The 56,974-nt window shown below is 63.9% G+C and carries 48 protein-coding genes and 1 tRNA gene (2 of these 49 cut by a window edge); 28 read left to right on the top strand and 21 right to left on the bottom strand.

Going from position 1 to position 56,974, the window contains the following annotated elements; all coding sequences use genetic code 11:
* Positions 1–439 carry the final stretch of an NAD-dependent malic enzyme gene (locus B2828_RS00510; RefSeq protein WP_479631713.1) on the top strand. It extends 1,202 nt beyond the left edge of the window, so 439 of the gene's 1,641 nt are visible here — the last part of the coding sequence; the start codon falls outside the window, past its left edge; its stop codon occupies positions 437–439.
* 80 nt (positions 440–519) lie between these two features.
* Here the strand turns inward: B2828_RS00510 and B2828_RS00505 are convergent, their stop codons facing one another.
* The 3 genes from B2828_RS00505 to B2828_RS00495 form a co-directional block, all read right to left on the bottom strand.
* Complete coding sequence (locus B2828_RS00505; RefSeq protein WP_479631712.1) at positions 520–1,095, bottom strand: hypothetical protein; 576 nt, start codon at positions 1,093–1,095, stop codon at positions 520–522.
* A gap of 25 nt (positions 1,096–1,120) precedes the next feature.
* Positions 1,121–3,763 (bottom strand): valine--tRNA ligase, encoded by a 2,643-nt coding sequence (locus B2828_RS00500; protein ID WP_479631711.1) that lies wholly within the window; start codon positions 3,761–3,763, stop codon positions 1,121–1,123.
* A gap of 108 nt (positions 3,764–3,871) precedes the next feature.
* A complete protein-coding gene (locus tag B2828_RS00495; RefSeq protein WP_479631710.1) occupies positions 3,872–4,429 on the bottom strand; it encodes a gamma carbonic anhydrase family protein in 558 nt (185 codons plus the stop codon).
* 136 nt (positions 4,430–4,565) lie between these two features.
* Between B2828_RS00495 and B2828_RS00490 the strand changes: the two genes are divergently transcribed.
* The 7 genes from B2828_RS00490 to glmM all read left to right on the top strand — a co-directional run bounded on the left by B2828_RS00490 (position 4,566) and on the right by glmM (position 10,241).
* Entirely contained in the window at positions 4,566–4,904 is a 339-nt protein-coding gene (locus B2828_RS00490; RefSeq protein WP_479631757.1) for an HU family DNA-binding protein, read from the top strand.
* A 180-nt stretch (positions 4,905–5,084) separates the two neighbouring features.
* Positions 5,085–6,125 (top strand): tRNA dihydrouridine synthase, encoded by a 1,041-nt coding sequence (locus tag B2828_RS00485; protein WP_479631709.1) that lies wholly within the window; start codon positions 5,085–5,087, stop codon positions 6,123–6,125.
* A gap of 32 nt (positions 6,126–6,157) precedes the next feature.
* Positions 6,158–6,580, top strand: a complete 423-nt coding sequence (locus tag B2828_RS00480; protein WP_479631708.1) for a hypothetical protein — start codon at positions 6,158–6,160, stop codon at positions 6,578–6,580.
* A 166-nt stretch (positions 6,581–6,746) separates the two neighbouring features.
* Positions 6,747–7,040 carry a helix-turn-helix domain-containing protein gene (locus tag B2828_RS00475; RefSeq protein WP_479631707.1) on the top strand — a complete coding sequence of 98 codons (294 nt, stop codon included), beginning with the start codon at positions 6,747–6,749 and terminating at the stop codon, positions 7,038–7,040.
* A gap of 62 nt (positions 7,041–7,102) precedes the next feature.
* Positions 7,103–7,948 carry a dihydropteroate synthase gene (folP, locus tag B2828_RS00470; RefSeq protein ID WP_479631706.1) on the top strand — a complete coding sequence of 282 codons (846 nt, stop codon included), beginning with the start codon at positions 7,103–7,105 and terminating at the stop codon, positions 7,946–7,948.
* Positions 7,945–8,832 carry a diadenylate cyclase CdaA gene (cdaA, locus tag B2828_RS00465; RefSeq protein WP_479631705.1) on the top strand — a complete coding sequence of 296 codons (888 nt, stop codon included), beginning with the start codon at positions 7,945–7,947 and terminating at the stop codon, positions 8,830–8,832. Before folP ends, cdaA begins: the two co-directional genes overlap by 4 nt.
* A gap of 20 nt (positions 8,833–8,852) precedes the next feature.
* Positions 8,853–10,241: a phosphoglucosamine mutase gene (gene glmM, locus B2828_RS00460; protein ID WP_479631704.1), complete on the top strand. Its 1,389-nt coding sequence runs from the start codon at positions 8,853–8,855 to the stop codon at positions 10,239–10,241.
* Between the two features lie 73 nt (positions 10,242–10,314).
* On the opposite strand, the gene B2828_RS00455 is transcribed toward glmM, so the two are convergent.
* Positions 10,315–12,501 (bottom strand): alpha-galactosidase, encoded by a 2,187-nt coding sequence (locus B2828_RS00455; RefSeq protein WP_479631703.1) that lies wholly within the window; start codon positions 12,499–12,501, stop codon positions 10,315–10,317.
* Positions 12,502–12,642: 141 nt separating this feature from the next.
* Here B2828_RS00455 and B2828_RS00450 point away from each other — a divergent pair, with 141 nt between their 5' ends.
* Complete coding sequence (locus B2828_RS00450) at positions 12,643–12,999, top strand: bactofilin family protein (RefSeq protein ID WP_479631702.1); 357 nt, start codon at positions 12,643–12,645, stop codon at positions 12,997–12,999.
* A gap of 10 nt (positions 13,000–13,009) precedes the next feature.
* Here the strand turns inward: B2828_RS00450 and B2828_RS00445 are convergent, their stop codons facing one another.
* Both B2828_RS00445 and B2828_RS00440 read right to left on the bottom strand, forming a co-directional pair.
* Positions 13,010–13,942 (bottom strand): helix-turn-helix transcriptional regulator, encoded by a 933-nt coding sequence (locus B2828_RS00445; protein WP_479631701.1) that lies wholly within the window; start codon positions 13,940–13,942, stop codon positions 13,010–13,012.
* Positions 13,943–14,065: 123 nt separating this feature from the next.
* Positions 14,066–16,525, bottom strand: coding sequence for a response regulator (locus B2828_RS00440; protein WP_479631700.1), 2,460 nt, complete (start codon positions 16,523–16,525; stop codon positions 14,066–14,068).
* 268 nt (positions 16,526–16,793) lie between these two features.
* Here B2828_RS00440 and B2828_RS00435 point away from each other — a divergent pair, with 268 nt between their 5' ends.
* From B2828_RS00435 to B2828_RS00425, 3 genes are read left to right on the top strand one after another with little or no spacing between them, the layout of a single operon-like run.
* Positions 16,794–17,504, top strand: a complete 711-nt coding sequence (locus B2828_RS00435) for a polyprenol monophosphomannose synthase (protein WP_479631699.1) — start codon at positions 16,794–16,796, stop codon at positions 17,502–17,504.
* 19 nt (positions 17,505–17,523) lie between these two features.
* Positions 17,524–19,950 carry a hypothetical protein gene (locus tag B2828_RS00430; RefSeq protein ID WP_479631698.1) on the top strand — a complete coding sequence of 809 codons (2,427 nt, stop codon included), beginning with the start codon at positions 17,524–17,526 and terminating at the stop codon, positions 19,948–19,950.
* Complete coding sequence (locus tag B2828_RS00425) at positions 19,919–21,610, top strand: ArnT family glycosyltransferase (protein ID WP_479631697.1); 1,692 nt, start codon at positions 19,919–19,921, stop codon at positions 21,608–21,610. Before B2828_RS00430 ends, B2828_RS00425 begins: the two co-directional genes overlap by 32 nt.
* Here the strand turns inward: B2828_RS00425 and B2828_RS00420 are convergent.
* Positions 21,594–22,496 (bottom strand): YcjF family protein, encoded by a 903-nt coding sequence (locus B2828_RS00420; RefSeq protein ID WP_479631696.1) that lies wholly within the window; start codon positions 22,494–22,496, stop codon positions 21,594–21,596. The two genes, B2828_RS00425 and B2828_RS00420, sit on opposite strands and share 17 nt — an antisense overlap.
* Positions 22,497–22,532: 36 nt before the next feature.
* Entirely contained in the window at positions 22,533–23,015 is a 483-nt protein-coding gene (gene bcp / locus B2828_RS00415) for a thioredoxin-dependent thiol peroxidase (protein WP_479631695.1), read from the bottom strand.
* A 58-nt stretch (positions 23,016–23,073) separates the two neighbouring features.
* Here bcp and B2828_RS00410 point away from each other — a divergent pair, with 58 nt between their 5' ends.
* The gene (locus B2828_RS00410; protein WP_479631694.1) at positions 23,074–23,454 is read left to right on the top strand and encodes a response regulator transcription factor; all 381 of its coding nucleotides are present in this window, start codon (positions 23,074–23,076) and stop codon (positions 23,452–23,454) included.
* 25 nt (positions 23,455–23,479) lie between these two features.
* Here the strand turns inward: B2828_RS00410 and B2828_RS00405 are convergent, their stop codons facing one another.
* Positions 23,480–23,758 carry a hypothetical protein gene (locus tag B2828_RS00405; protein ID WP_479631693.1) on the bottom strand — a complete coding sequence of 93 codons (279 nt, stop codon included), beginning with the start codon at positions 23,756–23,758 and terminating at the stop codon, positions 23,480–23,482.
* 95 nt (positions 23,759–23,853) lie between these two features.
* On the opposite strand from B2828_RS00405, the gene B2828_RS00400 reads away from it, so the two are divergent.
* Positions 23,854–24,660, top strand: a complete 807-nt coding sequence (locus B2828_RS00400; protein ID WP_479631692.1) for an HAD family hydrolase — start codon at positions 23,854–23,856, stop codon at positions 24,658–24,660.
* Here B2828_RS00400 and B2828_RS00395 read toward each other — a convergent pair.
* From B2828_RS00395 to rpmE, 3 genes are all read right to left on the bottom strand, one after another.
* A complete protein-coding gene (locus tag B2828_RS00395; RefSeq protein WP_479631691.1) occupies positions 24,657–25,679 on the bottom strand; it encodes a PIG-L deacetylase family protein in 1,023 nt (340 codons plus the stop codon). The two genes, B2828_RS00400 and B2828_RS00395, sit on opposite strands and share 4 nt — an antisense overlap.
* Positions 25,680–25,842: 163 nt before the next feature.
* Positions 25,843–26,919 (bottom strand): peptide chain release factor 1, encoded by a 1,077-nt coding sequence (prfA, locus tag B2828_RS00390; protein WP_479631690.1) that lies wholly within the window; start codon positions 26,917–26,919, stop codon positions 25,843–25,845.
* A 153-nt stretch (positions 26,920–27,072) separates the two neighbouring features.
* Entirely contained in the window at positions 27,073–27,285 is a 213-nt protein-coding gene (gene rpmE, locus B2828_RS00385) for a 50S ribosomal protein L31 (protein ID WP_479631756.1), read from the bottom strand.
* A gap of 196 nt (positions 27,286–27,481) precedes the next feature.
* Between rpmE and B2828_RS00380 the strand changes: the two genes are divergently transcribed.
* Positions 27,482–28,363 (top strand): DUF4886 domain-containing protein, encoded by an 882-nt coding sequence (locus B2828_RS00380; RefSeq protein WP_479631689.1) that lies wholly within the window; start codon positions 27,482–27,484, stop codon positions 28,361–28,363.
* Here the strand turns inward: B2828_RS00380 and B2828_RS00375 are convergent.
* Positions 28,338–29,597, bottom strand: a complete 1,260-nt coding sequence (locus B2828_RS00375; RefSeq protein WP_479631688.1) for an acyltransferase family protein — start codon at positions 29,595–29,597, stop codon at positions 28,338–28,340. The two genes, B2828_RS00380 and B2828_RS00375, sit on opposite strands and share 26 nt — an antisense overlap.
* Before the next feature lie 155 nt (positions 29,598–29,752).
* On the opposite strand from B2828_RS00375, the gene B2828_RS00370 reads away from it, so the two are divergent.
* Both B2828_RS00370 and B2828_RS00365 read left to right on the top strand, forming a co-directional pair.
* Entirely contained in the window at positions 29,753–32,155 is a 2,403-nt protein-coding gene (locus B2828_RS00370) for a glycosyltransferase (protein ID WP_479631687.1), read from the top strand.
* Positions 32,156–32,166: 11 nt separating this feature from the next.
* Positions 32,167–32,424, top strand: coding sequence for a DUF2164 domain-containing protein (locus B2828_RS00365; protein WP_479631686.1), 258 nt, complete (start codon positions 32,167–32,169; stop codon positions 32,422–32,424).
* A gap of 546 nt (positions 32,425–32,970) precedes the next feature.
* On the opposite strand, the gene B2828_RS00360 is transcribed toward B2828_RS00365, so the two are convergent.
* Both B2828_RS00360 and B2828_RS00355 read right to left on the bottom strand, forming a co-directional pair.
* Positions 32,971–33,042, bottom strand: a tRNA-Arg gene (locus tag B2828_RS00360).
* Between the two features lie 220 nt (positions 33,043–33,262).
* Positions 33,263–34,315 (bottom strand): opacity family porin, encoded by a 1,053-nt coding sequence (locus B2828_RS00355; protein WP_479631685.1) that lies wholly within the window; start codon positions 34,313–34,315, stop codon positions 33,263–33,265.
* 161 nt (positions 34,316–34,476) lie between these two features.
* Between B2828_RS00355 and B2828_RS00350 the strand changes: the two genes are divergently transcribed.
* The 6 genes from B2828_RS00350 to B2828_RS00325 all read left to right on the top strand — a co-directional run bounded on the left by B2828_RS00350 (position 34,477) and on the right by B2828_RS00325 (position 43,580).
* Complete coding sequence (locus B2828_RS00350) at positions 34,477–36,978, top strand: arylsulfatase (protein WP_479631684.1); 2,502 nt, start codon at positions 34,477–34,479, stop codon at positions 36,976–36,978.
* A gap of 116 nt (positions 36,979–37,094) precedes the next feature.
* Positions 37,095–37,364, top strand: a complete 270-nt coding sequence (locus B2828_RS00345) for a hypothetical protein (RefSeq protein ID WP_479631683.1) — start codon at positions 37,095–37,097, stop codon at positions 37,362–37,364.
* 162 nt (positions 37,365–37,526) lie between these two features.
* Entirely contained in the window at positions 37,527–38,723 is a 1,197-nt protein-coding gene (locus B2828_RS00340) for a TolC family protein (protein WP_479631682.1), read from the top strand.
* Positions 38,724–38,737: 14 nt separating this feature from the next.
* Positions 38,738–40,018 carry an efflux RND transporter periplasmic adaptor subunit gene (locus tag B2828_RS00335; protein WP_479631681.1) on the top strand — a complete coding sequence of 427 codons (1,281 nt, stop codon included), beginning with the start codon at positions 38,738–38,740 and terminating at the stop codon, positions 40,016–40,018.
* A gap of 18 nt (positions 40,019–40,036) precedes the next feature.
* The gene (locus tag B2828_RS00330) at positions 40,037–43,159 is read left to right on the top strand and encodes an efflux RND transporter permease subunit (RefSeq protein WP_479631680.1); all 3,123 of its coding nucleotides are present in this window, start codon (positions 40,037–40,039) and stop codon (positions 43,157–43,159) included.
* 4 nt (positions 43,160–43,163) lie between these two features.
* Complete coding sequence (locus B2828_RS00325; RefSeq protein ID WP_479631679.1) at positions 43,164–43,580, top strand: hypothetical protein; 417 nt, start codon at positions 43,164–43,166, stop codon at positions 43,578–43,580.
* Here the strand turns inward: B2828_RS00325 and B2828_RS00320 are convergent.
* Complete coding sequence (locus tag B2828_RS00320) at positions 43,563–46,025, bottom strand: hybrid sensor histidine kinase/response regulator (RefSeq protein ID WP_479631678.1); 2,463 nt, start codon at positions 46,023–46,025, stop codon at positions 43,563–43,565. The genes B2828_RS00325 and B2828_RS00320 overlap by 18 nt on opposite strands.
* 116 nt (positions 46,026–46,141) lie before the next feature.
* On the opposite strand from B2828_RS00320, the gene B2828_RS00315 reads away from it, so the two are divergent.
* Positions 46,142–47,872, top strand: a complete 1,731-nt coding sequence (locus B2828_RS00315) for a chloride channel protein (RefSeq protein WP_479631677.1) — start codon at positions 46,142–46,144, stop codon at positions 47,870–47,872.
* 189 nt (positions 47,873–48,061) lie between these two features.
* Here the strand turns inward: B2828_RS00315 and B2828_RS00310 are convergent, their stop codons facing one another.
* Both B2828_RS00310 and B2828_RS00305 read right to left on the bottom strand, forming a co-directional pair.
* Entirely contained in the window at positions 48,062–49,681 is a 1,620-nt protein-coding gene (locus tag B2828_RS00310; RefSeq protein ID WP_479631676.1) for an ArnT family glycosyltransferase, read from the bottom strand.
* 4 nt (positions 49,682–49,685) lie between these two features.
* Positions 49,686–50,108, bottom strand: coding sequence for an acyl-CoA thioesterase (locus B2828_RS00305; protein WP_479631675.1), 423 nt, complete (start codon positions 50,106–50,108; stop codon positions 49,686–49,688).
* Positions 50,109–50,172: 64 nt separating this feature from the next.
* Between B2828_RS00305 and B2828_RS00300 the strand changes: the two genes are divergently transcribed.
* Together B2828_RS00300 and rfbA are read left to right on the top strand one after the other, a co-directional pair.
* Positions 50,173–51,192 (top strand): glycosyltransferase family 2 protein, encoded by a 1,020-nt coding sequence (locus tag B2828_RS00300; protein WP_479631674.1) that lies wholly within the window; start codon positions 50,173–50,175, stop codon positions 51,190–51,192.
* A 5-nt stretch (positions 51,193–51,197) separates the two neighbouring features.
* On the top strand, positions 51,198–52,082 hold the full coding sequence (gene rfbA / locus B2828_RS00295; protein ID WP_479631673.1) for a glucose-1-phosphate thymidylyltransferase RfbA: 885 nt from the start codon (positions 51,198–51,200) through the stop codon (positions 52,080–52,082).
* Between the two features lie 10 nt (positions 52,083–52,092).
* Here the strand turns inward: rfbA and B2828_RS00290 are convergent, their stop codons facing one another.
* Genes B2828_RS00290 through B2828_RS00280 form a run of 3 tightly spaced genes read right to left on the bottom strand, consistent with a single transcriptional unit; the run spans position 52,093 to position 55,746 of the window.
* Entirely contained in the window at positions 52,093–53,433 is a 1,341-nt protein-coding gene (locus B2828_RS00290) for an MFS transporter (RefSeq protein WP_479631672.1), read from the bottom strand.
* Complete coding sequence (locus B2828_RS00285; RefSeq protein WP_479631671.1) at positions 53,430–54,752, bottom strand: aspartate aminotransferase family protein; 1,323 nt, start codon at positions 54,750–54,752, stop codon at positions 53,430–53,432. Before B2828_RS00285 ends, B2828_RS00290 begins: the two co-directional genes overlap by 4 nt.
* A gap of 4 nt (positions 54,753–54,756) precedes the next feature.
* On the bottom strand, positions 54,757–55,746 hold the full coding sequence (locus tag B2828_RS00280; protein WP_479631670.1) for an MDR family NADPH-dependent oxidoreductase: 990 nt from the start codon (positions 55,744–55,746) through the stop codon (positions 54,757–54,759).
* Between the two features lie 143 nt (positions 55,747–55,889).
* Here B2828_RS00280 and B2828_RS00275 point away from each other — a divergent pair, with 143 nt between their 5' ends.
* Positions 55,890–56,759 (top strand): cation diffusion facilitator family transporter, encoded by an 870-nt coding sequence (locus B2828_RS00275; RefSeq protein ID WP_479631669.1) that lies wholly within the window; start codon positions 55,890–55,892, stop codon positions 56,757–56,759.
* A 171-nt stretch (positions 56,760–56,930) separates the two neighbouring features.
* Positions 56,931–56,974, top strand: partial view of a PocR ligand-binding domain-containing protein gene (locus B2828_RS00270; RefSeq protein ID WP_479631668.1) — the 5' portion only. The gene runs 1,762 nt beyond the window's last position; the window shows 44 of its 1,806 coding nt (coding positions 1–44); the start codon lies at positions 56,931–56,933; its stop codon lies off the right edge, out of view.

Genomic DNA, 56,974 nt, shown 5'->3' with positions numbered 1-56,974 from the left:
CTCCAACCCGACCTCCAAGGCCGAGTGCACGGCGCAGCAGGCCTACGAGTGGAGCAAGGGCCAGGCCGTCTTCGCCAGCGGCAGCCCGTTTGGGCCGGTCGATTACGAGGGCCGTCATTTCATCCCGGGGCAGGGTAATAACGCCTACATCTTCCCCGGCATCGGCCTGGGCGTCCTCGCCAGCGACAGCCGTCTCGTTACCGACGAGATGTTCCTGACGGCGGCGCGCACGCTAGCTTCGATGGTCACCGAGACCGACCTGGAGCACGGCCGCATTTACCCGCCGCTCAAGCAAATCCGCGAAGTCTCCGTGGCGATCGCGGTGGAGGTGGCGAAGCTGGCCGCGAAATCGGGCCTGGCCCGGGAGACCCTTCCCGAGGACCTCGAAGGCGCGATCCGGAAATTACTCTATATTCCTGAGTATTTTTCCTATGTGTAGGAGCGCGGTTTAATTCGAAACAAAAAAAGCCCGGCGTCCGATGGGATGCCGGGCTTTTTTGTTTGGGAAAGATGGCTGGTCTAGTCGATCAACTCCAACCGGCGGGAGAGCTTCATGTCGATGTGCCGGATGTTGTCGTGGACGATTACGATGACGGTGTATTGCCCCAGCGGGTCAATGGCCTCGAAGCCGATGACGCCGCGGTCGCGCGCGAGGGTGATCAGCCCCGGGGGGGGCGGTTCGCCCTTCCACGCGGCGCGCGCTTTGTTGGCCAGGCAGAGGACGCCGTTGGGGTTGATGACGTAAAGGTCGAAGGTGGCGTTGGAGTTCCTCGTCGGCTTGCCTCCGGGGCCCAGAATGGTCCGGACGCCCGGGTCAACCAGGAAGAGGGCGAGGAAGAGGGGCGTGTTGCGCTTGACCTGGACGGTTGGCTTCAAGTCCCGGATGGCCCCGGTGCGGGCCCACCCCGAGAAGATCTGTTCGTCGGAGGTGAGCCAGAATTGCGCCGTGAGGCCTCCCTCGCTCTGCATCGAATCCACGCGCCCGATGGAGTCTTTGACGTTCATGTTGGGCGCGAGGAGGTCGCCGTGCGCGCTCAACGGGATCCATCCGCAAAGGAGTGCCAAGGCCAGACGGGTCCACATTGAGGTTTTCATGGGAGCGAGGGGGGGAGGAGAGCTGCTACGCGCCGAGGGCTTGCTGCATTTTTCGGAGCTGGACGAGTTTCTCGTTCCAGTCTACTTCGCGACGGCGATGTTCTTCTACCACAGCCGCGGGTGCATGTTGAACGAAATTTTCGTTTGCCAGCTTTTTCCTGACGGTGACGAGTTCCGTTTCGACTTTCGCGATTTCCTTGGCGAGGCGGTCCTTCTCTGCGGCGGCGTCCACGAGGCCTTCCAGCGGCAGGTAGAGCTCGCCCAGCGGGGTGAGCACGCGCGGTTCGCCCCGGCCCGGTTCATAGGCGGGGTTGAGCGTGACGGCCTCGGCGTTGATGAGCCGGGCAAAGGTGGCGCTCTCCTCTGCGACCCAGGTGGGCTGGGGCTTGAGGAAGAAGTTGACCTTTTTGTTCGACGGGATGCGGACTTCGGCGCGCAGGTTGCGGGCGAGCCGGACGGATTCGAAGACGGCGGCTGCGCGCTCCTGAGCGGCGGCGAGGGCTGTGGCATCGACTCCCGCGAGCAGCGTGGCGGCCTCGGGCCATGCCGTGTACATCAGCTCGCTGCCGTGGCTGTGGTTGGGGGCCTTGAAGCCGAGCGTCTCCCAGAGCTCTGCCGTGATGTGCGGCATGAAGGGCTGGATCAGGCGCAGGAAGGTGGCCAGGACGAAGTCCATGACGGCGAGCGCGGAGGCCTTGGCTGCCGGGTCTTCGCCGAAGATGTCGCTCTTGGCGGCTTCCACGTAGTTGTCGCAGTATTCGCTCCAGAAGAAGTCGTACATCGCCTGGGCGACTTCGTTGAAGCGGTACTCGCCGTAGGCCGCGTCGAGGGTGGCGACGAGCTTTTGCAGCTTGGCCAGGATGTCCAGCGAGTAGCTCGAAAGCGTCAGTTCGGCGAGATTCACCTCGGCCGCGCTGGGGCCGTGCATCTGGCGGAAGCGGGCGGCGTTCCAGAGTTTATTGGCGAAGTTGCGGCCTTCCTCGATCTGCTTTTCATCAAAGCGGATGTCCTGCCCCTGCGGCGCGATGCGCAGGAGGCCGAAGCGGATGCCGTCGGCGCCGTACTTGGCGATCAAGTCGAGCGGATCGGGCGAGTTGCCCAGCGACTTCGACATTTTGCGCCCCTGCATGTCGCGGATGAGGCCGGTGAAGAAGACGTTGGCGAAGGGCTCCCGGCCTGTGTACTCGTACCCGGCCATGATCATGCGGGCGACCCAGAAGAAAATGATGTCCGGCCCGGTGACGAGGTCGGTCGTCGGGTAGAACTTGGCCCGTGTCGGGTCGTCCATCGTGGCAAAGGGCCACAGCCAGCTGGAGAACCAGGTATCGAGCACGTCCTCTTCCTGGGTCCAGTTTTCCGGATCGGTGGGCGGGACGGTGTCGCAATGGATGCACTTCGGGTTGTCCTTGCGGTACCAGACGGGGATGCGGTGGCCCCACCAGAGCTGGCGGCTGATGCACCAGTCCTGGATGTTGGTCATCCAGTGCTCGTAAACCGTGGCCCAGCGCTCGGGGCGGAACCGAATGGTGCCGTCTTTAACGGCCTGGAGCGAGGCTTCGACCTGCGGGTATTTAAAGAACCACTGCTCGGAAAGGCGCGGCTCGATTGGCACGTCGGCGCGTTCGGAGTAGCCGACGTTGTTTTGATACGGCTCCTCTTTGACCAGCAGGCCCAGCTCGCGGAGCTTCTCCACGGCCGCCTTGCGGGCCACGAAGCGGTCCAGGCCCGCGAATTCCGGCCCGGCTAGTTCGTTGAGCGTGGCGTCGGGGTTGAAAATGTCGATGACTTCCAGGTGATGGCGCGCGCCGATCTCGAAGTCGGCCTTGTCGTGGGCCGGGGTGACTTTCAGCACGCCGGTGCCGAAGGCCATGTCGAGATGGTCGTCGCCGATGATCGGGATTTCCTTGCGCGGGAAGGGCCGCCAGACGTGCTGGCCGATCAGGTGCTTGTAGCGGGGGTCCTCCGGGTGGACGGCCACGGCGGTGTCGCCCATGAGGGTCTCGGGCCGGGTGGTGGCGATTTCCAGGAACTCGCCCGGGCGCTCGACCAGCTCGTATTTCATGTGGTAGAGCCAGCCGTTCTGCGGCTTCATGATGACCTCTTCATCCGAGAGGGCCGTGAGCGAAACGGGGCACCAGTTGACCATCCGCTTGCCGCGGTAGATGTGGCCCTTCTTGTAAAGATCGACGAAAACTTTCTGGACCTGGCGGGAATACTCCGAGTCCATCGTGAAGCGTTCGCGGCTCCAGTCGCACGAACAGCCGAGCTTTTTGAGCTGCTGGATGATGATGCCGCCGTGCTTTTCCTTCCAATGCCAGACGCGCTCCAGGAAGGCCTCGCGGCCCAGGTCGCGCCGGGTCTTGTGCTCTTCCTTGCGGAGGCGTTTTTCCACCACGGTCTGGGTGGCGATGCCCGCGTGGTCGGTGCCGGGCAGCCAGAGAACTTCGCGCCCCAGCATGCGCGCCCGCCGGGCCAGGACGTCCTGAATCGAGTTGTTCAGGACGTGCCCGAGGGTCAGCATCCCCGTCACGTTGGGCGGAGGGATGACGATCGAATAGGCAGGTTTCGCCGAGGCGGGATCAGGGGTAAAGGCCCCGGTCTCCAGCCAATGCGAGTACCACTTTTCTTCAACTGCCTGCGGTTCGTATGCTTTGGAAATCTCTGACATGAAAAGGGAGATTTTCGGCCAAACTCGCCCGTTCGGCAATCAATTTAAGAAGAATCAGGAACTCGGGGGAGCTTGAGGTTTTATTCCTCAAGTTCCCGATAAAATCTCCTAGAGGTAAACTCCGGTCGGGTTTTCCCGGACGTGTTGCAGGAAGCGGCGCGAGACGCCCACGTATTTCTCGGCCCAGGTCTTGATGTTTTTCTGCGCGTCGAGGTCGAGCGTTTTGACGACCTTGCCCGGTGTGCCCAGGACCAGCGAACCGGCGGGGATCTTGGTGCCGCCGGTCACGACAGCCCCGGCGCCGATGATCGAACGCGGCCCGATCTCCACCCCGTCCAAGATGATCGCTCCCATGCCGATCAAGCACTCGTCGCCGATCGTGCAAGCGTGGATCATGGCTTTATGGCCGATGGTCACCAGTTCGCCGATGATCACAGGGTAATCGTCGGCCAGGTGCACCACCGAACCGTCCTGGATATTGGAGCGCGGGCCCACGTGAATGCGGTTGATATCCGCCCGCAGCACGGTGTGGTACCAGATGCTCGACTCCTCCTCCAGCGTCACGTGCCCGATGACCGCGGCGGTAGGCGCCACGAAGGCCGTGGGGTGGATCGCGGGTTTGTGGGCGAAAAATTCGTCCATACGTTCGTCTAGTGTCATAGCCATATTCCCTAAATTTCCCACGCGTTGGGCTGCTTGGCAACGCCGATAAACAGGCGCTTGGCGGTTTTTTATGGGTTTTTGCAGAATCTCTTTGACATCGTAAAACGCCAGTGACACAACACGGACCAAGGATTTCTGGATTCCCAGAGGTCCCCTAAGTTCAAGTAGTTTAACTCAAACCCGGAACAAACCTCTAAAAGATCCAAACATGAACAAGGCAGAACTCGTTGAATCCGTACAAAAGACCCTCGGTGCCAGCAAAGCTGAAGCAGAGCGCGCCGTTAGCGCCGTGATCGACAGCATCAAAGTTGGCCTGAAGAAATCCAAGAGCGTTCAGCTCATCGGCTTCGGCACCTTCAAGGTTGCCGAGCGCGCCGCTCGCCTGGGTGTGAACCCGAAGACGGGTGAAAAGATCAAGATCAAGAAGTCCAAGACCGTGAAATTCGCTGCGGGCAAGGACCTCAAGAGCAAGATCTAAGACCTCTTTTCAAGGGACTTTCCCCCTCGATACGAGACACCCCGTTTAGCCATTTGGCCAAACGGGGTGTCTCATTTTTTTGGGGAGGATGGGGCGGGGAGGGCCACGGAGAACCGAGAGATCACAGAGGACAAGGAGGGGGAAAGGGCGTAGAATGTGGGGCTTCCGCTGTTTTTTCCCATGCCTTCCGTAGACGAACTCATCGCTGCCCACCGCCCGCTCCTGGTGCTTGCCCCCATGCAGGACATCACCGACCTGCCGTTCTGGCGGGTCATGCAGTGTTATGGCGGGGCCGATCTTTACTATACTGAGTATTTCCGAGTGCATCGGGACTCGAAGCCGGAGCGCCATATTCTGCGCTCCATCGATGAAAACCCGACGGGCCGCCCAGTGATAGCCCAGATGATCGGAGAGCATATTCCCTCACTCATCCGCACCGCCAAGGCCCTTCAGACGCACCCCATCTTCGGCATCGACCTGAACCTCGGCTGCCCCGCGCCCGTGGTTTGCCGCAAGCACGCGGGCGGAGGCTTGCTGAAATTCCCCGAGCGCATCGACGCCATTCTGCGCGCCTTGCGGCCGGAAATCTCCATTCCCTTCACGGTCAAAACGCGCATCGGCACCAGCGATCCTGCTGAGTTCGATCGCTTGCTGGAAATTTTTGCCGCGCACGAGATCGACGCCTTCACCGTCCACGGCCGCACGGTTAAAGAACTCTACCGCACGGCCGTGCACTTGGACCGCATCCGGCAGGCCGTCGAGCGCCTGCGCGCCCCGGTGTTCGCCAACGGCAACGTCCTCTCCGTCGCGCTGGCTCGCGAAACCTTGAATTCGACGGGCGCGGCGGGGTTGATGATGGGGCGCGGGGCCATTCGCAACCCGTGGCTCTTCCAGCAAATCCGCGATGCCGAGGCCGGGCGGCCCGTCTTTCATCCCAGCTTGCGGGACCTGCGCGCCTACATCGCGCATCTCTACGCTGAGACCCGCGTGCCGCATCTGAACGAACCGGCCAACGTCGCCAAGCTCAAGAAATACATGAACTTCATCGGACAGGGGATCGGGGAAGGGGACCAATTCCTCCACGAAATCCGCCGGGCCGCGTTGGAAAAAGAGTTCTTCGAGATCTGCGACCGGCACCTGGACCGCGACGAACCCTTCCCTGCCGAGCCGAAAATCCGCGCGCTTCGCTGCGAGCGTAGCGAGACGCTGGCGAAGGCTTGAGTCCGGCGCGCCGAACCTGCTAAGCTCGCTGCGTGGCCAGCCAAAACGACAAGCAGGGAACCACGGCTTCAGTTAAAAGCGGGATCGATTCCGTCCGGGGGCTGGCCCTTCTGTTCCTGTGTTGGCCGGTGCTGTTTGGCTTAGCCTATATTCCCGCGCTTTTTGGCGAGTGGCCGGTTTGGTATCGCCTTTGGGTGATTGTCTTTCTGGGGATCGCCGTTAGTGGGCTCGTCTATTTGCCGAAGCTTGTAATTCGCCGCCGTTATACTCGGTTCGCCAGCTTTTACACCCTGGTGCAGGCCGCGCTGGTTTTAGTGGGCGCGCCGCTGATTGGCATTCCGTTTGTGGATGCCGTTCCGCTGATGGGGCTGTTGATTGGAGCCATGGTGACAGGGTTGGTCTGGGGCGCCGCTCTGATCCTGGCTTGGAGCGCTCCTCACGCGGGATCGACTTGATGATTTGCTTTCAAAAAGCGAGCTGCAGAAGCACTGAAGACCGCGGAGAAGGATTAGCCCCCCCGCGGTCCAGCTGCATATGGCGCAGGCTTCCCAGGGCGACGAGAAAATTAACTAAGCGTATAATCGATGTCAAGCGCATGGTGTTTCTTGCGATACTGCATGTGTGACCGAACGCAAAATGCTTCAGGTGATCGGAAAAAACATCCGCACGGCAAGGCTGAAAGCCGGCCTGACGCAAGAGTGTTTGGCGGAGCTCATGGGCATCCATGTCCAGACACTCAGTAACGTGGAGCGCGGGGTATACCCCTTTTCGGTAACGACCTTCGTACTCATCAAACAATATCTTGGAGTGGACGCGGAGCGACTCTTGGCAGATATTACCGAGCCGGACGGCGAGCGCACGGAACGCATCAAGCGGTTATTCCCGCGCCGGAGGAAGCCTGCGGCAAGAGGGTGACTCACCTTTTTTCTCCTCCTCCCCCCGTGTTCCCTGTGTCCCCTTTGGTGAAATCAATCCCCATGCTCTGGCAAACCAAACATCGCCTTTTCGACCTTTCCTCGCGCGGGGTGGTGATGGGGATTTTGAATCTCACGCTCGATTCATTTTCCGATGGCGGCAAATTTTTCAGCCACGAGGCCGCCGTCGCCCACGCTTTTGAAATGGAGGCCGCCGGGGCCGAGATCATCGACATCGGCGGTGAATCGACCCGGCCCGGCTCGCACCCCGTGCCGCTGGAAGAAGAACTGCGCCGCGTCATCCCGGTCGTCGAGGCGCTGGCCGGGAAGCTCAAGGCCGAGATCTCGATTGATACCAGCAAAGCCGCCGTGGCGCGCGCCGCACTGGAGGCCGGAGCCGGGATCATCAACGATATCACCGCGCTGCGGGGCGACCCGGAGATGGCCCACACCGTGGTCGCATCGGGCGCGGGCGTCGTCCTGATGCACATGAGGGGAACCCCGCGCACCATGCAGCAGGCCCCTGAATATGGCGACGTTGTGGCCGAAGTCCGGGATTTTTTTAGACAAAGCGCCGCGCTCGCCTTAGGCTCGGGGCTCGATCCTTTGCGGATTGCCTTCGACCCCGGTCCCGGATTCGGCAAATTGGTGGAGCACAACCTGGCGCTTTTGGCCCATGTCGGCGCGTTGTGCCCGCCGGAAATGCCCGATCGCCCGATGGTCTGGGCGGTCTCGCGCAAGAACTTTTTGGGAAAACTGAACCACGATATGGCACTCGAACAACGATTTTGGCCCACCGTCGCCCTCACGAGCCTTGGCCGTGAGCTGGGGGCCACTGTGTTCCGCGTCCACGACGTGCGGGCCAACGTGGAGGCCCTCCGGATGACGGAGGCGATCCTGGCGCAATGATACCGACGCTCGCATTTTCGCTCTTCGAGTTCGTGGATGAGAACTGGCGCTCCGGCGTCGAGATCGGCATCCTCTGGGTGGCCATCTACTACAGCTACCTTTACTTTCGCGGCACGCGCGGCGCGAAGGTGCTCACGGGCCTGCTCGTGCTGCTCTTGACCTTCACGCTCGTCTCGCAGCTCCTCAAGCTCCAGGTCATTTACTTCTTAATTCGCTCGTTCACGGCCTTCATGGTCGTGGCGCTCGTGGTCATCTTCCAGCCGGAGCTGCGGCGGGCGCTCGCGGCCCTGGGCAGCCAGCATATTTTCTCCACCGTCACGCAGAAGCGCGAGACCATCGAGGTTCTGGCCGAGGCCGCCTTCGAACTTTCCAACCGCCAGCTCGGCGCGCTCATCGCCCTGGAGCGCGAGTCGAATGTCCATGCCTTTGCCGAGAGCGGCGTGACCGTCGATAGCGAGCTCTCCACGGAGCTGATCGTTACTATCTTCCATCCGAAGACCCCGCTGCACGATGGCGGGCTCATTCTGCGCAACGACCGCATTTTAGCCGCCGCGTGCATCTTCCCGGTCAGCCAGCGGCACGATCTCGACCGCAACCTGGGCCTGCGTCACCGCGCGGGCCTTGGCATCACCGAGGAGAGCGACGCCATTGCCATCGTCGTCAGCGAAGAGACCGGCAACGTCTCCATCTGCCACCGGGGCCGCATCGAGCGCGATTTCGATCCCGACGAATTCAAAAAGCGCTTAAGCCAATTACTGCTTCTGGAGAAATATGAAGAATCTGATTCTGGAGAACTGGGAGGCGAAGCTGCTGGCGCTTCTGGCCGCGAGCATCCTCTGGTTCCTCATCAAAAAGACGATCGATACAACCCCGATGAACCCTAGAACCCCGCTTTCCACCCCCCATGTCCTCTCCTAAGTCCCGCAAAATTTTCGGAACCGACGGCGTGCGTGGTGTGGCCAACGTCGAGCCCGTAACCGCCGAGACCGCCCTCAAGCTTGGGCGCGCCGCAGCCCACGTTTTTGCCCAGCCCAATGGCCGTCCTCACGGCTTCGGGGGCCGCCCGAAGATCGTCATTGGCAAGGATACCCGCATCTCCGGCTACATGTTGGAGACGGCGCTCGTGGCGGGCATCACCTCGCTCGGCGTCGATGTGCTCTTGATCGGGCCGCTGCCCACCCCGGGCGTCGCCTACATCACCCGCTCACTGCGGGCCGACGCGGGCATCGTCCTTTCCGCCTCGCACAATCCCTACGAGGACAACGGCATCAAGTTCTTCCGGCACGACGGCTACAAGCTCGACGACGCCATCGAGGCGCGCATCGAGAACCTTGTCTTCTCGGGCGAGATCGAGGCCATCCGGCCCATCGCCGACCACATCGGCCGCGCCACGCGCATCGACGACGCGCTGGGCCGCTACATCGAGTTTGCCAAGTCGAGCTTCCCTCGCGGCCTCACGCTGGAGGGGCTCCACGTCGCGCTCGACTGTGCCAACGGCGCTTCCTACAAATCCTCGCCGTGCATCCTGCGCGAGCTGGGGGCCCTGGTGCACGTCATTCATAACGCCCCCAATGGCCGCAACATCAACGCCAACTGCGGCAGCACGCATCCGGAGGAAATCGCCCGGACCGTCAAGAACGTCGGCGCGCACGTGGGCATCAGCCACGACGGCGACGCCGACCGCTTGATGCTGTGCGACGAAAAAGGCGAGGTCGTCGACGGCGACGAGATCATGGCCATCGCCGCGCTCGACATGATCAAAAAAGGCGAGCTGGTCGAGAACACGCTTGTTGCCACTATCATGAGCAACTTCGGCCTCGACGAAACCCTCGCCCAGGCGGGCGGGCGGGTGCTGCGCGCGCAGGTGGGCGACCGCTACGTTATCGAGGAGATGATGCGCGGCAACTACAACCTCGGCGGCGAGCAGAGCGGGCATATGATTTTCCGCGACTTCGCCAGCACCGGCGACGGCATCGTGAGCGCGCTGCAAGTCCTGCGCATCATGGTCGAGACCGGCAAGCCGCTCAGCGAGCTCAAGCGCTGCCTTTCCAAATATCCGCAGGCCCAGCGCAACCTCAAGGTGCGCCAGAAGCGACCCCTGGAGCAGCTCCCGGATGTCCTCAAAATGGTCAAGGATACCGAGGCCGAGCTGGACGGCGCGGGCCGCGTCCTGCTGCGCTACTCCGGCACCGAGCCGAAGATCCGCCTCCTCATCGAAGGCCGCGATGCCGGGAAGATCAATGCCCGGGCGGACTTGATTGCCGAGGCGATTGTGCGGGAGATCGGCGCGTAACCGCTGGGAAAGATTGGTTTTAGAAAAAAGGCGCGTCCGAGAGTGGACGCGCCTTTTTTTATTTTGGTTTTGGCTATTCGCGTTCCAGCTGCCAGATGAGGCTCTGGAAATCGCCTGGGTGGGGGAAGTCCACCCGCAGGCCCGCATTCATGAGCACGTCGCCGCCGAGGCTCCGGCCCAGTTCCGCCACGCGGTAGCGGCGGTCGGCATCGAGGCCCCGCAGCCGCAGGAGCGCCGTGCCGGGGTTGGGCTGCGCGAGCACTTGGAAGTAGAAGACCACCGCGCGCGAACCGTCTTCGCTCACGCTCATCCAGGCCGCGTCGCCTCCCTCGAACGGGCTGCGCAGGCGGTAGAACGTCCCGGTCTGGATCACGCCGCGCAGGTCCTTGTAGAGGGCCACTTGCGCCCGGACCGTCTCGCGCTCCTCGGGCGTGAGCTGGTTAAGGTCCAGCTCGTAGCCGAAGTTCCCCGACATCGCCACGTGGCCGCGCATGGCGAGCGAGGTAACGCGCCCCACCTGGTGGTTCGGGCAGGCCGAGACGTGGGCTCCCTGGGCGCTGACCGGGTAGACGATGCTGGTGCCGTACTGAATTTTGAGCCGCTCGACGGCGTCCGAGTCGTCGCTGGTCCAGGTTTGCGGCATGTAGAAGAGGATGCCCGGGTCGAAGCGCCCGCCGCCGCCGGAGCATGATTCGAAGAGCACCTCTGGGAAGCGCCCCGTGATCTCGCTCATCACCCGGTAGAGGCCCAGCATGTAGCGGTGGGCCGTTTCGCGCTGGCGCTCGGGCGGCAGCGAGGCTGAGCCGATCTCCGACATGTGCCGGTTCATGTCCCACTTCACGTAGGTGATCGGGGCCGAGGCCAGGACGGCTGAGATTTTTTCAATGATCGCGTCGCAAACCTCCGGTCGGGAGAAATCGAGCACGAGCTGCTGGCGGCCCTCCGTGCGGTCGCGCCCGGCCACGTGCAGGCACCAGTCGGGGTGGGCGCGGTAGAGATCGCTATCGGGCGAGATCATCTCCGGCTCGAACCAGAGGCCGAAGCGCAGCCCCCGGGCGTTGATGCGCCCCACCAGGTCGGGCAGGCCCGCGGGGAGTTTTTTGAGGTCGGTCGTCCAGTCGCCCAGGGAAGTGCAGTCGTCGTTGCGGTGGCCGAACCAGCCGTCGTCCAGAACGAAAAGCTCGATGCCGAGCTCGCCCGCTGTGGAGGCAATGGCCTCGATTTTCTCCGCGTTGAAGTCGAAGTAGGTGGCCTCCCAGTTGTTGATCAGGATGGGGCGCACCTTGTCGCGCCACAGGCCCCGGCAAAGGCGGGTCCGGTAGAGCCGGTGGTAGCGCTGCGAGAGGCCGTTCAAGCCCTCGGAGGAGAACACCAGCACGGCTTCCGGCGTCTGGAAGCTCTCGCCCGGCTCCAGCAGCCAGGAGAAATCGAACGGGTTGATGCCGATGGAAATGCGCGTGGTGGCGAGCTGATCGACCTCGGCCTGGGCCAGAAAGTTGCCGCTGTAGACGAGGTTCATGCCGTAGACCCGGCCCGTGTCCTCCGTGGCGGAGGGGTCGAGGAGGGCGATGAACGGGTTCTGCTGGTGACTGCTCGCCCCCCGGCGGCTTTCCAGCGACTGCATGCCCGACCGCAGCGGCGTGCGGGCGACGTGGCGCTCCCGGGCCCATGCGCCGCTGAGCTGGAGCAGCTCGAACCCGGCTTCGGGCAGATCGACGCTGGCGCTCAGCGCTCGCAGGAGCCGGACGGGCTGGCTGCCCTTGTTGGTGAACCGCGCGCTGCGAGCGATGGCGTCGAGTTCATTGAAAACGGTGTAGCTCAAGGCCACCTCCAAGCCGGTGAGGGCATCGCGCAGGAGGATTTCGAGCGTATCGGCCTCGGTGTCGGCCTCCACATAGGTCGCAGGGAGCCCCTCCAGTGCCGGTTTACCGGGGCGGATCGAGTGGCTGACGTAGCGCAGCGCGCTGATGGTCGAGCCGTCGGCCGTCTGCACCTGGATGGCGGGCGAGCGGAAGTCGCCCCGGCCGTAGTCGGGGTATTCCCGGGGCGTGGTATCCAGCGAAAAGATCAGGTCGTCCCGGTCCTGCAAAAGCCTCGGGGCAAAGGCGATATCGTGCGGGTTAAAGCGGTGGAGCACCTCCGGTTCCCGGAGGGCTGCGCCCCAGTAGGCGTGGACGAGCTCACCGGAGGCGGCGATGGCCAGCACATAGCTGGTGGCCTGGGATCTCAGATGGAAAGTAGAGTCCTTAAAGGTAATCATGGCGTTTGAGAGGGTGCTTTGATACGCGAAAGGCGCGATGCGAGGCAAGCCATTGCGGGAGGGCAGAACTGTTTGAGCGCCCGAATTTGAAAGCCGTGTTTGACAGAATTGGATTCGCGTGGATGCTCCCATCACCATTTTATGCCCACGCCCAACCCTACCAATTCGCTTTCCTCCGACGTCGAAATCACCGGGACGATCACCTTTCGCACCGATCTGTACATCAACGGCAAAGTCCAGGGGGAAATCCACTCGCCAGGCCACCTGACGATCGGCGAAAACGCCCACATCCAAGGCGAGATCAAGACCAAGTCGATCATCGTGGAGGGAAGCGTCCAGGCCAACGTGACGGTCGAGGACCGCTGCGAGCTTAAGACCGGCTCGACCCTCACCGGCGACCTGAAGTCCGCCCGCCTCATCATCGAGGACGGCGCCACCTTCATCGGCCGCTCCGAGGTGACGCCCAAGCCGCTCCAAAAGACCGGCCCGGCGGCCTAAGCGCCTCGCTCTAAGCCCTCTTAGCCCCTGCTTTTTCCGGTTTATTCCGTACCTTTGCCTTCGGCGGGGCAAAGTGCAGGGCGTAGGATTTGGGGGCGATTTTGTAATACGCTGCGAACGCCCGCGAGAATGCGTTAAGCGAGGTGAACCCGGTCTCCCGGGCCACCTCGGAGACGGTGCGCTCGGTGGTCAGGAGCAGGCGGGCCGCTTCCGCCAGCCGCGATTCGCGGATGTAGAGCCCGAGGGTTACCCCGAGCTTGTCCCGGAATACCGTCCTCAGGCGGCTAGCTGAATAGCCAAGCTTCCCGGCCAGCTCCTCCAGCGAGGGGGCGTTGCGGAGGTTTTGGCGCACGTAGGCGTTGATTTTCCGTACGATCTCGTCGCGCACGTCAGCGGAGTCGGCCTCCGCGCGGCGTTCCTTGGGTACCGATGCGGCCTCCATCAGCCGGGCCAGCAGGAGGGCGAGGTGGTAGGCGACGCCCAGGGGATCGGTCGGCAGCGCCCGGCGGTAGCCCTCGATGACGCACTCCGCGAGGCGCAGCGCCTCGGCGTCGAGCTCCACGGGCCGGTCCCGCAGCGCCGAGGCCGCCAGGGGATGGCTTAAGTCGAAGGTAATGCAGAGCCACTCGGCGGGGCTCTCCGATACGTTCTGGTAGTGGTGAAACTGATGGGGGAAGATCAGGGCACACTCGCCCGGGCCGAGCCGAAAGGTCGCCTCGCCGATGCGCACCGCGCCGCCTTTGTCCAGCGCCAGGGCCAGCTCGAAGCGGTGATGAAAGTTCGCGGTCTCCCGCTCCCCCTCCCGCCCGGACCGGTGATGGAGCACCACGTTATCCGGCGAGAGCCCCTGGCGGTGGCAGAGCCCGGAAAGGTGGCTCTTGGGTGGCTCGATGCGGGCCGCCGCCAAGTGGAGTTTGCTAATCAACTCGTTCATCGGCTGCATAATAAGAAGGAGGGAACACGAGATTCGTATGCTTTGAAAGCTCCGAATGTGATTTCGACGTATGGAGTCATACCCAAAATACGGAAAGGCCCTGGGCGGGGAATGCTGGGGGAATGGGGGAGGTTAGAGCGTGGCTTGTTCTTTGTGGATTTGCTGGCAGACGCGGTTGAACTCGCGGGCAAGCCGTTCCAGGGCCGCTTGCAATTCGGCGAGCCGGTCGGGCTGGGCGGTGAGCGCTTCGATGTCCTGACAGATTTCGCCCATCCGGTCGGCTCCCATGTTGCGGCTGGAGCCCTTGAGCGAGTGGGCCTTGTTCTTCGCCCGTTCCCAGGCCCGCTCCTCGATGGCCATGCGCAGGGCGCGGAAGTCCGCCTCGGCGCTGTTGAGGAAGGTCTCCAGGAGCTTGCCGTAAAATTCCAGGCTGTTGTCCGGGTCGAGGGTTTTGAGCGTATCGAGCCGTTCGCGGTCGAGCGGCTCGGGTTCCCCGGGGGCTGACGAAGCCAGGGGGGCTGCCGGTTGCGGCTCCGTGGTGGGCCCGCCTGCGGAGGGGGCGTTCTCCCAGTGGGCGAGCTTGGAGGCGAGGTCTTCGAGCTTTACCGGCTTGCTGATGTAGTCGTCCATGCCCGCCGCGAGGCACTTGGCGCTGTCGCCCGCCATGGCATGGGCCGTCACGGCGATGATACGCGGCTGGCGCGGCAGATCTTCGTTGGCGCGGATGCGGCGCGTGGCTTCGTAGCCGTCCATCAGCGGCATCTGGCAGTCCATCAGGATGATCGGGTAATCGTACTTTCTCAGCGCGGAGAGCACCTCCTGGCCGTTGACGGCCAAGTCCCCCTTGTAGCCGAGCTTCTCAAGCTGGCCCAAGGTGACGATCTGGTTGATCACGTTATCTTCGGCAACAAGGATGCGCACGGGTTTCATGGGAGAGGGCGAAGCGGCATCGCTGCCGGTGCGCTCATGTTCCTGGGCGACGACGGTGGCGATTTGGTTGTAGAGAAGCGACTGCTTCACAGGTTTGACCAGGCAGGCGGAGACTCCCGCGTTGCGGATATCCTGTTGGGGGATGCGCCCCATGGAGGTCAAAATGATGAGCCGGGTGGAGGCCATGACGGCGTCCTCTTTAATGGCGCGGGCCAGCGCGAGGCCGTTGGTCTCGGGCATCTGCATGTCGAGGAGCGCCACGTCGAAGGGCTTGGTGTCCAGGGCCCGCTTGAGGGTCGAGAGCGCCTCGCGAGCGTTGGAGACGCAGGTGGGCACCATGCGCCAGGAGGAGAGCTGGCAGTGGAGGATGTGCCGGTTGGTCGGGTTGTCATCCACGATGAGCGCCCGCACGCCGCAGAGGTCCATGAGCGGCGCGGTGGCGCTCTCCGGGATGCGCGTCTGTTTCTCGAACCGGGCGGTGAACCAGAAGAGGGAGCCACCTTCGGGCGGGCACTGGACGCCGATCTCGCCGCCCATGAGCTGCGCCACTTCCTTGGAAATGGCCAGGCCGAGGCCCGCGCCGCCCACCTTGCGGGTGGAGGGGTCGGTGTTCCGGCGGAAAGGCTCGAAAATGGTCTCCCGCTCCTCCGGGGCAATGCCGATGCCGGTATCGCGCACTTCGAAGCGCAGCAGCACGTCGTCCGCCGACTCGGTTTCGCGCGAAACGCTCACGACTACCTCGCCATGGGTGGTGAACTTCACCCCATTGCCCACCAGGTAATCGAGCACCTGGCCGAGGCGCGCTGGGTCGCCCCGGAGATGGGTTGGCACGGTCGAGGCGACGAACTCCGCCAGCTCGATGCCCTTTTCGCCCGCCTGCGGGCCGTACTTCTCCGTCACGTCCTCGACGACCCCGAGCAGGTCAAAGTCAACGGTGTCGAGGGTCAGGACGTGGGCTTCGGCTTTGGAGAAGTCGAGGAATTCGTTGAGGATTTCCAGCAAATGGGCGGCGCTTTTTTGGATCGTGCGGGCGTATTCGCGTTCCCGGGGCGGCATGCCCGACTCAAGCAGCAGCCCCGTCATCCCCACGACGCCGTTCATCGGGGTGCGGATTTCGTGGCTGACGGTGGAAAGGAATTCGCTCTTGGAAAGCCGGATCTCGCTGGTTTCCCGCCGGGCGTCGGCGAGCGCCTCTTCCAGACCGGTGCGCCGGGCGGTTTCGGCATCGAGTTCCCGGCGGGTCGCGTCATGGGCCTCCAGCGTGGCGGCGACGAGCGCGCGGAAGTCGGCCACGGCTCCGGTTCCCTCGATCAGCACCGGGCTGTGCATCTGGGCTCCCGGGCGTTCCATCGCGCGGGCAAGGGCGTCGGCGGCGGAGAGGTCGCCGGGGAGGATCAGCATCGGGCGGTACGCCGGGCGCTCGACGAGGGCCGAGAGGGGGCGTTGGAGGAAGATCCCCGGCCCGAGCGGTTGGGCCAGGACGTCGAGGAATTCCTGGCGCGAAATCGCGGCGGCGAACGCCCCTCCGCACGTCAGCACGGCTCCGGGCGCCTCGAGGTGTTCCTCAAAGTAGCTCGCGAGCGTTGAGCCCGGCTCGGTGGCTTCGAAGGCCTTTACTTTAGTGGCCAGCTCGTGCAGTCGTTTTTCTGAGTAAGGCGTCAAAATATTGAGTCAACGTTTGTCCTGTGAGGCCGGGTTGGGTCATGGACATCAGTATATCCGCGTAGGATTATAGGGTAAGCCCCAGGGGGGGATCAACTGCTGAATTCGATCAGGCGGTTTGTCTGGCTGTTGTAGCGTGCGATGATTGCAACACTTTGATTAAAAAAGCGCTGGCCCCTTGACCGAGGCGCGGCTTTAGTGGAAAACGCAAGGCGGCTTTCTTGGCTCCGCAGTGAAATCCCCCCTAAAAAGCACTACCACCTTACCCATGGCGTTTTTCTCCCTTATCATCCCCACTTTTAACGAGCGGGAAAACATCGAGGAGCTTTTGGATCGGCTCGACGCTCTGTTGCGCGACGCGGCTCCCGATGGCTTTGAACTGCTGGTGGTGGACGACGATAGCCCGGACGGCACCTGGAAGCTGGCTGAGGAAATCGCCGCGCGCAACCCAGCCGTTTGCGTGCTCCGGCGCACGGAGAACCGCGGCTTGGCTCTCGCCGTTGTGGACGGCTGGAAGGCGGCTCGCGGGGAGTGGCTCGGGGTCATCGACGCCGATTTGCAGCACCCGCCGGAAGTGCTCCCGAAGCTTCTGGAAGCCCTGCGCGGCGGGGCGGATCTCGTCGTGGCCAGCCGCCACGTGGAGGGGGGCGGCGTGAGCGATTGGAGCCTTTTTCGCCGAATGCTTTCGCGCGGCGCTCAGGCGCTGGGCATCCTGCTTTTGCCCTCGGCGGCCCGGGCTGTTTCCGATCCGATGAGTGGCTTCTTCGCCCTGCGTCGCGAGGCCGCGAATCTGCCGCAGCTGCGCCCTCTGGGTTACAAAATCCTCCTGGAGACCCTCGCCCGAGGGAAGTTCGATAAGATCGCCGAAGTCGGCTACGTATTTCAGGAACGCAAAAAAGGGGGCAGCAAAGTGACCTGGCGTCAGTATTGGGAATACCTGGTGCAAGTCTGGCGTTTGCGCACCTCTTCCCGCCGATAGCTCCCGCTTTTTTTCTCTCATGACTACCGCTCCTTGCCCCGAACGTCCCGCCCTCGCGTTTCCCGTGTTGTGGAAGGCCGCCGCTACCTTTGGCGCGCTGGTGTTCCTGATGTTCATGGACATGCTGCTCGCCCCGGGCGACTACGTCCTGGGCAACGGGGGCACGGACATGTTCCTGCAATTCTACTCGTGGCGCGAATTCGGCTTTGACCAGCTCGCGCACGGGAACCTGGCCCTCTGGAATCCGCATATCTTTGGCGGTGCCCCCTTCTTTGGGGAGACCCAGGCGGCGATGCTCTACCCGACCAACCTGCTACTGCTGATCCTGCCGCTGGCCATGGGGATCAACTGGAGCATTGCGCTCAACGTCTGGCTGCTGGGCATGGCGATGTACGTCTGGGCGGGCTATCGGGGGCTGAAACCGCTCGCTTGCTTCGTCGCGGGCGTGGTCCTGATGTTCTGCGGCCCGCACTTCATGCACGTCTACTCCGGCCACCCGGTCCACATGGCCGTGATGACCTGGGCGCCGGTGATTTTCCTGGCGATTGACGGCATTTTCGAGAGCCGGGGCCGCTTGGGCCTTGCGTTGCGCTGGGCGCTCCTGGGCATGGCCGCCGTGGCGCTCCAGGTCCTGGGGGGGCATCCGCAGTACCTTTTTTATACCGCGATTGCCGCCGGGTTCTACACCTTGTGGGGCATGGCCCGCATCGCCCTGGACTCCAAGGGGGAGGGAGTGGCGAACGTGCTCCGGCAGATGGCCATTCCCGGCGTCGGCCTCGGGGTGATCTTCGCGGGCGGCTCGCTCCTGACGGCGGTACAGCTCTTCACGGCCATCCAGGCCAACGGCGAGACCATCCGCTCCATCCCGGTGCCGTTTGAGTTCGCCGCGATGTTCGGCTTCCCGCCGGAGAATCTCATTACGCTGCTCAACCCTTACTTCTTCGGCGACATGCAGAACCAGGTCTACTGGGGGCGCTGCTATCTCTGGGAAATGTCCCTCTTTATCGGCACGGTCAGCCTCGTCCTGGCTGTTTACGGGGCGATCTATGGGCGCGGAACGAGCCGTTTCTTCGGGCCCGGACGGCTGGTGGGGCTGGCGCTTATTACCTTCATTTTCGCCCTTGGCGTCCACACGCCGCTCTTTGCCTTCCTCTACGCGCACGTGCCCGGGTTTGGCAAATTCCGGGGCATCTCCAAGTTCACCTTCCAGACCGTCCTCTTCCTCGGGATGCTCTCGGCCATGGGCTTCGACGCCCTGCTGCGCAACCCCAAGGTGTCGCGGAAATTCGTGATCGGCACGGCCATCGCGGGTGGCGTCGTACTGCTGGCTTCCATCTGGATCACGCTCCTGGGCCCCTCGGGCTGGCAGCCGATCCTCAAGGCCGTTCAGGCGAGCCGCGAGTCGTACCTGCCCCCGGCCGCTTTCGCCAGCGTGGAGTTTGGCGACCATGCGCGCGGGTTCGCCGCAGGGGCGCTCTTCATCCCGGCCCTCATCCTTTTGGGCGTCGCGGGTATTCTCTATTACATCCCGCGCTCCTCCTACGCCGCGCCGACCTTGGCCGTGCTGCTGACGACGGAACTCTTCATCTTCGCCTACTGGACCCGCGACACCGTGGACGCCAAGACCATCGCGCCCGCCGTGCTGGCCGACTTCGTCAAGACGCACCCTGGCAATTACCGCTCGCTCAACCTCCTCAACCCGAACGCAGCCCTGTCGATCGGAGCCTACGACATTTGGGGGGCCGACCCGGGCGTTGAGCGCCGCTACGCCGAGTTCATGACGTGGAGCCAGGGGGGCGATCCCGATAACGCCACGCAGTACATCAGCTTTGCCGATCAGCGCGGTAACTTGCGGATTCCCCCGCTCTACACCATGCTTCGGTTTCGCTACGCCTTTATCCCGACGGGCCAGGGGATCAAAGTGATCGAGTCCCCGGCGGCGCCGTTGGATCAGGTCCAGCTGGTGCATGATTGGCGCGTGATTCCGCAGCGCGACGCCATTTTCCGCGCCTTGCACGATCCGGTCTTTGACCCGCGCCGGGAGGTGATTTTGGAGAGTGATCCGGGGCTAGCCAAATCGGCTGCGGCTGCCACGGACACCGCCCGCGTGGTCGGCTCCTCCACGGACTGGCTGGAGATTGAAGCCGATACCGCCACCCCGGCCATCCTGTTCATTACCGACGCCTACTCCTCCGGCTGGCGGGCCCGGGCGCTCCCCGGCAGCTCCCAGCAGGGCTACCAGGTCCTCCCCGCCAACTACATTTTGCGTGGCGTGCCGCTCGGAGCGGGGCATCACCGCCTGCGCATCGAGTATGTGCCGCGCGCATTTACCGTCGGCCTGTGGGTCTCGCTGATTTCGCTGATTGCCTATATCGCCGCCGTGGTTCTCTGCGTGCGGCAGGATCGAAAACGCCATGGAAGCACTGGAACCCAACTTAACGCATAACGCCGCCGGTTCGCGGCGTGTGGTGGCGTGGCTGCTCATCGCCACGTTCGCCCTCTCAGCCCTCCTGATCTTTGTCCGGCTGGGGCATTACGCCTTGTGGGAGGACGAGGCGGGCACGGCGCTGGGGACTAAAAGCGTGCTCCAATGCGGCGATACCCAGGCCTGGGTGGGGCGCAATCTCGTAGCCTATCGCGGCGGGATACTCCTTCACAACCTGCGCACCGAAGGCGAGCCCCCCTTCTGCGCCTATTTTGACGCCCCCTTCATGAAGCTCCTGGGCGAGAATGCCCTGGGTGCGCGCCTGCCCTTCGCCCTCTGCGGCTGGGCCACCGTCGGGCTGCTCTGCTGGTGGGTGTGGCGTTGGCGCGCCTCCACGTTGAGCGCCTCCCTCTTCTGCCTCGCGCTGCTGGGCAACGTCTCATTTTTCCTCTACGCCCGCCAGTGCCACTACTACGCCCCGGCGACCCTCTTCTTCTGCCTCATCGCCTACCTTTACCTCCAATGGGAGGGCGATCGGCGCAAGCTGGCGCTTCTCTCCCTCTGCGCCGCGCTGCTTCTTTCGCTCAACTACTCCTTCTACATCGTCCTGGCCCTCTGCCTCGGCGTGGATTACTTGGTATGGCAGCGGAAAGTCCGGCCCCTGCGTTGGGGGGACTGGGGCATCCTCATTCTGCCGTCGCTGGTCGTGGGGCTCGTCATCCTGGCGTGGTGGAACCCCTTCCGGACGGGGCTCTCGCAGGATCTCTACAAAAATACCCTGTCCGACCGGCTCACCCTTTTCTGGTGGACCTGGCGCGACCTCAACCGGAGCGAAATGATCGTCCTGCCGCTGATGGTCGCCTCGGTTTGGGCGGCGTTCGTTTCCCGAACCGCCTGGCTCAAGCGCGGGCTGCTCGCCTTCGTCGTTTTCGTAGCCGCCGAGACGGCCATTTCCAGCCAGCCGCTTTCCGAGACGAGCGTGGCCAATGTGCGCTACTTTTGCGCGCTCCTGCCGCTGATGATCGCGCTCGGGGTGTTCACCCTGCTGGAGCTTGCGGCCCGGCTGCGCTGGCCCGGCTGGGCAGTCCTCGGGCTCGGCCTAGGGCTCTTCTGGAGCAACTTTTTTAACGGCGGGCTCTTCTTCCGGGAAGGCCTGCGCTGCACGCCGTGGAGCTTCGTGCGCGAGCTGGCCCAGCCGCCGCCCGATCCGTTCACCGCCGCCGCCGAGGCCATCCGGCGCTTCGTTCCCGAGGGCTCGACCCTCTGGGTGGCCCCCAATAGCGCGGTCTCCTCCCTGATGTTCCACGCGCCGCAAGTCACCTTCGGCTGGGTGCTTGAAGCCCCGCGCCAGGGGCAGTTCGCCTCGGTGCCGGAACTCTACTTTATCAAGAAGACCGCCCCCGACTACGTGCTCGCCTTTGGCCCCGTCATTAAGGATACCATGGCCGTCCTCGACGAACTGCCCGGGGTCTTCTACGAGCCCGTGACGGTGCTCAACGTCTTCTGGCGCGACCTCTACCGGCCCGAGCTGCTCTGGCGGCTTTTCGAGCCCGTTACCAATTTCGACCCCGAAATCAACGGCATCCAGCTGCTCAAGAAAAACGAACTGCCCCCGCCGCTGAAAGTGGACGACACCCCGGCCCCCGCGCCTTCAGCTCCCTCGGCTACTTCAGCTCCTTAGGCTTCCGGCCTTTGAGGAACTTGAAGCGCCGCCGGGCCTCGCCGATCGAGACCCCTTCGATGAAAAACGCCGTCGCCGCCCGCCCGATGGCGTACGTGCCCGCGCCCGCCATCGCCCCCGAAATCGCGTTACCCCAGCCGGGCAGGAACTTGGTTGCCGCCCGGGCCCCCTCGCGCAGGATCAGGCCCAAGCCTACGTTGGCCCCGAGCGCCGCCAGGAAATCGCGCGCCAGCTTCAGGCTCCATTCGCGCCCGGTCGTGTGGATGATCCCGGCGACCATGAGCACTTGCAGCGAGGTCAGGATCGGGAAATCCGCCAGAGGGATCGGCTGCGCCCCGATGGCCGTGCAGACCGCCGCGGCGGAGCGCGTCAGGTGCGCGGCAATCTCCCGCTGCGCGGCGGCGTCTCCGCTGGCCCGGGCGAACTCCAGCCGCGCCTCCATCGGGAGCTGGGCGGCGATCTCCGCCAGCAGCACCTCGCGGGCCGCTCCGCCCAGCACCGCCGGGGTCTCCCCCCGCAGCGGCGCGTAGCCGGGCAGTTCGCTCGGGGTCATGTAAAGAAACACATCCGCCGGGCCGCTCTCCAACGCGGTTTTGGCGGCTTCGGGGCTTTCCGCGAGGGCAAAAATCAGCGCCCCCTGGTGTTGGTAAGCCCGCCACGGCGCGCTCCCGGCCTCGATGGCCCCGGGCTCCATCTGAAAGACCGTGCGCGCCCAGAACTCCGTCTCTCCCCCCGGTTCGCCAATGATGAGAACGCGGGCGGGCCGGTGTTGCAAAAATAACTCCTGGAGCGGCCGCCATTCCCGCTCCACGGGCTTGCGGATCGGCCCCGGCAGGCGGAAAAGCACCTTCTCAAACCCGCGTGCGAGTTGCTGAATCGTCAACATGCCTTTATCCCTTCTCCCATGGCGGTTTCGAGCCGGTTATTCAAGCGCGGAAAGCAGCTTCTCCACATGTTCCTCGGGCTTCACCTTGCGGAAAATCGCCTTCAGCGTCCCGTCGGCTCCGATGATGAACGTCGAACGCTCCACGCCCATGTATTTTTTGCCGTAGTTGGTCTTCTCAACCCAGACGCCGTAGGCCAGCGAGATCTCCTTGGACTCGTCGCTCACCAGCGGAAAGGGGAGCTCGTATTTGGCGATGAATTTCTCGTGCCGCTCCACTGAGTCGGGGCTGATCCCGAGCACCACGGCCCGTTCGGAGAACAGGTGCCAGCCATCGCGCAGCCCGCAGGCCTGGCGCGTGCAGCCCGGAGTGTCGTCCTTCGGGTAAAAGTAGAGGATCACCGTCTGCCCGGCAAAATCTTTGAGCGAAACGGGTGCGCCGACTCCATAAATGCCCCCCACGGCGGTGGCGGTGAACCCGGGGGCTGGATCGCCCGGTTGCAAGGTTGAGTGGGCTTTCATGGAATTTAGAATACACTATTTTGAAACTCTGGCACGGAAGTTTCTCTTACAATCCCGCGTGAGACTCCTGATTGCCGATGATGATCGCGAACTGGCCTGCGCCCTGGCTTCCTACCTGCGGCACGAGAACCAGGCTATAATATCGACGGTCACGACGGGCGGTTTGGACGTGCTGCGCAGCGTGGCCCGGTTCGACCCCGATGTGATCCTGATGGATATTGTCATGCCCCGCATCAACGGCCTGACGCTCTGTCGGCACATTCTTTCCCGGCGGCCAGAGGTGAAGATCATCCTGCTCTCGGGCGCGCTCGGGGTGGAGAGTCCGTTTCTGGCCGAGTCGGGGGCCACGGCGTTCCTGCCCAAGCCGGTGAAGCTTGCGGAGTTGCAGCGGATTTTCCAGGAAATCACGCGCGGCCTTGCCTCGGTGGTGGCGGAATAACAGAGCGCCGGAGCGACGCTGGCGGCTAGGCCTGCGCCCGGACGCGCTCTTTCTTGGCCTCGGCTTCCTCCTGGATGCGAAGGCGTTCGGCGACGAGCTGTTTTTCGAGCGAATCGACTGCGGCAAAGTCTCCCGCAGCGCGCGCCTTGGTGATCTCGCCGCCCAGGAAGAGCTCCTTTTCAGCGGTGCGCGCCTGGGCCCGGGTATTGATGTCGGCGATCTCGGCTTTCTGGGCTTCGGTCAGCTGGACGGTGGGCGAAACTTTTTCCAGGCGCTCCATAGCGAGTTCGTAGGCGGATTTCATGGGGCAAACATAACCCGGGCGCGCGCCGGAACGCAAATCCGTTGAATTTTTAAGGAGACTTGTCCCCCGCCGTTTGGCGGCTACAATTTCCCGCGATGATTCGCCTTTTGAGCACCGATTTTGATGGAACCCTGGTGGACCACTTTGCCACGCCGCCGGTGACGCCGGAGCTTTTTGAGCTTTTCGGGCGCCTCCAGCACGCGGGGGTGCGCTGGGCTGTCAATACAGGCCGCGACCTGGCCTTCGCGCTCGACGGGTTGCGGGAGTTCCACTTTCCCGTGGAGCCGGATTACATTCTCACCAATGAGCGGGAAATTTTTCACCGCGACCCCGCCGGGCAGTGGCGCGACTACGGGGACTGGAACCGCCGCTGCGTCCTGGCCCACGACCGGCTTTTCCAGACCGAGGCCCCCTACCTGGAGGAGTTCCTCCGCTACGTTCGCACGGAGACTGAGGCGGAGCTGATTTACGAAAACGAGCGCCCCGTGGGCCTCTGCGCCAAGGACGACGGCGAGATGGACCGCGTGGTGGCCCGCCTGCGCTCGACGCGCAAGCCCGGCTCGCAGTTCAACTTCCAGCGCAATACGGTTTTCCTGCGCTTTTGCCACTCGGACTACTCCAAAGGGGCCGCCCTGGGCGAACTCTGCCGCCTGACCCGCGTGACGCCTGCCGAGACCTTCGCGGCGGGGGATCACCACAACGACCTTTCCATGCTCGATGGCCGTTTCGCCCGCTGGCCCGCCGCTCCCGGCAACGCCATCGACGAGGTGAAAGCCGTCGTGGAAAAAGCGGGCGGCTATGTGGCCCGGGCCCGGTGCAGCGAGGGCGTGGTGGAGGCGCTGCGCTACTTCATGGAAGTACGGCGGCTGGGGCCCGAGGGGGCTGCGGCCAAGGTTGGCTAAACCGGCACTTCCCGCCACCCGGAGGGGTCGAGGAAGATCGCCGGGCGGTGGTATTTCACGTAAAGCAGGTTCGTGTCGGCGGGCACGGGGATTTTAAAGCTCACAAACGGAGCCGAGACTTTGAAGGCCGCTTCGCCCGCCCGTTCTCCGGTCACGAGATCGGTGACGGGTACCTTCCCCGCCAGGAGCGGCAGCCGGACGCTCCAGCGGAAATGCTCGCCCGAGGACTGCTCCCCGGCGATCCACAGCCCCCCCCGGCAACAGAGCGGCAGCGGCAGGGAGAGGCGCAGTTTTCCCCGTTCGATGTAGGCTTCCGCCAAGGGGTGGTGGGCCATGGTGCGCGTGGCCGGAATTGGCTCGAAGAAGCCCTCCTCGGATTTCGCGTACCCGAGGAAGCGCTTGCTGCTGAGGATCATCTGGCTCTTGTGGCACGCGATCGCATCGTATTTGCGCTGGCGCTGGCATTCGTCCAGGGCGAGCGTGACGGCTCCGGGGACCAGATCGCGCCGGAGGCAGTGGACTGCGAAATGATATTCTTTAAGGCCCTCCATTCCGAGGCGCTTCAGGGCGACCCGGATGAGCACGTGCAGGGCGTTGTGGTCCGGGTGCTGGTCGTAGGCCGAGGGGTAGACCAGGAAGGTTGGCCGCCACTCCCGCAGGTGATCGATGAGGGTTGCCAACAGCGCTGTTTCGTTTTTGAGCAGCGCCGCCGTCACGCCCTGGTCGGGGAAGCCGAGAAATTCCGTCTGGCCGCGAAAGCCGAGAATGTGGAGCGCCTCCGTAGCCTCGGCGCGCCGCATGGCTCCCCAGCGTTCCCGTTCGGCGGGGCCGATGCGCCAGCGTTTCTCCAGCCAGCGCTGGGGCCACGGGTTGTTGTCCCCGTTGGTGATCATGAGAACCCTGCCCGCCGCGCCGATCTGCTCCACGCGCTGGACGAGCCCGCCCGTGGCCAGGCTTTCGTCGTCGGGATGCGGCGCGATGAGCAGCAAGCGGTCTTCGGGGGTGAGTGGGGGCATCATGGCAGGCGGGTGGTCGGGGGCTTATAACCTTTTTTGCCGGCCCGGGCCCAGATCATAATCAGAGGAGCTCCGCTTGCCTGCGTCAGGGGATGGCTTGCCGGGTGGTTTTCCAAAGTGCTGGACAGAGAAGAGCGGGCGAGCCATCGGGGAAAGCCTGCTGCGATTATCCGAGATTGGCCTCGCGAAGGCGTTCGGCGACGTCCTCGGCTTGCAAGGCACCGACCATTTCGGCGATTTCGCCCTCCATGAAGCGGTCCAGGTTGTAAAGTGTGAGCCCGATGCGGTGATCGGTGACGCGGTTTTGCGGGTAATTGTAGGTGCGCACCTTCTCCTCGCGGCCGCCGCCGCCGATCAGGTTGCGCCGGTGGGCGGAGTATTTTTCCGCCTCTTCGAGCTGCTTCTTTTCCAGCAGGCGGGAGCGCAGGATGTTGATGGCCTTTTCCTTGTTCTTCTGCTGGCTGCGGCCGTCCTGGCAGCGGACGATGGTGCCGGTGGGGATGTGCATGACCTGCACGGCGGAGTCGGTGGTGTTGACGCCCTGGCCGCCGGGACCGCCCGCGCGGCAGACTTCGATGCGCAGCTCCTCGGGCTTAAGCTCCAGGTCGACTTCCTCGGCTTCTGGCAGGACGGCGACGGTGGCCGTGCTGGTGTGGATGCGCCCCTGGGCTTCCGTGGCCGGTACGCGCTGGACGCGGTGGACGCCGCTCTCGTAGCGCAGCTTGCGAAAGACGGCTTCGCCTGAGGTGCGGAAGATGATTTCGCGCAGGCCTCCGAGGTCGGAAGGGCTCGATTCCATCACCTCAATTTTGAGACCGTCGCTTTCCGCATAGCGGGTGTACATGCGGTAGAGGTCGGCGGCGAACAGGGCGGCTTCGGCCCCGCCGGTGCCCGCGCGGATTTCCACGATGGCGTCGCGGTCCTCGCCCGGTTCGGGCGGGAGGAGGGAGATCTGGATCTGGCGCTCGAAATCGGCCAGCTGCTTCTGGATTTCGGGGATTTCCGCCTCGGCCATCTCGGCCATTTCGGGGTCGGTGCCCCGGGCGAGTTCCTGGCTGTCGGTCAGCTCGGTCTGCTTCTTCTGGAAGGCTTCCCAGGCGGCAAGGAGGCTCTTGAGCTGGGCATGCTCGCGCATGACGTCGCGCGCGTGCTGGGGATTCCCAAATACGCTGCCGTCGGCAATTTCCGCCTCCAGTTCAAGGAAGCGTTCCGATTTTTTGGCAATCAGTGGGGCAAAATCCATGGATCGAAAAAACTAGCCCATTTCGCAGGATTGAACAGGCAATCCTCGGGTTCAGTGTCAAATTTGCGGCTTTGCGGCCGGTGGGACGTAAAAAGAAACGGTGACGCGCGGCTATAAAGGCGCGTCACCGTTTCGAAAATTACGACTGGATGGCTACTTGCGGCGGGCAACTGTGCCGTAGCGGCGGGCGAACTTCTCGATACGCCCTGCGGTATCCACGAACTTCTGCTCACCCGTGAAGAACGGATGACAGGCGGCACAAATGCCGACCTTGATGTCGCGGCGGGTGGAACGGGTGTGATAGACCTTGCCGCACGCGCACGTGATCGTGGTCTCGCTGTAGTTGGGATGAATGTCTGCTTTCATGGCCGGAAAAGGGATGGAAAACATACCGGGTCTGGGCTGTGGCGCAATCAAAATCTTTTGCCTCTCCTCTGAAAGCCGCACGCGGAGCTGGTTTCGGCCGGGCCCGAGTCGCCCTAAGGCCTAGGGCGAACGGGGAGAGAATGGCTTGCAATGCGTCCGATTTTGGAGTCAGTTTTCGGGTTTCCCTCTACTTTTTATGCACTCCTCCCTGCTTGTTCGTTTTGCGTTTGTCTGCATTGCCTTGGCTCCCTTTAGCCTGCGGGCCGCCGATCCCGCCGCCTCGCCCACGCCCCGCGCGGAGCTTAAGCTGCTCACCGTCGGCAACAGCTTCGCCGACAACCCCACGAATTTACTCCCGGCCTTCGCCAAGGCGGGCGGCAAGAAGTTGATCCTCTTTAAAGCGAACCTCGGTGGCCACTCGCTGGAACAGCATGTCGGCTACCTCCAGGCCTTCGAGGCCGACCCGAACGACCCCAAGGGGCACGCCTACAAGCAGCGCGCCGACCCCAGGACGGGCGAAAAGAAGGATTTTTCCCTGAAAGAAGCCCTGGAAGCGGAGCCCTGGGACGTGGTGACGATCCAGCAGGTCAGCCACAAGAGCTACAAGCCCGAGACCTACCAGCCTTTCGCCGGGACGCTCATTGGGTACATTAAGAAAAACGCCCCGAGCGCCGAAATCGTAGTCCAGGAGACCTGGGCCTATGGTGACGACGCGTTGGTGAAGTTTAACCAAGGCAAACCGGTGGCGCTCGACCAACAGACGATGTACAAGGGCCTCAAGGCGGCTTATGGCAAGCTCGCCCGGGAGAATGGCTTCCGGGTGCTGCCCGTGGGCGATGCCTTCCAGGCGGCCCGCGCGCAGGGGCTGGTGGTGAACCTCCCGGAGAACATCCACGCCAACGAGAACGGCGAATACCTCGGCGCGGCGGTCTGGTACGAGCTGCTCTTTGGCGAGAATGTCGAGGCCGTGAACTACGTCCCGGCCAAGCTCGACCCCGAGACGGCCAAGACCCTTCGCCACATCGCGCACGAAGCCGTGACGCGTTCTGATTTTAAGGTGCCGTCGGCGGCGCGCTAGTCGTCTCCGGCTTTCCCCGAGCGGCGGGTTTTTTGCCCGTTAAAAGAGCCCGCATCCACTCCTGCGCGGGGCGTTCCCAGTAGCGGTAGCTGGCCCAGGCGAGCGGCAGGAGGATCGCCAGGTAGAGCAGCAGCAGGGCGGGCGAGTAGCACCGGGCCCCTTGTAGCCCCGTCTCCCAGGCTCCCGCGACGAAGAGCATCATGAGCGGCAGATGGAGCAGGTAGATGGAGTAGCTCAGGTCGCCCATGAAGGCGACCCGGCGGCAACACCCGGGGTGGGCGCTTTCGATGGACGCCATGCAAAAGAGCGTGGCGGGGAAGGCGACGATCTCGAAAAGATGGCCCGAGATGGCCAGGAGCACGAAGCCGATGACGTCCCGGCCCGCCACCAGCAGGTGGTTGCCCAGAGTCTCGCGGTAAAGGTGGTAGAGGGGGAAGTGTTTGGAGGCCGGGATGACCACTGCCCAGACGGCGACCAAGGTCAGCGCGGCAGCCCAGGGCCGGAGGGCGATGCGGCGGCTTTGCAAATACGTCAGCAAATAATAAGCGCTGGCCCCGAGGAAAAAGGAGAACATCCCCCGGCCGATCAGACCAATGGGGGAGGTCTCCAGCACGTATCCGGCCAGGGCGAGCGCCAGAAGGTGCCACCAGCGCCGCCAGTTCCGGGCACAGACGACGAAAAAGACCGCGTAGAGCACGCATTCGACAGAGACCGACCAGACCGGCGTGTTGAAGGACCAGCTGCTTTTCTCAAACCAGTTGGAGGCGAAAAACAGGTGCAGTACGAAGTGGGGAAAGTCGTTCACGTTGCAGATGGCGTATTGCCCGAAGCGCATCCAGATCACGCTCTGGAGGATCAACACCAGCCAGAGCGTGGCAAAGTGGAGCGGGTAGAGCCGCGAGCACCGCAGGACAAAGAATTTCCCTGGCGACATCCCCCCCCGGGCGATCCGCGCTGCATTGAGCCAGTAAAAAATGAAGCCCGAGAGGGAGAAAAAGAAATCCACGGCCATCCCCCCGTAGCCATAGGCGGGCCAGAGGAGCCCGTAGAACGGCTGTTCGCTTTGCACAAACGGAATGCGGGCCACCTTCTCGCCCACGAAGAACTGCCAGTGATAAAAAACGACCATCAGCGCCGCGAAACCCCGCAGGGCATGCAGAGAATCAAGCCGGTCGGGGAGCTGATGGACGGCCACCGTCGGTTCGAGCGATGGGGAAGGGGATGAGGGCGTCAAGGGCGTATGCGGCGTCTTTGGAGGGCTGGGGCTAGGCAAAGATTACTATAGGCAGCCGGTTCTACAACCCCCGATTCCGCACGGAGCCAGCCGGGCCCGATTCGGCCCCCGTAAATCATTTTCAAACCCGGGAATCCTGTTAAAAAATAAAGACCATGGCCGCCACCGCCGATCTCCATCTCCATTCCCGTTACAGCGCCCGCTCGGCGGAATGGGTCTTTCGGCGGATCGACTTCCCCGACAGCACCTCGGACCCCCGCGAGCTCTATCGGCGGCTGCGCGAGGCGGGCCGCACGTTCGTCACGCTGACCGACCACAACCGCATCGACGGCGTGCTCACGATCGCCGATCAGCCGGGTGTATTTATCAGCGAGCAAATCACCACCCAGTTCCCCGAAGACCGGGCGCGCGTCGAGCTCCTCGCCTGGGGGATCACCGAGGCGCAGCACCGCGAGATCCAGGCCGCGCGAGAGAATATTTACGACCTCCAGCGTTATCTCGCGCAGGCGGGCATCGTCCACGCCGTGGCCCACCCGCTCTACCGCCTCGACGACCGCCTTAGCGCCGGGAACGTCGAAAAACTGATCCTCCTTTTCCGCCACTTCGAGGGCCTTAACGGCCTGCGCCATGCGCTCCTCGGGACGGTGACAGAGTACCTCCTCTCCCGCCTCACCCCGGAGAAAATCGACGAATTGGCCAACCGCCACAGCCTCGCCCCGACGCACCCCCAGGCATGGAAAAAAATCCTCGTCGGCGGCTCCGACGACCACGGCGGGCTTTTCCCCGGGTGCGCCTGGACCACCACGCCCGACGCCGCCACGCCCTGCGAATTCCTCGCCCACGTTGCTCAGGGTCGCTGCGAACCCTCGGGCCGGGGCGGCACCCCGCTCGCTCTCTCTCACGGGCTCTACAACACCATTTACTCCTTCGCCCGCGACAAATTCATGAGCAGCGAATCCTCCCACGGCCTCGTGGCGAAGGTCTTCTCCCGCTTCATGGAAGGGCGCGATCCGACGGAGTTCACCGTCTCCGAGAAAATCGGCCTGCTAACCCAGGGCATCGTCTCCGGGAAGATTTTCGAGCTCGCCAAACCGGCCCACGCCTCGCTCTGGAAAAAAATGGCCGCCGCGTTTGCTGACGCCGACCTAAAGCACCTCATGGCGCGGCAGACCGCGGGCGTCGAAGAGCCCGAGCGCCGCGCCTTCCTGATGGCCAACCTGCTCGTGAGCCGCCTCGCGTTCCGCTTCTTTACGAAATTCGTCCAGCAGATTTCCTCCGGCAACCTGATCGAGGCCATCCAGGAAATCAGCATCCTCGGGCCGCTGTTCCTCACTGTGAGCCCGTACATCTACGCCTTTCAGACGCAGTCGCCACCCCGCCCCCTTCTGCGCGAAATGTGCCAGCGCATTGCGGGAGAGATCCCGCCCGAGCTGCGCAACCGCAAGCGCGCCTGGTTCACCGACACCCTCGAAGACGTCAACGGCGTCGCCACCACCATCCGCAAAATGACCGCCGCGGGCGTGGCCGCCGGAGAGCAGCTCGTCGTCGTCACCTCGCGGGCCGAGACGCACGTAACGGGCATCCCGCTCAAGAATTTCGCCCCCATTGGCGAATTCGAACTGCCCGAGTACGAGCTGCAAAAGCTGAGCTTCCCGCCCATCCTGGAGATGCTCGACTACATTGCGCGCGAGGGCTTCAGCGAGCTCATCATCAGTACCCCCGGCCCCGTCGGCCTCACCGCACTCCTGGCCGCCAAGCTCCTCGGCTTGCGTGCAGTAGGAATTTATCATACCGACTTCCCGCAGTACGTGCGCATCCTCACCGACGACAGCTTTCTGGAGACCCTCACGTGGAAATATATGCACGGGTTCTACAGCCAGCTCGATCTCCTTTACGTCAACAGCGGCGCCTACCGCCAGGCGTGGATCGACCGTGGAGTATTACCCGAGCGTATCGCCATCCTGCCGCGCGGGCTCGATATCGAGCTTTTCCATCCCCAGCGGCGGGATCCGCATTTCTGGGAGCGCTACGGAAAATGGAAGGGCAAGCTCGTGCTGCTCTACGTCGGGCGCGTCTCCAAGGAAAAGGACCTCGACGTCATCGTCGGCGCCGTCCGGGCTTTGGAGAAAGAGAAAGCCCCCGTGCAGATGGTCTTCGTGGGCGACGGGCCGTATTTGAAGGACCTGGAGCGGGCCCTGCCGAAAGCGTGCTTCACCGGCGCGCTTGCCGGAGCGGAGCTGGCCACAGCCTACGCCTCCGCCGATGTTTTCCTATTTCCGAGCACCACCGACACCTACGGCAACGTCGTGATCGAGGCCCACGCGGCAGGCCTGCCGACCGTGGTCTCCGATACCGGGGGACCGAAGGAGCTGGTAGTGGAAGGTGTTACCGGATACGTCACGCGCAGCCTCGATATCGAGGACTTCACCCGCGCCGTGCGGCGGCTGGTCGAAGACGAGCCGTTGCGCAAAAGAATGGCGCAAGCCGCGCGCGAGAGCGTATTGCAGCGCGACTGGTCCCGCGCCTTCCGGGCCTTCTGGGAGCGCTCGCCGGAGTAGTTTTTTAAGCCATGGGCATCGACCTCAACAAACAGGAAATCAGCGAAATCGTCCCGTCGATCCAGAAATATTTTCGGGAAGAATTGGAAACCGACCTTAGCGAAATGCACGCCAAGTTTCTGCTAGCGTACATCATGAAAGAGATTGCGCCCCTTGCGTACAACAAAGGCGTGGCCGACGCCGAGCGCTATTTCCGGGAGAAAGTCGAGGACCTCAGCGGCATCTGCTTCGAGCCCGCGCTGACATTCTGGCTGAAGAAGAGGAGATAGAGCGGCCGCCGCTCCGTTGTTTGCCCGCCTGATTACTTTTGGCATAAACGGTTTGTTGTTGCCTTTAGACATTGGTTTTCCGGAGGTAGAGCGTTACCCATTTGGCAAAGCCAGAGTGGTTTATTGGCCGGGGTGACAATGATGTTGCTACCCTGGACAATCACAGGGCGGCCGAGGGGATACTTGAAGGTCAGCACGCAGGGTCTGAAAATGCGGCGTTGCATGGCGCGAAAGCAAACGCCGCTACACGTTTCGGTAACGGGGCCTTCGGCGATGTATTCGGAAATCCAGCAGCCTTCAACGTCAGCGAGGACGACCCGTTGATAAGAGGGGGAGCAAGAAACCGCGACGCGACGGAAGCACCTGGTGGAGCAACCCGACTCCATTGCGGACAGAACAGCCGCAGCGAGGAGAAGCAGAGTGATCCGTTTCATGCCCGACGATTTCAAGAAGAGCCTCCTGGGGCAATGGCAAAAACGCCCGCTTGTGGGGTGAGGGGCTTCCCGATGAATGGTCAGGAACCGGAAACTAGCTCCTCAAGAAGAATGTCCCCGGTGAGAATCGAACTCGCATCTAAGGTTTAGGAAACCTCCGTTCTATCCGTTGAACTACGGGGACCGCTGCTTGGAAACAAGAGGCTGATGTGTTTTCACGCCTCCGAGTCCTGCAAAAGGTTGCCGGAAATCCTCCTTCGGCTCTCGCCCTTCCGTTAACGTTTTGCGGGGTTATCCTGCCAGCTTCATCTTCCTCCCGCAACGGTATTTTGGTGCCAAACGATGTCCCTGAAGGGCGCGGATCGACAGGCGGTTCGTTTCGCGGGCTCCGCGGCTCTTGGAGTCTAGAAATTTACGCCGATGGTGACGAGGGCGCCTCCGTTGGAGATGTCGTAGGTGAAGGTGTCGTGGTGGTAGTCGACGTAGAGGTATTTGTAGCCGGCTTCGGCCCAAATATTGCGTGTAATTTGATACCCGATCGCGCCGATGGCTTCCACGCTTACCCGCGAACCGGCGCTGAAGCCGCCCACGTCGGCCTTGGCGGTGACGTAAAGGGCCGGGGTGAGGTTGTAGCGGGCTCGCAGGCCGAGGTACGGGTCGAGCCAGTCTTGGTTGAGGCTGAAGGCGCGGCTCAGGTTGCGCCGGAGGATTTGCGCGATGTTGCTGGCAACTCTTGCCTTCGCTGCGGCGATTCGCTCTCGGATGCCCGAGGCGATGGCTGCCGCGAGCTCGGGGTCTTGCTTGGCGGCCCGGACGGCGTCGACGATCTTTTGTTCGAGGCCGCTGGTCAGTGGGGGCACGGGCAGGGTCGGGTTTTTCCCGTCGAGCACTCCCCGGAGCGCTTTGTCGAGGGTCCGCTCGACGTCGGCGAGGGCGGTGTCCACCAGGCGTACGCTGGTCGAGTCGATGTCGGCGTTGTCGGGATGCAATTGGAGCCGGGAGTAGATGTTCATGTAGCGCATCCCGGCGAGGAGATCGACCCAGCCGCGGGGCGTTTCGATGACGCGCCAGCTGGCGTCCAGGTCGGCAATGGTTTCCGTGAATCGGAGGTCCAGCTTGGAAACGAGGCCGGGGGTGTAGACGCCCGCCTGGTCGCCGAGGTAGAGATAGTCGGCGTAGATGCCCAGGCGGTCTTTCCTGACTTCGGCGCTGAGCGAGGTGGTGAAGGTGACGTGCCTGAGGATGGTGGTGGCGCTTAAGTCCACGTGGGCGTCTTTGCCGCCTCGGCCTGTTGTGCCCCAGGCCGAGGCCAGCCAGATGGGGCTAGCCAGTTTGAAGGTCCACGAATCGGGGTTGGGTTCGGCCGGGCCCGGTTCGAGGGTTGCTTTGTCGCCTGCTCTGCCGGGGAGGGCGGATGCGAGCGCGAGCAGGAGGATCAGGGGTTTGGATGAGGTCATGGAGTGTGGGGCAAAATGCCACTTCCTATTCGCGTCAGCGGCCGCCGCCCGCCGCAAGAATCGCCGGGTGGGCAACCGTGGAACGCCCGAGGCGACGAGGGGGAGTCCGCGCGCCGCCGCGCTGCCGATAGGGTCTGTGGCTGGAAATAAGGAGGACCTGAATGAGACCGACGATTTTGCTGTCCGCGGTGATCCCGTTTGTTTTGGCGGCGGTGCCCGCTCGTGCTCAGCAAATCACCGGAACGGCCGGTTCGCCAAGCGCCACGACTACCCTTGACGGTCGCCGCCTTCCGGCCCCCCCCGCGCCGTTCGGCGGGGTGATCAAAGAAAACGCCTTCCAGTCCACGCCCTATTGGCCGCCCACCATCGTCCCTCCCAAGGGCGCGCCCAACATTCTGCTCATCATGACCGACGACGTCGGCTTTGGCGCGCCGGGCACCTTCGGGGGCGTCATTCCCACGCCCGCATTGGATCGCGTGGCGCAGATGGGGCTGCGCTACACCCAGTTTTGTTCCACCGCGCTTTCCTCGCCGACGCGAGCGGCGCTGATTACCGGGCGCAACCATCACACCGCGGGTTTTGGCGTCGTCACCGAAGTGGCCACGGGCTTCCCCGGTTACGATTCGATCCTCACCGATGACAAGGCGACCCTCGGAACCATCCTCCAGCAGAACGGCTATGCCACGTCGTGGTTTGGCAAAGACCACAACACCCCGGCCTTCCAGGCGAGCCAGGCCGGGCCTTTCAAGCAATGGCCTGTCGGGATGGGCTTCGATTATTTCTACGGCTTTGTGGGTGGGGATACCAGCCAGTGGCAGCCAAACCTATTTCGTAATACCACAGCGATTTACCCCTACGTTGGTAAACCGGCATGGAACCTGACGACCGCCATGGCCGACGAAGCCATTGCGCACCTCAAAATGCTCAACGAGGTGGATTCGCGCAAACCGTTCTTTGTCTACTACGTTCCCGGTGGCACGCACGCGCCGCATCATCCCACGCCCGAGTGGATCGCGAAAATCCACGAACTGCACCTTTTCGACAACGGCTGGAACCAATTGCGCGAAACGATCTTCGCCAACCAAAAGCGCCTCGGCGTCATTCCGCAAAACGCCCGGCTGACCCCGTGGCCAAAGGAGCTGCTGCGCGAATGGGAGAGCCTGAGCGCGGAGGAAAAAAAGCTCTTCATCCGGCAGGTGGAAGTCTACGCTGCCTACCTCGCCTATACCGATCACGAGATCGGGCGGGTCATCCAGGCCGTGGAGGATCTCGGCAAACTCAACGACACGCTGATCGTCTACATCAGCGGCGACAACGGATCGAGCCCCGAGGGGTCGCCCAACGGCACGCCCAACGAAGTGGCGCAATTCAACAACGTTGAGGTGCCAGTGGCGGAGCAGCTCAAGTATTTCTACGACCTCTGGGGATCGGACCGCACCTACAACCACATGGCCGTGGGCTGGACGTGGGCCTTTGACACGCCCTTTAAGTGGACCAAGCAGGTGGCGTCGCACTTCGGCGGCACCCGGCAGGGCATGTGCATCGCCTGGCCCGGCCACATCGAGGGCGCGGGCGGTATTCGCAACCAGTTCAGCCACGTCATCGACATCGTGCCGACCATCCTGGAGGTGTGTAAAATCCCCGCTCCGGAGACCGTCAACGGCGTCAAACAATGGCCCATTGAGGGCGTGAGCCTGGCGTACACCTTTGATCTCGCCAACGCCGACGCCCCCACACAACATCATACGCAGTATTTTGAAATGTTCGGTAACCGGGGTATCTATCACGACGGCTGGTATGCCAACACCCGGCCGATCAGCCCGCCGTGGAAAATGACGGCCACCCCCAACCCCGACGTCATGAATAGCTACCAGTGGGAGCTCTACGACCTGCGCAACGACTGGACGCAGAGCGAAGACGTGGCGGCGGCCCACCCGGAGAAGCTCAAGGAGTTGCAGGAAATTTTCGTCGAGGAAGCCTACAAACACCAGGTATTCCCACTGGATAATACCATCGCAACGCGAGCCATCGCCCCCCGGCCGAGCGTAACGGCGGGCCGGGATGAATTCACCTACTCCGGTGAGCTGACCGGCATCCCCATGGGCGACGCGCCGAGCTTGATCGCGGCTTCGTACACCATCCGCGCCGAAATCGAGGTGCACCAGGGCGGCGCGGAGGGCATCCTCGCCACGCAGGGGGGACGGTTTGGCGGATGGGGGTTCTACCTGCTCAGAGGCAAGCCGGTGTTTCTGTGGAATCTCCTGGACCTCAAGCGCGAGCGCTGGGAGGGGCCGCAAGTGCTCGCTCCCGGCAAACACACCGTCGAGTTCGACTTCAAATACGAAGGCTTGGGCATGGGCACGCTTGCCTTTAACAGCACCAGCGGATTGGGCCGGGGCGGCCCGGGCGTTCTGAAAGTCGACGGCACGGAGGTCGCCGCCCACCACATGGCGCGCACCATCCCGCTCCTGCTTCAGTGGGACGAATCCTTCGACGTCGGAGCCGACACCGGCACCCCGGTGGACGACCGCGATTACCAGATTCCCTTCCGCTTCACGGGCACCCTCGGCAAGCTAACCATCCGTATCGAGCGGCCGCGGCTGACGCCGGAGGACGAGCAACGGCTGCGAGAGGCCCAGCGCAGCAACCATGCCAGCGAGTAATCGTGAACACCGCCCGGGAGCGGAAAGGAGGGGGCAAAATGTTACCGCATTGCAAAAACAAAGGCTGCCAATCTTTCCGCTTGCGCCGCGGCGTTTCTTCGCGCAATTTCCCCGCGATGCGATTCCTCCGAACCCAACTTCTCGCCCTGCTGATGGCCGTGGCGTTTGTTTTTGGTTGGGCTCATTGCGCACTCGATCTCGGGTGCTTGGACGAGGCGTCCATGCCCGCCGGGTTCCACACTTGCTGCTGTCATTCCCCGGCCGTGTCCGATACCAAGCCGCTGGTCGTCAAACCGGTCGAGCGGCCCCTCGAACGCATCGCCGTAAGGATCGAGCCCAACGCGCGTCTGGTGGCGGTTTCGATCTTCAATCCTCCCAAAGCTTAGCGCCGGTCCGGCTTTTTTCTGCCGAACGACGTCCCGTGCCCTATCGGCCCGGGGGCTTCCTATTCGTAATCTCCACACCGAGGAGGATCTGTGTCTTGCTATTCTGCTATTCCCAAAACTATATGGTCTTTTAGTGCTCTTTCGATAACACGTAAGCTGCTGATGCTGAGTATAATATGCGCCAGCAGACTTGACGCCGCCACGCTCACCCTGCCGGAAGCCGTCCGGCTGGCCCTGGAGCGGGAACCCGACCTGCGCGCCACCGCAGGCAAGCTGGAGGCCGCCCGGGGCCAGGCCGACCAGGCGGGCCGGTGGTCCAACCCCGAGCTGCAACTCAGCCTGGAGGACTGGCCGCTGAGAAGCTCCGGCTGGGCGTCATCCAAACGCCTGGGAGGGGTCTCCCAGACCGTCCCCTTCCCCGGCAAAAAACGCCTCGAACGCGAGATCGGCGCCGCCGGAGTGCGCCTCTCGCAAGCCGAGCTGGAGCTTCGCCGCGCCGAGACCGCTCGCGCCGCCAAGGTCGCCTTTTTCCAGGTCCTGGCCGCCCGCAACCTGCTGGGTGAGGAGACCGGCATGGTCCAATCCGCCGAGCGCCTGGCCACCGCCGCCAAGAAGCGCGTGGACGCCGGAGCCGTACCTGAAGACGTCAGTCTGCGCGCCGCCATCCCGCTGGAAAAAGCCCGGATGGAGCTGGCCGATGCCGGGAGGGATCTCGCCATCGCCCAGCGCACCCTGGCCGCCCTGCTGGGCCGCCCGGACCTGCGCGAAGCCGTAGTCGAAGGGGCCTTGGCCGAGAGCGCGAACCCCGCGCTGCTGAGCCGCGACCCCGCCGCGCTCTTTGCCTGCCACCCGAGCGGCAAGGCGGCGCAAACCGGCGTCCATCGGGCGCAGCTGGAAGTCCGCCGGGCCCGCCTGGAGGTCTACCCGGATGTCACCGTCGGAGCCAGCGCGGGCCGCGAGGCGGAGACCAACGCGGCCATCGGCCAAGTGCAGCTCGGCATCCCTCTGCCGATCTTCGACGATGCCAGCGGCAAGCGTCGCGAAGCCCGGGCCAACCTCGCCTCCGCCCAAGCGCAAGCCGAGGCCATCCGGCTGCGGCTTACCCGCGAATGGAGCTCCGCCGCCGCCCGTCTGCGCACCGCCTCGGCCCAGGCCAAAACCTACCGCGAGCAAATCCTGCCCAAAGCCAACGAAGCTCTGGAGCGGATGCAGGCGGGCTTTGACGAAGGGAAATACGAACTCATCGATCTGCTCGAAATCCAGCGCACCGCCATGGACGCGCGGATCGGTTACCAACAAAAACTTCTGGAACTCAACACCGCCCAGGCCGATCTCGAAGCCTTGCTGGGCAAACTTTAACGCTCTCCTGATTCATGAAACCTCTTTTTCTTAAAACATTCGCCGCATTATCGCTGGCTGCGCTCGCCGCGCTGCCCGCCGGGTGCTCCCGGAGCGGCTCCGGCCATGACGACGACGATGGCCACGGCCACGGCGAACACGCTGGCCACTCCCACGCGGCCGAGGCCACGGCGGGCGAGGGCAAGATCTGCCCCGAACACAACGTCCTCGCCCATGAATGCGGCATCTGCAAGCCCGAGGGGCTCGGCAAGCTCAAGCCTGGCGAATCGGCCAAGCTGCGGCTGCCTTCGCCCGATTCGGCGAACCTCGTCGGCGTCAAAGTCGCCAAGGCGGAGTTGGGCGCGGCCCGAGATACGATTGAGTGCTACGCAGAAATCGCTTTCGATCAAAACAAACTGGCGCGCATCGTCGCCCCCGTGAGCGGGATCATCGAAAGCGTCGAGGTCGATCTCGGCCACGCCGTGCAGGAGAAGCAAAGCGTGGCGCGGCTCTGGTCGGCGTCCATTGCCGAAGCCTCCTCCAAGGCCGTCCTGGCGCGCCAGGCCCTCCTGCGCGAGCAGAAGCTGCGGGCGCTGAAAGCCACCTCCGAAAAAGACCTCCAGGAAGCCGAGGCCGCCCTCCAGGCCGCCAGCCAGCTGATGCAAACGCTCGGGTTCACCGAGGAGCAGATCGCCGCCATGGATAACCGGCGGCGCGAATCGGTCATGCTTCCCCTGCGTGCCCCCTTTGGCGGCGAGGTCGTCGAGCGTTCCGCCGTGCGCGGCGCGATGGTCGAGGCGGGCAAGCAGCTCTTCACCGTGGCGGATTGCTCCACCATGTGGGCCCTGGCCTCCGTGCCGGAATCTGCCCTGGCGCGGGTGCGCGTGGGGCAGGAGGTGGAGCTTCGCGTCGAGGCCCTCGGCGAACGCGTCTTTAAAGGCAAAGTCACGTGGGTCGGCTCGGAAGTCGACGACCGCACCCGCATGGCGCGCCTCAGAGTCGAGGTGCCCAACCCCGAGCGGCTGCTCAAGGCGAATTTCTTCGCCAAGGCGCGCATCCTTTTGCCGAGCAACGAGCGGGCCGTGCTGGTGCCCGAGTCGGCCATCCAGCGCGTCGATGGCAACCCGATGGTCTTCGTTCAAAAAGAGGCGGACCTCTTTGACGCCCGCGCCGTCAAGCTCGGCGCGCGGTTCGACGGTCGCGTAGAACTGCTCGAAGGTCTTAAGCCCGGCGAGCCCGTCGTCGTCGCCCACGGCTTCCCCTTGAAATCGCAACTCCTCATCTCCCATCTCGGCGCAGGTTGCGCGGATGATTAACCCTCTCTTTTTTCATCCATGCTAAACTGGATCATCCGAGCCTCGCTCAAGAACCGCCTGCTCGTCTGCGTGCTGGCGGCGCTGCTGGTCGCCATCGGCGGCCGCTCGATCGTCAACCTGCCCGTGGACGCCTTCCCGGACACCACGCCCGTGCAGGTGCAGATCAATACCGCCGTCCCCTCGCTCAACCCCGAGGAAGCGGAACGCCAAATTACCATCCCTATCGAGCTTGCCGTCAGCGGCCTGCCAGGGCTGCAAAACGTCCGTTCGATCTCGAAATTTGGCCTCTCGCAAGTCGTCGCCACCTTCGAGGATCGTACGAATATCTACCTTGCCCGCCAGCTCATCAACGAGCGGCTGCAAAGCGTGGAACTGCCCGAGGGCCTGGCGCGCCCGGAGCTCGGCCCAATCTCCACGGGCTTGGGCGAGGTCTTCCACTACGTCATCCGCTCCGACGACCCCAAGCGCACGCTGGTAAGCCTGCGCGAACTCAACGACTGGGTCGTCAAGCCGCAGCTGCGCAAAGTCCCCGGCGTGGCCGAGGTCAACACGTGGGGCGGGTTTGAAAAACAGTTCCACGTCGTCGTCGATCCGCATCGACTGGTAAAATATAACCTCACACTGGATCATTTATTTGATGCGCTGCGCAACAACAACCGCAACGTCGGCGGCGGCCAGGTCGTGCGCAACGGAGAGTCCCTCCTCGTCCACGGCATCGGCCTGGCCACGAACCTGGCGGAGATCGGCGACATCGTCATCGACGCCCGGGGTGGCGTGCCAGTACGCGTGCGCGACGTGGCGGAAGTCAAAGAGGATCACGAGATCCGGCGCGGCGCGGTCACGGCGGCTGGCAAAGGCGAAGCCGTGCTGGGCCTGGGCTTCATGCTGATGGGCGAGAACAGCGCAGCCGTCACGCACGGGCTTAAAGCCAAGCTCACCGAAGTGCGCCCGCTCTTGCCCAAAGACGTCGTGCTCGAAACCCTCTACGACCGCACCGAGCTGATCGACAAAGTCATCCAGACCGTCAAGCACAACCTCTTCGCCGGGGCGTTGCTGGTCATCGCAGTGCTCTTTGCCTTCCTCGGCAACCTGCGCGCCGGGCTCATCGTGGCCATGGCCATACCGCTTTCCATGCTGGCCGCGGGCGACCTGATGCTGCAAACAGGCATCGCCGCGAGCCTCCTGAGCCTGGGCGCGGTCGACTTCGGTCTTATCGTCGACGGCTCCGTCGTCATGGTCGAAAACACCATGCGGCGGCTCGCCGAGCGGCAGCATCACCTGAGCCGGGAGCTCACCTTCCTGGAGCGCGCCGAAACCCTGCGCGACGCCTCGCTCGAAGTGGCGCGGCCCGTGGCCTTCGGCGTCGGTATTATCCTCGTGGTCTTTCTGCCGATCCTCGCCCTTGAAGGCGTGGAGGGCAAAATGTTCCGCCCGATGGCCCTGACGATGATCTACGCCCTAGCCGGTTCGCTGGTCCTGGCCTTGACGCTCACGCCCGTGCTGGCGAGCTTCTTCCTGCCCAAGCGGATCAAGGAAACCGAGCCGTGGCTCGTGCGCCTGGCCCACCGGACCTACACCCCGGTCCTAAACTGCGCATTGCGTTTCCGCAAAGCCACGCTGCTTTCCGCGCTCGGGATGCTCGTCATCGTCGCCGCGATCGCCTCGCGCATGGGCGGTGAATTCCTCCCCAAGCTCGGCGAACAGGCCATCGTCGGCACCACCGTCCGCCTCGCGGGCATCTCTGTGGACGAAGCCGTCGCCTACAACGATCGGATCGAGAAAATCCTCCTCGCGGAATTCCCCGACGAGATCGCCAACATCTGGACGCGCCTGGGCACCGCCGAGGTGGCCACCGACCCGATGGGCATCGAGCTCTCCGATTTCTTCCTCGCGCTCAAGCCGCGCGAACAGTGGAAGAAGGCGCGCACGCAAGGCGAGCTGGTCGATAAAATGAGAGAGGTCTTCACCAAGCTGCCCGGCATGACCGTGGCCTTCAGCCAGCCCATCGAAATGCGCATGAACGAGCTGATCGCGGGCATCCGCTCCGATATCGGCATCAAGATTTCCGGCGAAGACCTGGAGACCTTGAAGCAGCTCTCTACCTCCGTTCAGGGCGTACTAGGTAAGATCAAAGGCGCGGGCGAAATATCTGGCGAGCAGCTCACCGGCCAGCTCGTCCTGCGCATCAAGGTGGACGCGGAAAAGACCGCCCGCCTCGGCCTCTCCACGCGTACCGTGCTCGACGCCGTCGAGGCCGTCGGCTCGCACAAAGTGGGCGAGGTGCGCGAGGGCGAGCGGCGCTTCCCGCTGGTGGTGCGGCTTCCCGACCGGCAGCGCAGCGACCCCGAGGCCCTTGCCAGCACGCTCATTCCCACCGAATCGGGCGCGGTCCTGCCGCTCTCGCGCGTGGCGGATATTGTTGAAACCGAAGGGCCCGCCACCATCAACCGCGAGTGGGGCCGCCGCCGGATCACCGTGCAGTGCAACGTGAAAGGCCGCGACGTGGCCGGTTTCGTGGCCGAGGCGCAAAAGAAAATCGCCCGCGAAGTAAAGCTCCCCGAGGGCTACAGCATCGAGTGGGGCGGGCAGTTTGAGAACATGGAGCGGGCCAATCGCAAGCTGGTTTTCGTCGTCCCCATGGCGCTCGGGCTCATCTTCATCCTGCTCTACTTCAGCCTCGGCGCCTTCCGCGACGTTCTCATCGTCGCCAGCGGCATTCCGCTCGGTGCGGCGGGCGGCGTCCTGGCGCTGTGGTTGCGAGGGCTTCCGTTCACCGTCAGCGCGGCTGTCGGCTTTGTTGCCTTGAGCGGTGTGGCGATCCTCAACGGCCTCGTGCTCGTCACGTTTATCAAGCAGCGCATCGACGGCGGCGCGCCGGTCGAGACCGCCGTGCGCGAAGGGTGCGCCGCGCGCTTGAGGCCTGTGCTTATGACGGCGCTGGTGGCTGCCGCAGGCTTCATCCCGATGGCCGTTAACGTCGGCGTCGGCGGCGAGGTCCAGCGCCCGCTGGCCACCGTCGTCATTGGCGGCATCCTATCTAATACGCTACTGACGCTCATCGTCCTGCCGACGCTTTACACCACGTTCCGTCGCAGAAATCCGTCATCGAAAGATTCGCGCAAAGAAACCTTAACTGCATAAACGTATGTTCAAAGAAACCATCTGCTTTGTTTCCATGCTCACGGGGCACCATAGCTGCCCGAATGAAAAAGTGATCCCGGTTCAAAACGAATCGCGCAACGGCGTCGTCGTTTACCAGACCCACGCTGGCGTCGAGGACGGCTACACGCACATTTCCGGCACCGTTAAAAAAGGCTTCGGCCCGGGCGAGGTCAGCGCGGCCAATACCCACTTGGACATTACCGCGACGCGAAATGGAAAGGTGATCCACGCCGTTGCTACGGACTTCTTCCCGAAGACCATCCCGGCCACACGCCAGGGCACTCCGGGCCGTTCGCGTTTCGCCGTGAAGATGGGCGAGCTGCCGCCGGACGCGAAGATCCTCGTGAGCGTCCATCGCGAGCCGCTCGGGGCCTGCGGTTTCTCAGCGCCGGGACGTTGACGCGGCCGAGGTGATCCGTTGCACGGCTGCGCGCAGCGCCTCGAAGCTCACCGGCTTAACGAGGTGATCCTCAAACCCCGCCTCGCGGCTTTTGCGGATATCCTCCTCGGTGCCGTAGCCGCTGTAGGCGATGCCTCGGATGTGATCGCTGTGGCGTAGGCCGCGCATGATTTCGAGCCCGCTGCCGTCGGTCAGCCCGAGGTCGCTGATCAGCACGTCGAAGGGCTCGCGGGAGGCCGTCTCCAGCGCGCCGTGGACGCAGTCCGCCGTTACCACGGCGTAGCCCCAGCGGCGCAGCAGCTTGGCGAGGGTCGAGAGCGTGTCGGGGTGATCGTCGACGAGAAGGATCTTGCGGGGGCGCTCGTGTGGCGCGGCCAGGGCAGCGGTTGCGAGCGGCTCCTGCGGCGGGGCGATGGCGGGGAGATCGACGATGAAGGTCGCTCCCGAGCCCGTGCCCGCGCTGAAGGCCGTGACTGTGCCGTGATGCAGCTCCACGACGGTCTTGACGATGTTCAGCCCCAGGCCGAGGCCGCCAAAGCGCCGGGTCTTGGTCTGGTCGCCCCGCTCGAACGCGTTGAAAATTTTCGGCAGCAGCTCCGGGCGGATTCCCACGCCGGTATCGGTAATCCGGATGCGCAGCCGGTCGCCTTCGTTGCTCATATCCAGGGTGATCTGGCCCCCCTCCGGCGTGAACTCGACGGCGTTCTTGATCAGGTTCCAGAACACCTGGCGCAGCCGCGTCGGGTCGGCCTGCACGTGATGTAATTTCGCCCGGAAGCTGGTGACAATCTCCAGGTGTTTGGCCTCGATTTCCTTTTGGCAGATTTCCAGCGCGGTGCGCACCAGCGTGCAAATATCCAAGACCTCCAGGTGAAGTTCGATTTTTCCACGGCTGATCTTGGTAACATCCAGTAAGTCGTCAATGAGCTTGGACTCCATCTCCACGTTGCGCCGGATGAGGTCCATGTCGTCTCGTAGGTCTTCCGAGAGGCCCTCCTGCGCCTGCAAGGCCGAGACGGAGGCCAGGACCGGCGTGAGCGGCGTGCGCAGTTCGTGGCTGAGCACGGCGAGGAATTGATCCTTGGCGCTGTTGGCCGCCTCCGCCGCCTCCTTGGCCAGCTTGAGCGCTTCGTCGGCGCGGCGTTTTTGGGTGATCTTTAGCAGTTCGTTGGCCACGAGCTGCATGTGGATGATATCCTTGTCGTCGTATTTGGCGTCCTTGTTGCCGACGCCAAAAATGAGCCTGACCTTGTTGTGATCAATGACCGGCACGCTCATGAAGCGGTGAATGGGCGCGTGGCCGGACGGGATGCCCTTCTGGTGGGGCGAACGCGGGTAGTCGTTGTAAACCACCGGTTTTTGCGTGCGCACACAGTCCGCCCAGTTGCCCGCTTTGTTGATGGAATAGTGGCTGTCGGAAACTACAGCGCAAGTTTTCAGCGCCGCTTGGTTCCAGGTTTTGAGTTCGATCGTCTTTTGGTCGTCCGATACGATGTGGAGAAACCCGATTTCGCTGCCCGTTAGCTCCACGGCGCGGTCGAGGGCGAATTCGTAGAGCTCATTTTCCGTCAGCCCCTTGGCCTTGTCGTAAAGCTCCAGGAGCACCTTGCTGCGCTCGGCTTCCTGGCGCAGGTATTCCTCAGTATGCTTGTGCTCGGTCAAGTCATTGACGATGGCGAGCACGCCCACCACGTTGCCTTCCGCGTCGTTGACGGGGACTTTGTTGGTCTGAATCCACAAAATCTCGCCGCTCGCGGTGTTGATCTGTTCTTCGATGCCCAGCTTGGGCCGTCCCGAGGTCATCACTTCCAGATCGTCCTTGAAATAGGCTTTCGCGAACTTCGGGAAGACTTCCTCGGTGGTATGGCCCTCGATGGCATCCCTTGGCATGCCGATGTCGCTACAGACCTTGTCGTTGACCTTGACGATGCGGTTGCGGGTGTCCTTGTACCAGATCTGGGCCGGGAGGAGGTTGAAGATGGTCTCAAAATCGGCCCTCTGGCGCTCCACATCCTGCTCGGTGCGCCGGAGCTCGGTGATATCCAGATGGGTTCCGATGACCCGCAAGGGCTTCCCCTCGGCGTCCCGGAAAAGGAGCCCCCGCCCACAGATCCACCGGGTCTCGCCATTGGGCTGGATAAAGCGGTAGGCCCATTGCTCTTCTTTCCGTTCGGAGTCCATCCAGGCCTGGAACAGGGCTTCGAGGCGAACCCAGTCTTCCGGGACAATATGGCTGATCCAGTCGGCGATAGTATATTCGGGAGTGTCGGCCTCCAGGCCAAAGATGGTGGTGCGCGAGGAATCCAGGATCACCCGCTTCCCGGGGAGATCCCATTCGAAGAGGCCGACGTGGCTTGCCACGCGAGCCAGCGACTCCCATGCATTGCCTTCGCGGGCAGCGCCGGGCCTGGGGGGAGTTGGTTCAAGTGGTTGGGCGAATGGCATTTCCTGTTCTCCCTGGCGGAGAAAGCTAGTTTGAAAACGTGGAAATTTCAAGATGCCATGGGGCCGGGCATCGGGGAAGGCTTTACGTTGAGTTTGGTGGGTTCTACGGTGGGGTAATGTACTCGCTGGCTCAATCGTTGTGCAAAATCGGGGCGCGTGCGCGTCCGATCCTCCCCATCTGCCTTTATGGGCTAGTGGGGAGCCTGGCTGCGGTCGGGTTTCAGCTTTCCATAGAATGGGTCTACTATTGGTTTTATCGCGTCCCCTCGGCGGGGGGGATGGGGCGTTTTGCCCTGATCACCCTGGCGGTAAGCGTCGGCACCTCGCTCCTGGCGGGGTGGCTTGTCAGTCTCTGCCCGGAGGCGGGCGGCAGCGGCATCCCGCAGTCCAAGCTGGCGTTCTGGAAGGAATTTGGCTACGCGCCCCGGCGGGTGGCATTTTTCAAGTTTGCCGCGGGGGTCATCGGGATTGGCGGCGGCCAGAGCCTCGGCAATGAAGGCCCCTCAGTGCAGATCGGCAGCAGCCTTGCCTCGACGGTCGCGGGCTTCCTGGGCATTTCCAAGCCCCACCACCGGGCGGCCAATGCGGCAGGATCGGCGGCGGGCCTAGCGGCAGCTTTTAATGCCCCGCTCGCTGCGGTGGCGTTCGTGCTGGAGGAGATTATTGGCGATTTGAACAGCCGCTTCATCGGCGGCGTGCTTCTGGCGGCGGTGATCGGGGCCTTCGTGGTCCACGCGATCATCGGGGCGCAACCGGCCTTTGAGCTGGCGGTCATTCGGGAGCCGACCTGGCGCGCCTACCTGCTGATGCCCTTAGCCGCCGGGCTGGCGGCGCTCGTGGGCGTCTATTTCCAGCGCTTTTCCTTGGGCTTGAGGGCCCGTGTCAACACCCTGAGCCTCGGCCATGGCATTCCTCGGGCTCTGCTGCCGCTTGGAGGGGGCCTTATTACGTGGGCCATTGGCGTCGGCGTTTTTGCAGCGACGGGGCGGCTCGGGGTCTTTTCGCTGGGCTATAGCGACCTCAATGACGCGCTGGCGCACGGCATGGGCTGGAAGCTCGCGGGCGTGCTGCTGCTCGGGAAACTGGCCGCCTCCGTCTGCTCCTACGGCTTTGGCGGCGCAGGCGGGATCTTTGCCCCCAATCTCTTTTTTGGCGCGATGTGCGGGACGTGCCTCGCCGGGGTCTGCTCCCATTTCCTGGCCTTGAGCCCCGCCGACACCGTCGTTCTGGCCGTGGGCGGCATGAGCGCCTGCTTGGGCGCGGTGATGCAGACGCCCGTGACGGCCATCCTGATCATCTTCGAAATGACCCACCAGTTCGCCCTCGTGCCGGGGTTGATGCTGGCGGGGTTGGTCAGCCAGGTGATTGCGCGCTCGATCAACCGGGTCAACTTCTACGAAGGCGTGCTGCTCCAGGACGGCCACCACCTGGAGCGCCTCATCCCGCCGCGCGACTTGCAAAGCTGGCAGCGCCTGGCCATCTCGGCCATCGCCCAGTTCCAGCCCGTCGTCATTGCCGACGCCTCCGAGGCCGCGCTCGGCCGGGTGCTCCGCGAGCATCCCTACCGCTATTTTCCGGTTGTGGAGCAGGGGACCCTCGCGGGCCTCGCCTCCCGGGTGGAACTCGAAGCTGCCCTCGCCGCCCACCGGCCTCCGAAGTGGCTTCCCGCCGTTACCTGCCGCCCTGGCGACATCATCCAGGAAGTGCAGAACCGCTTTATCGAATCCCCCGTCGGCTTCCTGGTCCTCACCGATACCGACGGGCCGGGCGCGAAGGTGCTCGGCATCGTCACGCTCCACGACGTGCTCCGCGCCCAGGTCGCCATGAGCGAGCGGGAGAACGGTTAGCCTAAAACCGCGAATAGGATTGCCGCAAAGAGGCGCAAAAAGCGCAAAATTAAAGAGATGCGCTGAGTTTTTAGCGTGTTTCAGATTCACCCATAGGGCGAGCTTCCACGCAGACATTTTGGGATCGTAACGCTCTGTTTTTGCGCCTCTCGCGCTTTTTTGCGGCTATTTTCGTCGCCGCTTTTTGCCCTAAAGCTCCGGCACCAGTGGCAGGTGTTCGCCCGGATCGCACCCGGGGCTAATCTTCACCGGCAGCGTCGCTTTCCAATAACTGAGGCGTCCGCGTGGCGCGATGAGCAGCGCCGGGGCCTTCCATTGGGCCGCGAGGTCCGGGGGCACGGGCTGAAGGCGGCGGCGTGCGTCGTCGCTGAGGTAAAAGAGCAGGCTGCTGGCCTGGTAGCGGCTCGCGTCCAAGTAGAGCGGCTGCGGCCCGGCGCTCTCGACGCAGCCGGTGAGCTGCGCGTCGGAAAAATACGGGGCGAACTTCGCGCCGATATCCGCCATGGCGAACCCCGCCGGGATCATCGCCCCGAAAAGGGCCAGCAGCGCGAAGCGCCGGTTCTGCATATACTCGGCCAGGAACGCCGCCGCCGCCAGCAGCGCGAAGGCGAGCAGCCCCAGCGAGGCCAAGGGCGTCACCGCGAACCAGAGAAAGGGAGGAATGGCCGCGAGCGTCTCCGCCTTGGTCGGGAAGACCACCGGCAGGATCGTGCGCAAATGCTGCGTGAGGTAGAGCCCCGCGCATGCCGCGATCGCCACCGTCAGGCAGCCGGAGAGGAACGGCTTGCGACGCAGCGTATTGAGCGGAGCCGCCGCCCAGAGCGCGAAGGGGGTCCAGCACAGAAGCGCGTAGAAGGTCGAGGGCACCGTGGCCGTCACCGCTGCCGAGGCCGCCAGCCAGGCCAGCGGAAACGCCTCATCCCAGGCCGGGCGGCGCAGGTGCCAGAGCCGCAGCGCCAGCCCCCCAAAGGCGGGTAGCAGCATTAGCGACCAGGGGAAAAGCAAAAGCGCCTGCGTCCAGAGGAGCCGGGGCCAGGGCGTCGTTACATTCGGCACCGCGTTTTCGCTCCAGGGCGCGAACCCCGAGGCGATCATCAGCCCGGCCGTCAGCCCGAAGACCGCCCCGCCCACCCACGAAAAAAGCCCCGCGAACCGCAGCCGCGCCTCGGGATAAAAGAGCGCCAGCACCATCACCGCCCCGGGCGGGATCAGCCCCACGCGCCAGCCCCCGGCCAGCGTCGCGCAGCCCCAGGCCGCCCAGGCGCACCCCAGCCAGCGGCGGCGGTGCGGGCGGTCCTGCACGCCCCGTTGCAGGCAGGCCATCGTCAGGGCCACGAGCGCCGCGGCAATCGGGATCGGCGTCAGAAGGCGCCCCACGCTCAGCAGCCCCGGCGAACACAACAGCAGCAGCGCCGCCACGCAGCCCCGCCAGAGCGTCCCGGCGCGCTCCGCCATCCGCAGAGTCAGCCAGATCAGCGCCACTACAGCCAATGCCGAGGGAAGCCGTGCCGAGAATTCGCTCTCTCCGAAAAAGCTCAGCGAACTGCGGGTCAGCCAGAGCGCCAGGGGCCCGTGCAGGAGAGCCACCTCGCCCGTCGGCACCCAGCCGCCGTGGGGGTAGAGCGCCAGCGCCTCCCCGGCCAGCTCCCCCTCGGGGCCATTGGTAATCAGGCTCCAGCCCGCGGGCGGGAGGTAAAACAGCACCGCCAGCGCCATCACCAGGAGCCGCACCAGACGCGGGCCATGCGGCGGCCGCAGCACGAGCGGCGGCAGCATCTGCGTCTCCAGCGGCCAGGTGTTGGTGGCCATGGCGTTAGCTCCTTAAATGCGCGAAACACTCCATCCAATGCGCCGGAACCCGCTGCGGCTTCCCTTGGGGCATCTGCACCAGCGCGAGCATCTGCCGGGATTCCACGATGAGCGCCCCGTCCGAGGGGCGGACGACCCGGAAGGCGCACCAGAAGCGGCTGCGCTCCACGGTCTCCAGGCGGCCCTCCACCACGAGGCGGTCGCCCAGCACCGCCGGGCGCTTGTAGTTGATCTCGATGCGAACCACCACTGGGAAAAGCTGCGTGCGCGACATGTCCGCCAGGCCCAGGCCCAGCTGCTCGCCCAGCTCCGTGCGGGCGGTCTCGATAAAACGCAAATAAGCGATATTGTGGACCACGCCCGCGCAATCCGTGTCGAAAAACATTACCTGTACCTGCGTCTCAATGGTCGGCGTTTCGGGTAGCATGGGTGAAGTTTAGGGTTTCCGAACTCGGAGAAAAGCTCTAAAACGCTCCCTAGCCAACCCCCGAATGGATCATCTCAGCGTGCCCTCCGTAACCGTCGTCATCCCGTCCTACAACCATGCCGCGTACATTGGCGCCGCGCTAGAGTCCGTGGCCGCCCAGAGCCTCCCCGCCCGCGAAATCGTCGTGGTGGACGACGGCTCGCGCGACGGCTCCCCGGAGATCATCCGGGCTTTTGCCGCCGCGCACCCCGGGGTAAAGCTGAGCCTCATCGAGCAGCCCAACGCCGGAGCCCACGTCGCTCTCAACCGCGCCATCGCCGGAGCCTGCGGAGCGGATTTCATCGCCATCCTCAATTCGGATGACCTCTACGAACCGGAGCGCCTTGAGCGCTGCGTCACCTGGCTCGGGAGCCATCCGGAGAAAGCCGTGGTCTGCACCGCCTATCGCCTCATCGGCACCGACGGCGAGCCCCTCCCGGCCGATCACGCCAAAGTGCGCCGGATGCAGCGCATCTGGGCCGACCCCTCGCGCGATGTCGCGGAGTGGCTCGGCGAATCGAACTTCACCAAGACCACCAGCAACTACGTCATCCGCGCCGACTACGCCCGGGCGCATCCCTTCCGCGCCTACCGCTACGCGCACGACTACTTCTTCGCCTCCTTGGCTGTGCTGGAGGGGGCCTTCGGCGTGCTGCCCGAGCCGCTGCTGCGCTACCGCACCCACACCACCAATACTATCAAAGCCGACGGGCGCGCCCCCGTCGCGGCAGAGCTCGTGCGCCTGGAGTTCGATCTTCTGCGCGAGCTGGCTCCGCGCCTGGCCGTCTCCGGCGAAGTGCGCGCCGCCGCCGGCCGCTACTTCCGGCGGCTCTTTGATGGCGCCTCTGATTTTCGCGCCGATGTTTTCCTCTCCCTCGCCGCCGGGCTCGTGGCCGATCACGCCGCCTCCCTCGGCCAGCGGCTCGACGCACTCAATCCTACCGACTACCCAGAGCTGGCGGCCCCGCCCCGGCGCTCCGAGCCCTTGCCGAAACCTTGTGGCGGATTGATGCGTCTGCTGGGGCTCTCCCGCGCGTTTTTATGAGCGCAATGAAAATAGAGAAGGCCATCATCCTTGCCGGCGGCTCAGGAACCCGCCTGCATCCGCTGACCCGCGTGGTTTGCAAGCAGCTGCTCCCCGTCTACGATAAACCGATGATCTACTACCCCCTGGCCACGCTGATGCTGGGGGGCATCCGGGACGTGCTCATCATCTCCACACCGAGAGACACTCCCAGCTTTCGCGATATCCTTGGCGACGGCTCGGGCTTCGGTATCCAGCTCCATTACGCCGTCCAGGAGCATCCGGCAGGCATCGCGCAGGCCTTCCAGATCGGCGCGGACTTCATTGGCGACTCCGGCGTCGCCCTTATCCTGGGGGATAATATATTCTACGGTACGCTCGATTTTTTCCGCACCGCGCTGACCATACAACAAGGCGCGTGCATCTTCGGCTACCCCGTGCGCGACCCCAGCCGCTACGGCGTCGTCGAGTTTGACGCCCAGGGCCGCGCGGTGAGCCTTGAGGAGAAGCCCGCCCGCCCCAAGAGCAACTACGCCGTCCCCGGCCTCTACATTTACGACAACCAGGTCGTCGACATCTGCCGCCACCTAAAGCCCTCCGCGCGGGGCGAGCTGGAGATCACCGACGTCAATCGCGAGTACCTGCGGCGCGGCCAGCTTTACGTGCAAATGCTCGGGCGCGGCATGGCCTGGCTCGATACCGGCACGCACGAAGGCCTCATGGAAGCGAGCGATTACGTCGCCGCCATCGAGCACCGCCAGGGGCTCAAAGTCGCCTGCCTGGAGGAAGTGGCCTTCAACGCCGGGTTCCTCAACGCCGCCGAATTGCAGGAGCGCATCGAGCGGATGCCCAAGTGCGACTACCGCGAGTATCTCGAAATGGTCCTGCGCGAACGTTGCGGGCGGGCGTAGGCTGCGGCGCTCAATCCTCCGGTGGCCTGGAGTACTGAGTCACATTCCGGATGCCAGAGGCGATTTCCGCCGGGAGGATCCCCTTTTCGATGTAGATTGGCCGGGCGGCGTTTCGGAATGCCGGGAGCCGCAGGCCGAAAGTAATCCCGCTGGCGATGCAGACGAACCCGCCGAGCGTCACCGTCAAGGGCGCGCCGAGCCGCTCCGCCACGCCCCCCGCCAACATACTGCCGAAGGGGGCCATGCCCACGAACGCCACCGTAAAGAGGCTCATCACGCGGCCCCGCTTATCGTTTTCCACCAGCGTTTGCAGCACCGTATTGGAGAGAGCCAGCTGCATGATCATCCCGAAGCCCGTCAGCCCCAGGCCCACGAGCGAAAGCGGCATCCAGCGCGAAGTGCCGAAAACAACCAGCCCGACGCCGAAAATCACCGCCCCTGCGGCGATCCGTTTCCCCGCGCCGAGCACCGACTTGCGCGAGGCCAGGTAGATCCCCGCCAGCAGCGCGCCGCCGCCCGGCACGGCCATCAGGTAGCCCAGCGTATGCGCCCCGCCGTGGAACACCTTGGCCGCGAAAATCGGCATCAGCACCATGTACGATGCCCCCGTCAGGCTGACAATGGCCACCAGCGTGAGAATCGTCCGGATGGGCAGGAAATGCAAAGCATAGCGCACCCCGTCGGCCAGCTCGTGGAGCGCCTTCGAGTCTCGGTCGCGCGGGCGGATCACCGGGTTGATGCGCATTGCCGCCAGGGCCGCGATCACCGCGATGTAGCTCACCGCGTTGAGCAAAAAACAGAACGCCGGGCTCCAAGCCACCAGCAGCAAGCCGCCGACCGCCGGGCCGATCATGCGCGTCCCGTTGATCGTAAACGAATTGAGCGCCACGGCATTGGGCAGGTCCGGTCCATGGCCCACCATATCGGATATGAATGCCTGGCGCGTTGGCATGTCCGTCGCCAGGATCGTCCCGCCCACGGCGTTGAGCACCACCACCCACCAGATCGTCAGATGGTTCGAGTAGGTCAGCACCGTCAAGATCGTCGCCTGGATCATCGCCAGCGACTGCGTTAACAGGAGCAGCTTGTGACGGTTCGCGCGGTCCACGAAGACGCCCGCGATCGGCGTCAGCAGAAACACCGGCAACTGCCCCGCGAAGCTCACCAGCCCGAGCAGAAAGGGCGAGTTGGTCAGCTGATAAACCGTCCACCCGAGCGCCACGCCCTGAATCCACGTTCCGACGAGCGAAATACACTGGCCGCTGAAAAACAGCCGGAAATTTCGATGCCGAAAGGACCGGACCACCGAGAGGAACCCGGAGATCTCGGCGGTGTTGGATTCGGAAGTCATGAAAGGTAGGTGGCGATGCGTTCGGCGGTAAAGTCAATCTCCAGGTCGGCAATGTCAAAGGGCGGCGTGAACCCCAGCACATCCCCGCGCGGGCCGCTCTGGAGCAGAATGAGCCCGTCGCGCAGGGCCCGTTTCACAAGGTTATTAAGGGCCAGGCCGTCCAGGGCGAACTCGATTGCCACCAGCAGCCCCACCCCGCGCACGTCCTTGATGAGCGGCGAGGCGATCCCGCGCAGCGCCGCCTTGAGGCGCTCGCCGCGTTCCCGCACGTGGGCCGCCGTTTCCGGCCGGGCGTGGATCTCCAGCGAAGCCAGCGCCATTGCGCAGCCGAGCGGATTGCCCAAAAACGTGCTCGTGTGGAGCGCCTCCCCCTGCGAAAGCGGCCAGGCGTCCATCACCGCCTCGCGCCCCACGCAGGCCGAGAGAGGGAAGCCGCTGGTGAGCGCCTTGGCGGTACAAAGCAGGTCGGGGACCACCCCCGAGTGATCGCATGCAAAGAGCGCTCCGGTGCGGTTCAGCCCCGTGTAAATTTCATCCAGGATGAGCAGCAGCCCGTGGCGGTCGCACACCCGGCGCAGCAGCGGCAGGAACCCGCGCGGCGGCACGATCTCCCCGCCGCGTCCCTGGATCGGCTCCACCAGAATGGCCCCGATGGGCTTTGCGGCCACCGCCGCGTCAATCTGCGCCTCCAGCCGCTCCTCCCAGCCCTCTGGCCCGTCCGGGAATTCGTCGCCACCGGGGATTGAAGGCCCGTGCGGGTAGGGGAGCAGCGTGGCGAAGTCCTTTAACTGCGCGTGGAAGGGCTCGCGGAAATAGGGCGTCCCCGCCACCTCCAGCGCGCCGTAGCCCAGGCCGTGGTAGGCCCCCTCAAAGGCGATCACCCCCGGTTTCCAGGTGGCCAGCAGCGCCGTCTTTAGCGCCGCCTCCACCGCTTCGAAGCCCGAGTTGCCCAGGATCGTCTTGCCCCGGCCCGCGCCCCAGCGCTCGAAGGTCAGCGCGCTGAGCCGCTCGCAGAGGCGGGCCTTGAGCGGCGTCGGGTGGACGTCGCCCATGCCGTGGAGGAGCCTTCCGGCTTGATCCACAAGCGCCTCGCGCACCGCGGGCGCGGTATGCCCCAGGCCCGCCACGCCAAAGGCGCTCGTCCAGTCCAGGAAGCGGTTTCCGTCCACATCCCACACATTCACCCCGGCGGCCCGTTCCCAGAAAACCGGGAACTCCGCGTCGAGGTAGGTCACATTACGCGATTCATAACGGCGCAGCGCCTCCGCAGCCTCGCGCGAACGGGGGCCGGGAATGGATGTGTGAAGTTCGGGTAACACTAGCTTAGGCCTGCCCGAGCAGGATCTTGCCGCCGCGGCTGCCTTGCAGGGCGCGCGTGATGGCCTCGCGAACCTCGCTTACCGGGTAGATTTTCTCCACCGGCGTCTGGAACGTCCCCGCCTTCGCCAGCTCCAGGAGCTGGGCAAAGAGGGCGCGGTGCTGGTCCACGGTCGTATTTTTGTACCAGCGCGTCATCCAGTAGCCGACGAACTGGATGTCCTTGAAAATCAGGAACCCCGTCGGGATCTTCATCGGCTGGCGGCTCATCGCGCCGAACGTCACGACCTTGCCGCCGTTGGCCAGCGCGCCCGCCACGCGGATGGCGCTCTCGCCGCCCACGGAGTTGAGCCCCAGGAGGATCTTCGCCCCGCCCGTGCTTTCCTTGATCTTATCCTTGGCGGTCTCGTCGTCGAGCAGCACCACATCGGCCCCGAGGGCCTTCAATTCGTCGATCAGCTCCGGGCGGCGGACCAGGCTCACCGTCTTGAGGCCGATCTTCTGCGCAATGGCGATCACCGAGCGGCCCACGCCGGAGTTGCCCCCGTTCTGGATCACCCAGCCGCCCGGCTGCGGGGCCACAAAGTCGTGCAGCATCCGCCAGGCCGTCGCCGGGTTCACCCGGATCATCGCGGCTTCCTGGTAGGGCACCCCCTCGGGCACCGGGAAAAGATCCGAGGCCTTCGCAATCACCTCCTCGCGCCAGGAACCCAGGCCCGCGGGCAGCAGTACGGCGCTCCCGACCTTCAGATCCGTGGAGGTCACTCCCTCGCCCAGCTCGGCGATGGTGCCCACCCCCTCGATGCCAGGCGTGGCCGGGAGCGGGTAGCGGGCGGGGTACTTGCCCTCGATCGTGTTCAGGTCGGCCGGGTTGATCGGCGCGAGAATGCGGTTCACCCGGACCTCGCCCAAGCCGGGCTTGGCCGGAGCGATTTCTTCGACTTCAACGGTTTCGGCGGGAACGCCATATTGACGGTAAATGACGGCTTTAGGCATAGTTTGGTTTTGTAAGAAGAGTCGCCTTGAAGCCGCCCGGCGGTCAATCTTTCTTCTTCTTCTCTTTTCCCAGCTCCAGAAGCCCATTGCGCGGCAAAAAAAAGAGCTTGAACCCACGTCGCGAAGCCTCAATTTTCTCCCGCATGTCGCTGCACGATCGAGGCCAGCAACTGGCCCTCCAGGGGGTGGTTATCAATATCGCGCTTGCCGCCGTTAAGATCGGTGCGGGCGTGTTTGGTCATGCCTATGCCCTGATCGCCGATGGCGTGGAGTCGCTGCTCGACGTGGGCAGCTCGATCATTATCTGGAGCGGCCTCAAGTTCGCCGCCATCCCGCCCGATGAGGAACACCCCTACGGCCACGGCAAGGCGGAGCCGATTGCAGGGCTCGTCATTTCCCTTATCATCCTTTGCGTCGCCGCCGGGCTCGCCTACGAGAGCGTCCGGGGCCTGCGCGCGGTCGAGCAGCAAATGCCCAAGGCCTTTACGCTCGTCGTGCTGGTCGGCGTCGTGATCATTAAAGAATTCCTTTTCCGCCGCCTGGCCAAGGCGGGCGACGACGTTGCGAGCACCTCGCTGAAGGCCGAGGCCTGGCACCAGCGCAGCGACGCCATCACGTCTGCCGCCGGGTTCATCGGCATCTCCATCGCGCTGGCCGGGGGCCCGGGCTACGAAGTGGCCGACAAATGGGCCGCGCTTGCCGCCTGCGCCGTCATTGGCACCAACGGCGTCCTCTTGCTCATCCCGGCCGTCCTGGAAATCATGGACACCGCCCCGTCGCGCGATTTCAGCGCGGCCATCCGGGCGACGGCCTGCACGGTTCGCGACGTCAAGGCCATCGATAAATGCTACGTGCGCAAGATGGGCCTGGAATACTACGTGGACATCCACGTGCGCGTCGACGGCTCGCTCACCGTCCGGCGGGGGCACGCCATCGCCCACGAGGTCAAAGACTGCCTGCGGGATACCCACCCGGCCATCCGGGATGTCCTGGTCCATATCGAACCGGCGTAGAGCGAGCCACAGTGTAGAGTGGGTTGCAAACCGGGGGCGCGCACCTTATTCTTTAGGGTCAGAACCTCTAATGGCAGCCATCTTGGAAGAGCCATGCGCGATCTATTTCACGTTCCGGTTGGAGCCCCACCCCCCCTGCGGTTAATTCGACGTTTTTTGGTCCCGGGCGGGATGTTGCTTGGCGTCATCGCCGCCTTTTTTGCCGGGCGGCGCAC

Source organism: Spartobacteria bacterium UBA695 (genome assembly GCA_002298145.1).
In the GTDB taxonomy this organism is placed as follows: Bacteria; Verrucomicrobiota; Verrucomicrobiia; order Chthoniobacterales; family Chthoniobacteraceae; genus UBA695.
The sequence above is the reverse complement of the archived record's forward strand: the minus strand, read 5'-3'. Positions and strand labels throughout refer to the sequence as shown.

What these genes read in the sequence shown, in the direction of transcription:
- B2828_RS00455 (WP_479631703.1), bottom strand. Translation starts at nt 12,501, where the DNA reads ATGATTACCTTTAAGGACTCTACTTTCCATCTGAGATCCCAGGCCACC.
- rfbA (WP_479631673.1), top strand. Translation starts at nt 51,198, where the DNA reads ATGAAAATAGAGAAGGCCATCATCCTTGCCGGCGGCTCAGGAACCCGC.
- B2828_RS00485 (WP_479631709.1), top strand. Translation starts at nt 5,085, where the DNA reads ATGCCTTCCGTAGACGAACTCATCGCTGCCCACCGCCCGCTCCTGGTG.
- B2828_RS00290 (WP_479631672.1), bottom strand. Translation starts at nt 53,433, where the DNA reads ATGACTTCCGAATCCAACACCGCCGAGATCTCCGGGTTCCTCTCGGTG.
- B2828_RS00310 (WP_479631676.1), bottom strand. Translation starts at nt 49,681, where the DNA reads ATGGCCACCAACACCTGGCCGCTGGAGACGCAGATGCTGCCGCCGCTC.
- B2828_RS00350 (WP_479631684.1), top strand. Translation starts at nt 34,477, where the DNA reads ATGAGACCGACGATTTTGCTGTCCGCGGTGATCCCGTTTGTTTTGGCG.
- B2828_RS00430 (WP_479631698.1), top strand. Translation starts at nt 17,524, where the DNA reads ATGACTACCGCTCCTTGCCCCGAACGTCCCGCCCTCGCGTTTCCCGTG.
- B2828_RS00365 (WP_479631686.1), top strand. Translation starts at nt 32,167, where the DNA reads ATGGGCATCGACCTCAACAAACAGGAAATCAGCGAAATCGTCCCGTCG.
- folP (WP_479631706.1), top strand. Translation starts at nt 7,103, where the DNA reads ATGCTCTGGCAAACCAAACATCGCCTTTTCGACCTTTCCTCGCGCGGG.
- B2828_RS00325 (WP_479631679.1), top strand. Translation starts at nt 43,164, where the DNA reads ATGTTCAAAGAAACCATCTGCTTTGTTTCCATGCTCACGGGGCACCAT.
- B2828_RS00395 (WP_479631691.1), bottom strand. Translation starts at nt 25,679, where the DNA reads ATGATGCCCCCACTCACCCCCGAAGACCGCTTGCTGCTCATCGCGCCG.
- B2828_RS00315 (WP_479631677.1), top strand. Translation starts at nt 46,142, where the DNA reads ATGTACTCGCTGGCTCAATCGTTGTGCAAAATCGGGGCGCGTGCGCGT.
- B2828_RS00450 (WP_479631702.1), top strand. Translation starts at nt 12,643, where the DNA reads ATGCCCACGCCCAACCCTACCAATTCGCTTTCCTCCGACGTCGAAATC.
- B2828_RS00495 (WP_479631710.1), bottom strand. Translation starts at nt 4,429, where the DNA reads ATGGCTATGACACTAGACGAACGTATGGACGAATTTTTCGCCCACAAA.
- B2828_RS00330 (WP_479631680.1), top strand. Translation starts at nt 40,037, where the DNA reads ATGCTAAACTGGATCATCCGAGCCTCGCTCAAGAACCGCCTGCTCGTC.
- B2828_RS00355 (WP_479631685.1), bottom strand. Translation starts at nt 34,315, where the DNA reads ATGACCTCATCCAAACCCCTGATCCTCCTGCTCGCGCTCGCATCCGCC.
- B2828_RS00280 (WP_479631670.1), bottom strand. Translation starts at nt 55,746, where the DNA reads ATGCCTAAAGCCGTCATTTACCGTCAATATGGCGTTCCCGCCGAAACC.
- rpmE (WP_479631756.1), bottom strand. Translation starts at nt 27,285, where the DNA reads ATGAAAGCAGACATTCATCCCAACTACAGCGAGACCACGATCACGTGC.
- bcp (WP_479631695.1), bottom strand. Translation starts at nt 23,015, where the DNA reads ATGAAAGCCCACTCAACCTTGCAACCGGGCGATCCAGCCCCCGGGTTC.
- B2828_RS00425 (WP_479631697.1), top strand. Translation starts at nt 19,919, where the DNA reads ATGGAAGCACTGGAACCCAACTTAACGCATAACGCCGCCGGTTCGCGG.
- B2828_RS00340 (WP_479631682.1), top strand. Translation starts at nt 37,527, where the DNA reads ATGCTGAGTATAATATGCGCCAGCAGACTTGACGCCGCCACGCTCACC.
- B2828_RS00305 (WP_479631675.1), bottom strand. Translation starts at nt 50,108, where the DNA reads ATGCTACCCGAAACGCCGACCATTGAGACGCAGGTACAGGTAATGTTT.
- B2828_RS00400 (WP_479631692.1), top strand. Translation starts at nt 23,854, where the DNA reads ATGATTCGCCTTTTGAGCACCGATTTTGATGGAACCCTGGTGGACCAC.
- B2828_RS00405 (WP_479631693.1), bottom strand. Translation starts at nt 23,758, where the DNA reads ATGAAATCCGCCTACGAACTCGCTATGGAGCGCCTGGAAAAAGTTTCG.
- B2828_RS00500 (WP_479631711.1), bottom strand. Translation starts at nt 3,763, where the DNA reads ATGTCAGAGATTTCCAAAGCATACGAACCGCAGGCAGTTGAAGAAAAG.
- B2828_RS00435 (WP_479631699.1), top strand. Translation starts at nt 16,794, where the DNA reads ATGGCGTTTTTCTCCCTTATCATCCCCACTTTTAACGAGCGGGAAAAC.
- B2828_RS00420 (WP_479631696.1), bottom strand. Translation starts at nt 22,496, where the DNA reads ATGTTGACGATTCAGCAACTCGCACGCGGGTTTGAGAAGGTGCTTTTC.
- B2828_RS00380 (WP_479631689.1), top strand. Translation starts at nt 27,482, where the DNA reads ATGCACTCCTCCCTGCTTGTTCGTTTTGCGTTTGTCTGCATTGCCTTG.
- B2828_RS00320 (WP_479631678.1), bottom strand. Translation starts at nt 46,025, where the DNA reads ATGCCATTCGCCCAACCACTTGAACCAACTCCCCCCAGGCCCGGCGCT.
- B2828_RS00505 (WP_479631712.1), bottom strand. Translation starts at nt 1,095, where the DNA reads ATGAAAACCTCAATGTGGACCCGTCTGGCCTTGGCACTCCTTTGCGGA.
- B2828_RS00345 (WP_479631683.1), top strand. Translation starts at nt 37,095, where the DNA reads ATGCGATTCCTCCGAACCCAACTTCTCGCCCTGCTGATGGCCGTGGCG.
- B2828_RS00445 (WP_479631701.1), bottom strand. Translation starts at nt 13,942, where the DNA reads ATGCAGCCGATGAACGAGTTGATTAGCAAACTCCACTTGGCGGCGGCC.
- B2828_RS00300 (WP_479631674.1), top strand. Translation starts at nt 50,173, where the DNA reads ATGGATCATCTCAGCGTGCCCTCCGTAACCGTCGTCATCCCGTCCTAC.
- glmM (WP_479631704.1), top strand. Translation starts at nt 8,853, where the DNA reads ATGTCCTCTCCTAAGTCCCGCAAAATTTTCGGAACCGACGGCGTGCGT.
- cdaA (WP_479631705.1), top strand. Translation starts at nt 7,945, where the DNA reads ATGATACCGACGCTCGCATTTTCGCTCTTCGAGTTCGTGGATGAGAAC.
- prfA (WP_479631690.1), bottom strand. Translation starts at nt 26,919, where the DNA reads ATGGATTTTGCCCCACTGATTGCCAAAAAATCGGAACGCTTCCTTGAA.
- B2828_RS00275 (WP_479631669.1), top strand. Translation starts at nt 55,890, where the DNA reads ATGTCGCTGCACGATCGAGGCCAGCAACTGGCCCTCCAGGGGGTGGTT.
- B2828_RS00370 (WP_479631687.1), top strand. Translation starts at nt 29,753, where the DNA reads ATGGCCGCCACCGCCGATCTCCATCTCCATTCCCGTTACAGCGCCCGC.
- B2828_RS00335 (WP_479631681.1), top strand. Translation starts at nt 38,738, where the DNA reads ATGAAACCTCTTTTTCTTAAAACATTCGCCGCATTATCGCTGGCTGCG.